The 57,671-nt window shown below is 69.3% G+C and carries 47 protein-coding genes, 1 tRNA gene and 3 pseudogenes (1 of these 51 cut by a window edge); 27 read left to right on the top strand and 24 right to left on the bottom strand.

Annotated features, from left to right (window positions below):
* The 6 genes in view from LIX60_RS04430 to LIX60_RS04455 are tightly spaced (at most 4 nt apart) and all read left to right on the top strand, a layout consistent with a single transcriptional unit that may run on beyond the window.
* Positions 1-206 carry the 3' portion of a branched-chain amino acid ABC transporter permease gene (locus tag LIX60_RS04430; RefSeq protein ID WP_019710714.1) on the top strand. The gene continues 694 nt to the left of window position 1, outside the view, so 206 of the gene's 900 nt are visible here — the last part of the coding sequence; its start codon lies beyond the left edge, outside the window; its stop codon occupies positions 204-206.
* On the top strand, positions 206-1,306 hold the full coding sequence (locus LIX60_RS04435; protein WP_227957288.1) for a branched-chain amino acid ABC transporter permease: 1,101 nt from the start codon (positions 206-208) through the stop codon (positions 1,304-1,306). Before LIX60_RS04430 ends, LIX60_RS04435 begins: the two co-directional genes overlap by 1 nt.
* Positions 1,303-2,142: an ABC transporter ATP-binding protein gene (locus LIX60_RS04440; protein ID WP_227957289.1), complete on the top strand. Its 840-nt coding sequence runs from the start codon at positions 1,303-1,305 to the stop codon at positions 2,140-2,142. The genes LIX60_RS04435 and LIX60_RS04440 overlap by 4 nt, the downstream gene beginning before the upstream one ends.
* A complete protein-coding gene (locus tag LIX60_RS04445) occupies positions 2,139-2,852 on the top strand; it encodes an ABC transporter ATP-binding protein (RefSeq protein ID WP_039823084.1) in 714 nt (237 codons plus the stop codon). The genes LIX60_RS04440 and LIX60_RS04445 overlap by 4 nt, the downstream gene beginning before the upstream one ends.
* 4 nt (positions 2,853-2,856) lie before the next feature.
* A complete protein-coding gene (locus tag LIX60_RS04450; protein WP_227957290.1) occupies positions 2,857-3,900 on the top strand; it encodes a proline racemase family protein in 1,044 nt (347 codons plus the stop codon).
* Complete coding sequence (locus tag LIX60_RS04455) at positions 3,897-4,829, top strand: ornithine cyclodeaminase family protein (RefSeq protein ID WP_227957291.1); 933 nt, start codon at positions 3,897-3,899, stop codon at positions 4,827-4,829. Before LIX60_RS04450 ends, LIX60_RS04455 begins: the two co-directional genes overlap by 4 nt.
* A 405-nt stretch (positions 4,830-5,234) precedes the next feature.
* On the opposite strand, the gene LIX60_RS04460 is transcribed toward LIX60_RS04455, so the two are convergent.
* Genes LIX60_RS04460 through LIX60_RS04470 form a run of 3 tightly spaced genes read right to left on the bottom strand, consistent with a single transcriptional unit; the run spans position 5,235 to position 6,929 of the window.
* Positions 5,235-6,071 (bottom strand): BN159_2729 family protein, encoded by an 837-nt coding sequence (locus LIX60_RS04460; protein ID WP_227957292.1) that lies wholly within the window; start codon positions 6,069-6,071, stop codon positions 5,235-5,237.
* Entirely contained in the window at positions 6,068-6,664 is a 597-nt protein-coding gene (locus LIX60_RS04465) for a sigma-70 family RNA polymerase sigma factor (protein WP_374117791.1), read from the bottom strand. Before LIX60_RS04465 ends, LIX60_RS04460 begins: the two co-directional genes overlap by 4 nt.
* Positions 6,648-6,929, bottom strand: coding sequence for a helix-turn-helix domain-containing protein (locus LIX60_RS04470; RefSeq protein WP_265584796.1), 282 nt, complete (start codon positions 6,927-6,929; stop codon positions 6,648-6,650). The genes LIX60_RS04465 and LIX60_RS04470 overlap by 17 nt, the downstream gene beginning before the upstream one ends.
* 174 nt (positions 6,930-7,103) lie before the next feature.
* Between LIX60_RS04470 and LIX60_RS04475 the strand changes: the two genes are divergently transcribed.
* The 3 genes from LIX60_RS04475 (at position 7,104) to LIX60_RS04490 (ending at position 13,164) form a co-directional block, all read left to right on the top strand.
* On the top strand, positions 7,104-7,493 hold the full coding sequence (locus LIX60_RS04475; protein ID WP_265584797.1) for a helix-turn-helix domain-containing protein: 390 nt from the start codon (positions 7,104-7,106) through the stop codon (positions 7,491-7,493).
* A 667-nt stretch (positions 7,494-8,160) separates the two neighbouring features.
* Positions 8,161-8,550, top strand: coding sequence for a DUF2267 domain-containing protein (locus tag LIX60_RS04480; RefSeq protein WP_227957294.1), 390 nt, complete (start codon positions 8,161-8,163; stop codon positions 8,548-8,550).
* A gap of 870 nt (positions 8,551-9,420) precedes the next feature.
* Positions 9,421-13,164, top strand: a complete 3,744-nt coding sequence (locus LIX60_RS04490) for a DNRLRE domain-containing protein (RefSeq protein WP_374117792.1) — start codon at positions 9,421-9,423, stop codon at positions 13,162-13,164.
* A 75-nt stretch (positions 13,165-13,239) separates the two neighbouring features.
* On the opposite strand, the gene LIX60_RS04495 is transcribed toward LIX60_RS04490, so the two are convergent.
* Entirely contained in the window at positions 13,240-13,896 is a 657-nt protein-coding gene (locus LIX60_RS04495) for an SMI1/KNR4 family protein (protein WP_227957295.1), read from the bottom strand.
* A gap of 1,050 nt (positions 13,897-14,946) precedes the next feature.
* On the opposite strand from LIX60_RS04495, the gene LIX60_RS04500 reads away from it, so the two are divergent.
* The 3 genes from LIX60_RS04500 (at position 14,947) to LIX60_RS04510 (ending at position 18,005) form a co-directional block, all read left to right on the top strand.
* The gene (locus LIX60_RS04500; protein WP_227957296.1) at positions 14,947-16,449 is read left to right on the top strand and encodes a transcriptional regulator, XRE family protein; all 1,503 of its coding nucleotides are present in this window, start codon (positions 14,947-14,949) and stop codon (positions 16,447-16,449) included.
* A 122-nt stretch (positions 16,450-16,571) separates the two neighbouring features.
* Positions 16,572-17,510: an asparaginase gene (locus LIX60_RS04505; RefSeq protein WP_374117959.1), complete on the top strand. Its 939-nt coding sequence runs from the start codon at positions 16,572-16,574 to the stop codon at positions 17,508-17,510.
* A 27-nt stretch (positions 17,511-17,537) separates the two neighbouring features.
* Positions 17,538-18,005 carry a PPC domain-containing DNA-binding protein gene (locus tag LIX60_RS04510; RefSeq protein ID WP_227957298.1) on the top strand — a complete coding sequence of 156 codons (468 nt, stop codon included), beginning with the start codon at positions 17,538-17,540 and terminating at the stop codon, positions 18,003-18,005.
* A gap of 24 nt (positions 18,006-18,029) precedes the next feature.
* Here LIX60_RS04510 and LIX60_RS04515 read toward each other — a convergent pair whose 3' ends face one another.
* From LIX60_RS04515 to LIX60_RS04535, 5 genes and pseudogenes are all read right to left on the bottom strand, one after another.
* Positions 18,030-19,151, bottom strand: a complete 1,122-nt coding sequence (locus LIX60_RS04515; protein ID WP_227957299.1) for a hypothetical protein — start codon at positions 19,149-19,151, stop codon at positions 18,030-18,032.
* A 138-nt stretch (positions 19,152-19,289) separates the two neighbouring features.
* Positions 19,290-21,386, bottom strand: coding sequence for a methyltransferase, FxLD system (fxlM, locus tag LIX60_RS04520; protein WP_227957300.1), 2,097 nt, complete (start codon positions 21,384-21,386; stop codon positions 19,290-19,292).
* A gap of 28 nt (positions 21,387-21,414) precedes the next feature.
* On the bottom strand, positions 21,415-22,689 hold the full coding sequence (locus LIX60_RS04525) for a lanthionine synthetase C family protein (RefSeq protein WP_227957301.1): 1,275 nt from the start codon (positions 22,687-22,689) through the stop codon (positions 21,415-21,417).
* Positions 22,686-25,687: pseudogene (locus tag LIX60_RS04530) on the bottom strand (lantibiotic dehydratase). Before LIX60_RS04530 ends, LIX60_RS04525 begins: the two are co-directional and overlap by 4 nt.
* A 188-nt stretch (positions 25,688-25,875) precedes the next feature.
* Entirely contained in the window at positions 25,876-26,040 is a 165-nt protein-coding gene (locus tag LIX60_RS04535) for an FxLD family lanthipeptide (RefSeq protein WP_227957302.1), read from the bottom strand.
* A gap of 1,252 nt (positions 26,041-27,292) precedes the next feature.
* Here LIX60_RS04535 and LIX60_RS04540 point away from each other — a divergent pair.
* The 5 genes from LIX60_RS04540 (at position 27,293) to LIX60_RS04560 (ending at position 32,477) form a co-directional block, all read left to right on the top strand.
* Positions 27,293-27,811: a hypothetical protein gene (locus LIX60_RS04540; protein ID WP_227957303.1), complete on the top strand. Its 519-nt coding sequence runs from the start codon at positions 27,293-27,295 to the stop codon at positions 27,809-27,811.
* A gap of 187 nt (positions 27,812-27,998) precedes the next feature.
* Complete coding sequence (locus LIX60_RS04545) at positions 27,999-28,454, top strand: hypothetical protein (protein ID WP_227957304.1); 456 nt, start codon at positions 27,999-28,001, stop codon at positions 28,452-28,454.
* A gap of 418 nt (positions 28,455-28,872) precedes the next feature.
* Complete coding sequence (locus LIX60_RS04550; RefSeq protein ID WP_227957305.1) at positions 28,873-31,374, top strand: glycoside hydrolase domain-containing protein; 2,502 nt, start codon at positions 28,873-28,875, stop codon at positions 31,372-31,374.
* Between the two features lie 3 nt (positions 31,375-31,377).
* A complete protein-coding gene (locus LIX60_RS04555; protein WP_227957306.1) occupies positions 31,378-31,803 on the top strand; it encodes a hypothetical protein in 426 nt (141 codons plus the stop codon).
* Complete coding sequence (locus LIX60_RS04560; RefSeq protein ID WP_227957307.1) at positions 31,800-32,477, top strand: hypothetical protein; 678 nt, start codon at positions 31,800-31,802, stop codon at positions 32,475-32,477. The genes LIX60_RS04555 and LIX60_RS04560 overlap by 4 nt, the downstream gene beginning before the upstream one ends.
* Positions 32,478-32,850: 373 nt before the next feature.
* On the opposite strand, the gene LIX60_RS04565 is transcribed toward LIX60_RS04560, so the two are convergent.
* From LIX60_RS04565 to LIX60_RS04580, 4 genes are all read right to left on the bottom strand, one after another.
* A complete protein-coding gene (locus tag LIX60_RS04565) occupies positions 32,851-34,074 on the bottom strand; it encodes a site-specific integrase (protein WP_227957308.1) in 1,224 nt (407 codons plus the stop codon).
* Positions 34,075-34,188: 114 nt separating this feature from the next.
* Positions 34,189-34,602, bottom strand: a complete 414-nt coding sequence (locus LIX60_RS31905) for a helix-turn-helix domain-containing protein (protein WP_227957309.1) — start codon at positions 34,600-34,602, stop codon at positions 34,189-34,191.
* The gene (locus LIX60_RS04575; RefSeq protein ID WP_227957310.1) at positions 34,599-35,489 is read right to left on the bottom strand and encodes a TRM11 family methyltransferase; all 891 of its coding nucleotides are present in this window, start codon (positions 35,487-35,489) and stop codon (positions 34,599-34,601) included. Before LIX60_RS04575 ends, LIX60_RS31905 begins: the two co-directional genes overlap by 4 nt.
* 18 nt (positions 35,490-35,507) lie before the next feature.
* A complete protein-coding gene (locus LIX60_RS04580; RefSeq protein WP_227957311.1) occupies positions 35,508-36,035 on the bottom strand; it encodes a hypothetical protein in 528 nt (175 codons plus the stop codon).
* Positions 36,036-36,873: 838 nt separating this feature from the next.
* Here LIX60_RS04580 and LIX60_RS04585 point away from each other — a divergent pair.
* The 6 genes and pseudogenes from LIX60_RS04585 to LIX60_RS04610 all read left to right on the top strand — a co-directional run bounded on the left by LIX60_RS04585 (position 36,874) and on the right by LIX60_RS04610 (position 42,442).
* Entirely contained in the window at positions 36,874-38,175 is a 1,302-nt protein-coding gene (locus LIX60_RS04585) for a hypothetical protein (RefSeq protein ID WP_227957312.1), read from the top strand.
* Positions 38,176-38,236: 61 nt separating this feature from the next.
* Complete coding sequence (locus tag LIX60_RS04590; RefSeq protein ID WP_227957313.1) at positions 38,237-39,508, top strand: NucA/NucB deoxyribonuclease domain-containing protein; 1,272 nt, start codon at positions 38,237-38,239, stop codon at positions 39,506-39,508.
* Positions 39,509-39,529: 21 nt separating this feature from the next.
* Positions 39,530-40,060: a hypothetical protein gene (locus LIX60_RS04595; protein ID WP_227957314.1), complete on the top strand. Its 531-nt coding sequence runs from the start codon at positions 39,530-39,532 to the stop codon at positions 40,058-40,060.
* Positions 40,061-40,620: 560 nt separating this feature from the next.
* The gene (locus LIX60_RS04600; RefSeq protein WP_227957315.1) at positions 40,621-41,229 is read left to right on the top strand and encodes a hypothetical protein; all 609 of its coding nucleotides are present in this window, start codon (positions 40,621-40,623) and stop codon (positions 41,227-41,229) included.
* A gap of 66 nt (positions 41,230-41,295) precedes the next feature.
* Positions 41,296-41,496 carry a hypothetical protein gene (locus tag LIX60_RS04605; RefSeq protein ID WP_227957316.1) on the top strand — a complete coding sequence of 67 codons (201 nt, stop codon included), beginning with the start codon at positions 41,296-41,298 and terminating at the stop codon, positions 41,494-41,496.
* A 116-nt stretch (positions 41,497-41,612) separates the two neighbouring features.
* A pseudogene (locus tag LIX60_RS04610) lies at positions 41,613-42,442 on the top strand (IS5 family transposase).
* 25 nt (positions 42,443-42,467) lie between these two features.
* Here the strand turns inward: LIX60_RS04610 and LIX60_RS04615 are convergent.
* The 3 genes from LIX60_RS04615 to LIX60_RS04625 all read right to left on the bottom strand — a co-directional run bounded on the left by LIX60_RS04615 (position 42,468) and on the right by LIX60_RS04625 (position 44,106).
* Positions 42,468-42,773 (bottom strand): hypothetical protein, encoded by a 306-nt coding sequence (locus tag LIX60_RS04615; protein ID WP_227957317.1) that lies wholly within the window; start codon positions 42,771-42,773, stop codon positions 42,468-42,470.
* A gap of 56 nt (positions 42,774-42,829) precedes the next feature.
* Positions 42,830-42,982: a hypothetical protein gene (locus LIX60_RS04620; protein ID WP_227957318.1), complete on the bottom strand. Its 153-nt coding sequence runs from the start codon at positions 42,980-42,982 to the stop codon at positions 42,830-42,832.
* A gap of 1,047 nt (positions 42,983-44,029) precedes the next feature.
* Positions 44,030-44,106: transfer RNA gene (locus tag LIX60_RS04625), tRNA-Pro, on the bottom strand.
* 201 nt (positions 44,107-44,307) lie between these two features.
* On the opposite strand from LIX60_RS04625, the gene LIX60_RS04630 reads away from it, so the two are divergent.
* Positions 44,308-44,598, top strand: coding sequence for a YiaA/YiaB family inner membrane protein (locus LIX60_RS04630; protein ID WP_019710747.1), 291 nt, complete (start codon positions 44,308-44,310; stop codon positions 44,596-44,598).
* A 230-nt stretch (positions 44,599-44,828) separates the two neighbouring features.
* Here the strand turns inward: LIX60_RS04630 and LIX60_RS04635 are convergent, their stop codons facing one another.
* Positions 44,829-45,218 carry an MmcQ/YjbR family DNA-binding protein gene (locus LIX60_RS04635; RefSeq protein WP_227957319.1) on the bottom strand — a complete coding sequence of 130 codons (390 nt, stop codon included), beginning with the start codon at positions 45,216-45,218 and terminating at the stop codon, positions 44,829-44,831.
* 1,202 nt (positions 45,219-46,420) lie between these two features.
* Here LIX60_RS04635 and LIX60_RS04640 point away from each other — a divergent pair.
* Entirely contained in the window at positions 46,421-47,173 is a 753-nt protein-coding gene (locus LIX60_RS04640) for a uridine kinase (protein WP_227957320.1), read from the top strand.
* 1,046 nt (positions 47,174-48,219) lie between these two features.
* Here the strand turns inward: LIX60_RS04640 and LIX60_RS04645 are convergent.
* From LIX60_RS04645 to LIX60_RS04660, 4 genes and pseudogenes are all read right to left on the bottom strand, one after another.
* Positions 48,220-49,396, bottom strand: a pseudogene (locus LIX60_RS04645) (MBL fold metallo-hydrolase).
* A 474-nt stretch (positions 49,397-49,870) separates the two neighbouring features.
* Entirely contained in the window at positions 49,871-50,710 is an 840-nt protein-coding gene (locus LIX60_RS04650; RefSeq protein WP_227957321.1) for an SAM-dependent methyltransferase, read from the bottom strand.
* An 83-nt stretch (positions 50,711-50,793) separates the two neighbouring features.
* Positions 50,794-51,039, bottom strand: coding sequence for a DUF397 domain-containing protein (locus LIX60_RS04655; protein ID WP_019710752.1), 246 nt, complete (start codon positions 51,037-51,039; stop codon positions 50,794-50,796).
* Between the two features lie 3 nt (positions 51,040-51,042).
* On the bottom strand, positions 51,043-51,909 hold the full coding sequence (locus LIX60_RS04660) for a helix-turn-helix transcriptional regulator (protein WP_043463908.1): 867 nt from the start codon (positions 51,907-51,909) through the stop codon (positions 51,043-51,045).
* Between the two features lie 137 nt (positions 51,910-52,046).
* Between LIX60_RS04660 and LIX60_RS04665 the strand changes: the two genes are divergently transcribed.
* Complete coding sequence (locus tag LIX60_RS04665) at positions 52,047-52,511, top strand: ATP-binding protein (RefSeq protein ID WP_227957322.1); 465 nt, start codon at positions 52,047-52,049, stop codon at positions 52,509-52,511.
* A gap of 301 nt (positions 52,512-52,812) precedes the next feature.
* The gene (locus LIX60_RS04670; RefSeq protein ID WP_227957323.1) at positions 52,813-53,628 is read left to right on the top strand and encodes a tyrosine-protein phosphatase; all 816 of its coding nucleotides are present in this window, start codon (positions 52,813-52,815) and stop codon (positions 53,626-53,628) included.
* 160 nt (positions 53,629-53,788) lie between these two features.
* On the opposite strand, the gene hpnH is transcribed toward LIX60_RS04670, so the two are convergent.
* The 3 genes from hpnH to shc are packed head-to-tail and all read right to left on the bottom strand — an operon-like array spanning position 53,789 to position 57,548.
* Complete coding sequence (gene hpnH, locus LIX60_RS04675) at positions 53,789-54,799, bottom strand: adenosyl-hopene transferase HpnH (RefSeq protein ID WP_227957324.1); 1,011 nt, start codon at positions 54,797-54,799, stop codon at positions 53,789-53,791.
* A gap of 5 nt (positions 54,800-54,804) precedes the next feature.
* Entirely contained in the window at positions 54,805-55,461 is a 657-nt protein-coding gene (locus tag LIX60_RS04680; RefSeq protein ID WP_227957325.1) for a 1-hydroxy-2-methyl-2-butenyl 4-diphosphate reductase, read from the bottom strand.
* A complete protein-coding gene (shc, locus tag LIX60_RS04685) occupies positions 55,461-57,548 on the bottom strand; it encodes a squalene--hopene cyclase (protein ID WP_227957326.1) in 2,088 nt (695 codons plus the stop codon). The genes LIX60_RS04680 and shc overlap by 1 nt, the downstream gene beginning before the upstream one ends.
* Between the last annotated feature and the right edge of the window lie 123 nt (positions 57,549-57,671).

The following is a 57,671-nucleotide window of genomic DNA, read 5'->3' on the forward strand; positions in this document are numbered from 1 at the left end:
AGGCATTCACCGCGGCGGTCATCGGCGGCATCGGGAACCTGCGCGGAGCCGTTCTCGGCGCGGTCGTACTCGGGTTGCTGGAGTCGTTCGGGGTCGCGTACCTCGGCAGCGAGTGGCGTGACGTCTTCGCGTTCGGTTTCCTCATCCTCTTCCTGACCGTGCGCCCGACAGGGCTGCTCGGCGAGCGTGTCACGGAGCGTGTGTGATGAACGACGAGTCGACCCTGCGCGTCGGCGAGGAGGCCTCGGCCTACGTCAACGCCGTGGAGGAGCGCGGGCCTGCGAACATCGCGCTCGCGGGCAAGGGAGTCGGGACGCCGAAGGCGAGCCGTGCGGCCATCGCTCAGGCGGCGTCGGGCGTGCTGGCGAGCAAGTGGCTCGGCCTCGGCGTGGCCGTTGCCGCGGTGGCACTGCCATACCTCAACTCCAGCACCTACACCATCCAGCTCGCCACGGACGCGCTCATCTTCGTGATGCTCGCGGTCGGGCTGAACATCGTGGTCGGCTACTGCGGGCTGCTCGACCTCGGGTACGCCGCGTTCTTCGCAGTCGGCGCGTACACCTCGGGCCTCCTGGCGACAGGCTTCGGTTGGCCGGTGATCGCGACCATCCCCGTGGTCGTGCTCGCCGCGATCATCAGCGGACTCCTCATCGGCGGTCCGACGCTTCGACTGCGCAGCGACTACCTGGCCATCGTCACCCTCGGTTTCGGGGAGATCATCCGCATCACGGCGAACAACCTCGACTTCACCGGCGGACCGAACGGCTTGTACGGCATCCCCGACTTCGGCGATTTCGGCCTGCGTGCCGACATCGCCCTCTACTGGGTCACCGCGGTCGTGGTCTGTGTCGCGGTGCTGTTCTCGAGCCGGCTCGGGCGCGGCCGGATCGGCCGGGCGTGGCGGTTCGTCCGCGAGGACGAGGACGCCGCCGAGGCCATGGGCATCCACACCTACAAGGTGAAGTTCGCGGCCTACATCGCCGGCGCGGTCTTCGGCGGCATCGCGGGAGTGCTGTTTGCGGCACATCAGACAGCGATCTCTCCGCCGAGCTTCAACTTCCTGTGGTCGGCGCTCATTCTGATGGCCGTCGTCCTCGGTGGTATGGGGTCCACGCCGGGTGTCGTGATCGGGGCTCTCGCGATCTCGCTGTTGCCCGAGCTGCTGCGCGGCGCGGAGAACTGGCGTTATCTCATCTTCGGTCTGCTGCTGATCGTCTTCATGATCTTCCGCCCGCAGGGACTGCTGCCGGCCCGTAGCGGCGAGCCGAGGCGGCACGGGCGCCGAGCCCAGGGAGGTGCGTCGTGAGCAGGGTGCTCCTCGACGTGAAGGACATGGCGGTCTCGTTCGGCGGAGTACGTGCCGTCGACGGCCTGAGGTTCTCCGTCCACGAAGGCGAGGTGCTCTCGGTCATCGGTCCGAACGGTGCCGGCAAGACGAGTGCCTTCAACTGCATCACGGGCTTCTACCGGCCTTCGGCGGGCTCGGTGACGTTCGGCGGAACCGACATCACGGGGAAGCGGCCGGCTGTGATCGCCGCGAGCGGGATCGCGCGGACGTTCCAGAACCTCCGGCTGTTCGGCGACCTGACGGTGCTGGACAACGTGCGGGCCGGCATGCACGTCCGTATCAAGCAGAATTTTCTCGACGCGATGCTGCACACACCGCGCTACTGGCGTGGCGAGGACGCGGCCACCGCCGAGGCGCACAAGTGGCTGGACTTCGTCGGGATGGAGTACGACCGGACCGCGCAGATCCGCAACCTCCCGTACGGCGAGCAGCGGCGCGTCGAGATCGCCCGAGCCCTGGCCCGTGAGCCCCGGATGCTTCTGCTCGACGAGCCGGCGGCCGGACTCAACCATGGGGAGAAGGCACAACTGCTCGATCTCATGCGGCGCATCGCCCGCCTCGGGATCGCGGTGGTCCTGATCGAGCACGACATGGGCCTGGTCATGGAGGTGTCCGAACGGATCGTCGTCCTGAGCTACGGCAAGGAGATCGCCGAGGGCACGCCGGTGGCGATCAGGAGGAACCCGGCGGTCATCGAGGCATACCTCGGTGCGGAGGACGAGGAGGCGCACGCGGAGGCAGAGCGTATCGCGGCCGAAGGGGGTTCGGGTGGCACGGCGGAGGTGGAGTGGTGAAGACAATCCTTGACATCAAGGGCCTTGAGGTCGCCTACGGCAAGGTGGAAGCCCTCAGGGGACTCGACCTCACCGTCGGCGAGAACGAGATCGTCGCGCTGCTGGGGAACAACGGCGCCGGCAAGTCCACGACGGTCTCAACGATATCCGGCGTGGTGCGGTCCCGGGCCGGGACCGTCACGGCGTACGGAGAAGACATCACGGCGGCAACTCCCTGGTCTGTCGTCGAGCGCGGAATCGTGCACGTGCCCGAGGGCCGGCGGATCTTCTCACGGCTGACAGTGCATGAGAACCTTCAGCTCGGCGGCTACACCGTGCGCGACAGCTTGTCGATCGACAAACGGATCGATCAGGTCTACGAACTGTTCCCGCGCATGGCCGAGCGCCGGAACCAGCAGGGTGGCACCCTCTCCGGCGGTGAGCAGCAGATGCTGGCGATCGGCCGGGCGATGGTCGCCGGGCCCCGGCTGATCATGCTGGACGAGCCGTCGATGGGGCTGGCCCCGCTGGTCGTGGCTCACGTCATGGACGCCATCGTGTCGATCAACCGGGCAGGCACGTCGGTTCTGCTCATCGAGCAGAATGCACGGGCCGCCCTCAAGATCGCCCACCGCGGTTATGTCATCGACTCCGGCCGCGTGACGGTGACCGGGCCGGCTGCCGAGCTGCGCGCCGACCCACAGGTCGTCGAGGCCTACCTTGGAGCGTGAGCGGATGAGAAGGAGGGACCCGATCGAGACGATCGACTGGCATACCGGGGGTGAACCGTTCCGCATCGTGCCGAACAGCCCCGCCGCAGTGACCGGTTACGGACTGACCGTCGCAGAGCGCCGGATCGTGGCGATGGAGAGCGAGGAGGTGCAGTGGATGCGGGCGCTGCTGTGCAGCGAGCCCCGCGGTCACGCGGACATGTACGGCGGTTTCCTGGTTCCACCGGACGACGCCGACGCCCACCTCGGTGTCCTCTTCTGGCACAAGGACGGGTTCTCCACGGCATGCGGACACGGCACGATCGCCCTTGGGGCCTGGGCAGTCACCTCCGGCCGGGTTCCGGCCCCCGCCAACGGAGTGACGGACGTCGTGGTCGACGTCCCCTCGGGGCGCGTCACGGCGAGCGTCCGCACCAGCGGGGGCGTGGTCGAGGAAGTGACGTTCACGAATGTCGCCGGCCATGTCCACGCGGGCGGCGTGGAGGTCGCGACCTCGCGTGGGACGGTCAGCGTCGACATCGGGTTCGGCGGTGCGATGTATGCCGTGCTGCCGGCAGAGGCGGTCGGCCTGCGAGTGCGCCCGCAGGAGGTGACGAAGCTCATTGCGGTGGGCCGCGAAATCCGCGATGCGCTCAACGCTGCCGGCGCCGCCGAGCACCCCAGCGATGCCCGGTTGTCCGGGGTCTACGGGACGGTCTTCACCGAGGAGGCCTCCCCTCCGCGGCTGCGGGCCGACGGCGGCCGGCAGTTGCACCAGCGCAACCTCACGGTGTTCGCCGATGGTGAGGTCGACCGATCCCCGTGTGGTTCGGGCACCTCGGCCAGAGTCGCGCTGCTCGCCGCCACCGGGGAACTGCAGTCCGGTGACGAGCTGCGGCACGAGTCCGTGGTGGGCTCCGTGTTCCGCGCGCGGATCGCGGAACGGACCACGGCACACGGACTTCCGGCGGTCGTCACGGCGGTGACGGGCACGGCCCATGCGATCGGGACGTGCCGGTTCACCGTCGATCCCCGCGACATGCTCGTTCCCGGATTCGTGCTGCGATGAGCGCCGTTCTCGATGCCGAGGACGTCTTCGCGCTCGGTTACACCGCCGCCGTGGCTGCGGTCCGCGACGCACTGGCTGCAGGGCTCGATCCGGACCACGACGTGCCGCGCAGCGTCCTCGCTCTGACCAACGGCCAAGGGCTGCTCATGCCGTCGGAAGCCGGCGGCTGGTTCGGGGTGAAGGTCGCCACCGTCGCTCCGGGCAACGCCGCACGTGGCCAGCGGCGGATCAACGCGACGTACCTCCTGCACGACAGTGAGACGCTGACTCCCGCCGCGATCCTCGACGGAATCGCACTGACGACCCTGCGCACACCCGCAGTCTCGGTCGGGGCCTGTCTGGACCGGCTGCGCGTTCTTGCGGACTCCTCCGCCGACGGGCTGCGACTCGTGGTCTTCGGGACGGGCCCGCAGGGCGAGGGACACGTGCGCACGATCCAGGCGCACGCGCCCCTCGCCGACGTCACGGCCGTGACGCGCCGCGGCGGTGCGACCCCGCTCTGGGCAGACCGTCACGTTGCCTCGGATGACGCGGCGGTCGCCGGTTGTGTTCGCAACGCCGACGTCATCGTCACAGCGACCTCGGCCTGCCAGCCGGTCGTGGACGGACGTCTCGTACGCGACTCAGCAGTCGTGCTGGCCGTCGGTTCCCATGAACCGTCCGTGCGGGAGCTCGACGGTGTGCTCATGGGCCGTGCAACGGTCATCGTCGAGAGCCGAAACGTCGCACTCCGCGAGGCCGGGGACGTCATCCTCGCGGTGCAGGAAGGCAGGTTCGACCCGAATTCCCTGGTGCCCATGGCCGATCTGCTCGGCGCGGGAGCCACAGCTCTCCCCGGTGACCGCCCAACGGTCGTGAAAACGTCCGGGATGGCGTGGGAGGACCTGGTCGTTGCCGTCGCAGCCTACCGGCAGTGGCGTGAAGCGTGAACCGCCCCCGAGTTCGACAGGAAGGGCGTGGCATGACTCGATCCTTTCGCGAAATCGAGTGGTGGTGGTCTTCACTCGAACCGGGGCAGTTCACCACCGAAAGTCAGCCAGAGCCGCCTAATTGACAGGCCCCGGCAGCGGGAGGAAGGCCGGGCCCGGTTGCCACTCGGGGGTGGGACAAGGACGGGTCCGGCCCTCCGGACCGGCGGGGGTGAACGCGGTGCTCGGTCATCCCCGCCGGCGGATCGGCCGGCTGCCCGTCGCCCTAGGGGGTGCGCGACGGGCCGACGGCCCTGGGTACCGGTGCCGACAGGGGCGTTCCGGCACCGGTACTTTGAAAGGTTCACTACCACCGGGTGGGTCGTCCATGTACTGGGCAGGCCAATTCCGTGGAGTGGACGGAGCTCAGTCCGCGTCGTCGCCGGTGACCGGCGGCGACGCGTCGGCGTCCACGGGGGTGAGCGGTCCGGAGTGCCGGACGATGTCTTCCAACGTGCACACTTCCGTGCGGCCCCGCGCGGACAGCAGCGGCATTCCGCTTTTGTCGCGGATCCCGAGGAACAGCCAGTGGTTGCCGTTCCCGCCGTTCTCGGCCAGCGGCCGCGCCAGGTCGTAGACGCGGCCCCAGAGACAGTAGGGCCGCACCGCCTCCTGGTAGGCCGCGTGGAGCAGCCGCGGCACCTCGTGGGCGACGAGCCGCACCGGTACGTCGGCCCGTGTGCCGAAGGCCAGTTGGGCGTATCCGGCCGGCCGGGTGTCCTCCGCCGCGCCTGCGCCGATCCGGGAGAGCCACTGTTCCCAGTCGGCCAGGGTCCGGGCCCGGATGCAGACGACGACCCGGTCGTGGTCCTGCTCGACGGTGAGCACCTCCGGCCGCGTCCCGTAGCGGTCGACGAGATCCTCGAAGACCTTCTCTGCGCGGGCACAGCGGGCCTCCCACTCGGCCGGTGCCGGCAGCCGGGTCACCGTGCCGGGTTCCCGGGCGGTCTCGGAGGCCGGATCCGCCCGGCGCAGCACGATGCCCTGGTGCGGCAGCACGGCATCCGGAGGAGGGGACCCGGAGTCGGGAGGGCCGGGAACGGTCGCGCGGGGATCGATGCGACCCATGGCGTTGATGTCGGTGAGGAGCCCGGCCGCGTCCAGGTTGACCGCGATGCGCAGTTCCAGCTCCGGCCCGCTGTAGGCCGCCAGCGCCTTGCGGATGATCCGCAGCACGTGCGGGAGATTGGGGTTCAGGGTCATGCGGCCACCGCCGGGTGGCCGGCGGGGAGCGAGCGCGCCAGGCTCCGTACGGCTCGGTGGGTGAGGGTCTTGACCGCGCCCTCCCGTTTCCCCATGATTCGGGCCGTCTCGGCGACCGACATGCCCCGGCGGAAACGGAGGGTCACGCACTCCTGCTGCTGAGGGCTGAGCCGGCCGACGGCCGCCCAGAGGGCGGCATGCGCGTGGGCCTCGATGACCCGGTCCTCGGCCGCCCGCTCGTAGGCGTCGCTGTCGACCACCGTGCCGGGGAAGACCTCGCGCCGGGCCGGGCTCGACTTGTAGTGGTCGATGACGATGTTGCGGGCGATCACCATCAGCCAGGCGCCGAAAGCGCGGCCCTGGCAGGAGAACGTGCCGATACGGCGCAGGGCGCGGAGGAACGTCTCACTGGTGAAGTCCTCGGCGAGGGCGGTGTTGCGCACCCGGTGCCGGACGTAGGCGAACACCTGCCGGTGGTAGCGGTCGTAGAGGGTGGCGAAGGCCTCGGTATCCCCCTCGCGGGCGAGCGTGACGAGCCGACGCTCGGTGGCCGTGTGCAGGCGGGCGGCCCGGGGGTCATCCGGTGTGGTCACGGCGGTGCCTTCCTGGTCGGGGAGCGGGGACGGCGGGTCGCGGGGCGAGGATCCGGGTGTCGTCGGGCGGGAGGCCCAGAGCGGAGCGGAGGCGGCCGTAGGTGGCCGGACGCATCCGGCGTCTGGTGCCGACCTCGATGCGGCTGAGATAGCTGGCGGTGATGCCCACCCGCTCGGCGAGCTGGGGGATCTCGATACCGCTGCGCATGCGGAGTTCCCGGACGGCCGCCCCGTCCACGGGATACGTGGGTGAGGGACGCTGCATGGCGGAGAAATTAGCGGAAGTTAGCGGGCATGTCTAGCCGTAACTCGCGGATCATTTCGGCTAGTTGGCGCGATCCTCCGCTAACTAGCACGCACTTGGTAGTGCGTATGCCAAGTCCTAGCCGGTCCTAGCCGGTCCTGAGAGGATGGGCGCATGGTTCCCCACCTCGATCGTTTGGCAGAGCGCGTCACGCGGCGCCGGCTGGAACTCGGCCTCGGTGTCGAGCCCGCCGCCCGGTCCGCCGGCATCAGCAAGGACACCTGGAAACGGGTCGAGCGCGGCGCGCGGGTCCGTGACACCAGCTACGCGCACATGGAGCGCGCTCTGGGCTGGGCGCCGGGCAGTTGCCGCCTCGTCCTCTCCGGCGGGGAGCCGATTCCCGTGGAACGGGCGAAGGCCGATCCGGAAGTCGTCATCGCCTCACTCCCCAGGGAGGAGGTGGAGGCCAGCATCCGGCAGGCCCTCGAGAGCGCGGCGATCGCGGTCACCGATCTGCAGGCGAGCAAGATCCGGGAGATGAACGAGCGGGTGCTGGAGGACCTGCGCCGCAGAGGGCTGATCTGAGCGGACGGAGGGCGGGGGCGGCGGCTGGGGCCACGGCGCGGGCCCGGCCGGGAGCGGCGTGCTCCGCCGCGCCGCGGCGCTCTGCGGGATTCCTGCGTCCGGGGGCGACGGAAGTGGCACCATCGGACGGTCACTCGGGGGTTCTCCCACTCCTGAAAAGGGGGAACCATGCGCAGCACTCTGGTGATTGCTGACCACGGGCCGGCCTTCCGCGGATGGGTGGCCCGCACCCGAACAGGGCGGGAGGTGTGCGTCGCTCCGCCCACAGTCGGGACCGACCCGACGGCTCGGCAGGTCGTGCGGGAGTTGGTGACGCGACTCGGAGGAAACTGCACGATCTGCGCCGGCTGCTTCATCGGGAGGGAATGACCGGTCGGCCGGCTCACGGAAGACCCGGCGGCAGGGGTGCCTGCCGGACTGCCGTGGTGACCTGCCCGCCCGTCCGGTTCTCGCTCCCCGGTGCGCCCTCCGTACAGCCGTCCTGTGCCGTGCCCGGCCCAGGGCGGCTCTGCGTATCGCCGTCCCCTGGCATGCTCCGCAACCGTGCCCCGGTCGGCCCCTGGCACCTCAAGGCCATTTCGTTGCACACGGTGTGAATTGCCCGGGTCCGGTGGGCCTCCCCGCGGCCCGGCCCGGACGTCCGCCCGCACAAGGAGTGAGCCATCCCATGCCGTACGGAGCCTTCCTCGCAGCCGTGCGCGAGCGCGGCGGATACAGCGCGGACGAAGCGGACCGGGTCACCAGGGCCGTCCTCACCGCGTTGGGCACCCGGCTGACGCCCGATATCGCGGGTCATCTGGCCGACCAGCTGCCCGAGCCGCTGGCCGACATGATCAACGACGCGGAGGCCGCGGCCCGGGACTGGGGGGTGCGGACGTTCGTCGCCCATGTGGCCGAGGCCACCGGCGAGGACGAGGAGAGCGCCGAGGTGGCCGCCCGCGCGGTGCTGTCCACGCTGGCCGACCGGATCGGCCGCGGTGAGCGGGAAAACGCGCTGCTCAGCCGGCTGCCCGCGGAGCACGCCGGCCTCTTCGGCCATCCCGAACTGGCCAGCTGACGAAACCCGGCCGCCGGACTCCGGCGGTAGGAACTCCGGCGGTGCGGGCCCCGGCAGTGCGCCGGGGCCCAGCCGGGCGGCTCAGCCGGGGGGCCGGTCCCGCGCCCTCCCCGGGCCCGTCCCCGTCTCCGTCCCGGCCCACGCCGTCCTCCGCACCATCGGGCCGCCCCGCCAGGAACGTGTGCACGATCCCGCGCTGCCAGCCCGTCACCGGGGCGGTCCGCACCGGCGACAGACCCGCCCGCACGAGCCGGTCGCAGAAGGCACCGGCGGTGTCTCGAAGTCCAGCACGCTGCGCCACAGATGGCGGTAGAGCGAGGCGTCGCCTCGCGGCAGTGACCCGGCCGGGCACAGCAGCTCCCGCACCAACCGCAGCACTGCGTCCGGATCTACCATGTTCGTTCGAATGTACGGTGCGTATTTTCGCATCGACGTACCTTGCAGGCCACCGTCTTGTGCACCTCATGCGTCCGGCATACCGCTGGGATCACGAGCCGTCAGCCCGCCCCAACACCGCGATGTGAAGGTCAGTATAAGCCGCAGCGGTAAAGCCGGAAGCGCTTCCCTGTTCGCAGTTCCAGTACCTCAATGTTTTCTCACCCAGGCTCCATTGTGATTCATCTGACGTTTAATCAGGCGCGCCCGCTGATGCCAAGCGGAATTCTGGCTGCGTAGCCAACGAACGCATGTGTCCTGAAAACAGCTTCATCGGTATTGATCTTCCCGCCTAAAGTCCTGCCGTCTGTGCGGTTCCGCACCGACGTTTGAGCTGACCTATCGGGAAGGACACGGCACTTCGTGTATCCATCCACACAACCGACCACGCCAAGACGCAGACGAGGCAACCGGCTCGCAGCGGCGACTGCACTGTTGCTGATCGCGGAGGTCGGCATTGCCGCGACAGGCCAAGCCGCTGCGGCTCCTACGCCGGAGCGCGGCAGCGAGCCGGCCAAGGTCTCCCAGCCGTCCAAGGCGGAGATCCTCAACGCCGACATGGAGTGGGCGGCCCGGCACGCCAAGGGCTCGAAGGCGTGGGCGATCGTCGAGGCGAAGAAGAGCGGCAAGAAGGTCGTCGCCCATGACGAGACGACGGCCACCTCATACACCGTGGCCAACCCCGACGGCACCCTCACCACCGACCTGACCTCCGGACCCGAGCGGGTCTGGCGCGGCGGCAAGTGGCGCAAGGTCGACGTCACCCTGACCAGGGCCGGCGACGGAACTGTGAAGGCCAAGGAGCATCCAAATGGGCTGCGCCTGGCGGGCAAGGGCGGTGCCACTCCGGGATCGCTGGCGGCCGCGCAGGACGCCGCCCCGCGGGACCTGGTCACCCTCGGCAGCGATGACCAGGCGGTGACGCTGCAGTGGAAGGGCGGTCTTCCCACGCCTGAGCTGAACGGCACCACCGCCCGCTACCGGGAGGCCGTGCCCGGCGCTGACGTCATCGTGGAGGCCACGCGGACCGGCTTCGAGCAGTACGTGGAGATCGACAAGAAGCCGGCCTCCGGCGCCTACTCCTACACACTGCCGGTCAAGGCCAAGGGGCTGAAGGCCAAGGCGAACAAGGACGGGTCGGTGACGTTCACCGACACCGAGACCGGTGAGCGGCGCGCGACGATGCCGGCCCCGGTCATGTGGGACGCCTCGGTGGACAAGCAGTCCGGTGAGCACACACGCCGGGCCCGCGTCGCCATGAAGGTCGTGAACAAGGGCACCGGCCGCATCGACCTGGTCGTCACCCCCAGCGCCGGCTTCCTTGCCGACCCGAAAACCAGGTACCCGGTCACGGTGGACCCTTCCACCTCTGCCCTGGCGTCCACCTTCGACACCTATGTCCAGCGCGGTGAGACGGTCGACTGGTCCGCCGACACCGAGCTCGACTTCGGCAACCCGGGTACCACCAATGCCGACGGCACCACCCGCGTGGCCCGGTCCTTCATCCACTGGAACACCACACCGATCCAGGACGCGTTGATCACCGACACGAACCTGGCGCTGTGGAACTTCCACTCCGGCAACGCCGACTGCTCCGCCCAGTCCTGGACCATATGGGACACCACTGCGGCATCCACCTCGTCCCGGTGGACCAGCCAGCCCACCTGGAACCAGCAGTACCACTCCTCCACCCAGACCCGCGGCAACCCGGACTGCACAGGCTCCCAGCCCGACGGCTGGATCAACGCCGACGTCGACGCCCTTGTCCAGACCTGGGCCTCGGCGAAGGTCACCCGTGGCTTCATGGGCCTGCGCACGGCCACGGACGACACCCGTGCCTGGAAACGCGTCAACTCCGGTAACGCCACAGCAAACCAGCCCAAGCTCACCGTGACCTACAACTACCGGCCCTCCGACGGCACCGACCGGCAGGCCGGCGCACCCTTCAAGTCCTACGCTGGTGTATGGGCGGTCAACACCACCATCCCCACTCTGCGGGACACCTTCACCGACCCTGACGGCGACGCCGTCAACGGCACCTTCCAGGTCTACGACGCCGCCGCCAACGCCCCTATCGCCACCCCGGCGGGCGAGGGGCTGCTCGTCTCCGACTTCGTCGCCTCCGGCAAGCCGACCTCCGTCACCGTCCCGGCCGGCCAGCTCCAGGACGGCAAGACCTACAAGTTCCGCACCAACGCCTACGACGGCACGCACTACAATCTGGGCTGGTCTCCCTGGACCGAGTTCGTCGTCGACACCACCGCACCCGGGGAGCCGTCTCCGGTGACCTCCGACCAGTACCCTGAGGGCAGCTACGGCGGCGGCGGCGGTCAGCCCGGAACATGGACGGCGACCACGACCAGCGACGCCAACCAGCTTCGGTACCGAGTGGACGGTGAGGACCCCGACCCCGACACCGGAGCCACAGGACGCGGCACCTGGCAGACGGTCAACACCACCTCAACGTCGACCGGCACGTCGGGATCCTTTGCGGCGACGCCCACCACCGACGGCGCACATCAGGTCGAGACCCAGGCCGTCGACCGCGCGGACAACATTGGCGCCACCAACGAGTACGGATTCATCGCCGGAGCCGCGCCGGCGACCCGAAGCCACAAGGTCGACATCACACTGAACAAGCCGGACCCGACTGTGGCCGACCCGGACGACTGGAACAACCCCTACCCGGCGTTCGGTTGGGACGGCTGGAACACCATGACGAGCTCGGGCATCATCCAGCAGGACGTGCCCGCTCTGCTCTCCCCCAAGCAGAAGACCACCAAGGCCGGCGACGCCACCATCACCATCACACCGCTGAAGAAGCGCACCGCCGGGGCAGCACAGGCGATCAAGGAACAGAAAGCCCGCGAGCGGAAGGCCGGCGTTGGCCGGAACGGTGCGCAGACCGCCACCCCGATGGCGGCCACCGCGTACACCGGACCCATCCTTGACAGCTCTTGGTGCGACACAACCCTCACCGCTCAGAAGTCCTTTATCCGCCGCAGTGAGGCGTGCCTGCTGTTTTCCTGGAACGTCAAGGGCAACAACGGCACGAAGGACTACTACCAGGACTTCGAGCTGATGTGGCAGTTTAAGCTCGACCCCAAGGGCAATACGATCAAACACTGGCTTCAGATGACGCCGCTTCCCAGCGCGATCACGGACCAGTGGCCGTCATCCCCCAAGGCCCTGTCGTTCAACATCCTGGCCTCATGCGTCAATGGCGGCTGCACGGATAGCGACACGGGCTTCGACTGGGAGACGGGCCGCACCCCCACATGGACGTCCGGCGTGGATTCTCACATCGCCCAGGGCAATGCCGAAACGACATGGGACGGTAGTGTGGCCAACGCATCCGGCTCCAAGGACAAGGACCTGTCCCGGGAGGTTCCGCAGCTTATTCAGGGGGTGCTCACCACGGACACTCCCAACATGGTGGTGACGGACAATCACGGCACCTCACCCGCGGCCATCCCGGCGCGCTGCGACAAGGTGTACGGGACCGGCGGCTGCGCCATCAAGGAGTACAGCCCCGGCTACTCGATGAACTCCAAGAAGTTCCCTGCGGCCGCGGCGCACGCATGGCTGATCCAAAACCGTCTGGCCCCCGAGTTCTTCGGCCAGACGCCCGTGACCCCGCTGCAGTACATGCCGAACAAGACCCGGAACGCGGCAGGTGCTACGGGTACCGGTCGCAGCGAAAGCGCGAACCGGTACAGGGTCTGCTACGGCGCAGCGGCGAACAGGATGGTGTACCGCACGGACACAGCGCTTCATCCGGAACTCTCGCAGTCACAGAAAGACCAGCGCTCCTGCGACGAATACTCCTTCAATGCGACGTACCAGTCGGCTGGCATGCCCAAGGCCGAGGGCGGCAAGAACCCCAAACCCGTATCGGATGCTCTACAGGGGCGGGAGTGCGTCCAGACCTACGAGAAGAAGTTGCCCGACGGCACGTACCGGCTTTACGACGATGAGCGCTACGCCGCGCCGACCTGGGAGGAGACCTGCGGCCGGTCCTCGATGTCGCTGAACGTCAACTCCCAGTCCATGGCCAGGTTTGGGGCGTTCGCTTCCACTTTCCGGCTGCTCGACAAGGACACGTACTGGGTGGACATCGACGGGTTCCAGGACTGTGACGCCACAGCTGACGTGATTACCTGCGCTCAGCGCCCGTGACACCCGGAACTTCCGGGTAGGAGCCCGGCCCTCGGACCCACGTGGTTTCGAGGGCCGGTTTGTCAGGAGATGACGTCAGCGCGCCACGGGCCGCCAGCCATCCTGCTCGTACATCGGGTCGGTGTCGAACCAGGTCAAGCCATCGCCGGTCGGGGACATGTAGGGACTCATCCCGAAGATGTGGTTGGGGTGTCCCTCGGTCAGAGAGGCTGCGCCGTCTTCCAGCCAGTCGGCAAGACCCGCCCCCAGCAACACCGGCTCTTGAGCATCCGCCCAAGTGCCCAGCAATCCCGTTGCCGGGTCGAGGTAGGTTCCCTCCATCATCGTGTACTTCGCGCTTGCGGCCACGGGCACGTAAGGCACGGTTTCCTGACCGGCCAAAGCCGACAGCAGCCCACCGTGCGCAGTGACCACGTGGTCAAGCGGGAGCCATGCCTGACCATTGGGCATGAAGTCAACTGCGTTTGCCTTCCGATGCCATGGATCGTTCTCACTTCCCGGTGGGAACGGCTGCTCGCCAAACTCTTCCAGATCCGCGCCCTGCACTCCGTCATGGATCAAGTAGAGCGCTCTCAGTTCCAGCGGTATGACAACGCCTATGGCTTGCTCGGTCTGCTCTATCTGCTCAAGCGTCGCCGGCTCACGCAAGAGACGGTATGAGAGCGGCGCGTGCTTGCTCAACCACTCCTCAAAACGGCGCCACGCCGCCACCACCCGCGTCTGCTGCTTCATGAGTGCTCTCCTTCGGCCATCAAGGTGGTCTCCGCCCGCCCGAAACAGCGTAGGTGCCACGTCGCACGCCTGCCGCGCGGTAGTCCGGGCTCTGAGCGGACGAGTCGGGCAGTGCAGGTCATCTGCCCTTCTCGTTCAGGCGGGGCTTTGAATCGGAACACTTGGAATTCGCAGCCACAACCCGGAACTCGTGATCACCGGGCCGGGCTTCTGCGGTGGCCTCTGTCTCTGCTGCGCGCAGCCAGGAGCAGCCAGGCGACGGGCTCTGTACCGGTTCTGACCCCTCAGTAGCCCTCCCACGTCGGTCTACAGATTGTTCGCGCGTGCTGGAACTCAGTGCCTCCGTGGCTACGGCCCCAGCGACGGCCAACACTGCGGCGGTCGCGATGAGCCAGCGTTGCGTCTGTCTCAACGGGGGCCGCCTCCGGAACCCATCGTCGATCACACCGTTATCCTCCCCGCCCTGGTGGCCTACCGCCCAAACCACATTAAGCGTTATGCGGGCCTTTCCGCAGCCCGGCCGTCTACAGAAGCCGACTCCTGAGGTAGTCCAAGAGAAGAGTAGACGCAGCTCGATCATTGACACGTCATCTGCTGCACTTCCCTTGCCCGGTTCTGCCCTACAGGCCCGCGGCTGGAGCCTGTTCTCGCCGGTGATCGGGCCTTGACCCCAGTCCCTGGACACGGTTATGCGGCTTGGGTCAGCGTAGTTGGTGTCGTCCGGAAGGTGTTCTCGTAGACGGTCGGGCTGCGGCGGCCGAGGCGGGAGTGACGGCGTCGGGTGTTGCAGCGATGGGGCCAGTGGAACGCGTCGAGGCGGGCCTCGCGCGTACTTGCGGCCCTGGAGCATTTCGCGTTTGCACGTCGCGTTGAAGGGCTGAACCATTTTCAGCCGCCGACGACATCAGTTCGCCGTTTGCACCCAACGCAGCTGGGAGGCCATTCTGGCGGCTGTCACGATGTGTGCGAGTGGCGTCACCTTTCGTGGCATATGCCGCTGGTTGCGCTGGTCAGTGCTCGGCCGGCCGTCGCCTGAAGAGAGCTGCCTTCATGCCCCGCCCTACCTTGTTTCGCATCCTCGTCCAGGAGCGCCGCTGGGGCAGTTGGGCTGTGTTCTGCCCCCGTTTCGAGCAGGCGGCGCGTTTATTGGCCAAGGAGACGGGCTCGCCGCGCTTGGCCGGTGTCACGGTGGGGCGCCGGACGTTTGACCGGTGGGTGTCGGGTGACTGGCGCGGACGTCCGCGGTCGGAGGCTGCCCAGGTCCTGGAGCAGCTCTTCGGCTTTCCCTGTGCCGATCTCTTCAGCCCGGCACCGGACGTCTTGGACGCGAAGGCCACCGTGCAGGACCGTCCGGGGTTATGCGCGTCCGTCCTCATCGGTGAACGATGGCCGACCTCGCGGTTGTTCATGGCTGCCACGCGGGATGTGGCCGATACCTGGGAGCTTGCGGGCCGGCAGTCACTGGATGGCACCACGGTCGGTGTGCAGTTCCACGCGGCGTCCCAGTCCCGGGGCGGCGTCTGCATCCGCCCGTCGGATCCGGCAACGCTGGAGCATTTCCTGCGCCCGGCCCGGCGCGGACTCCTTGTCGGCGTCATTGAGCAGAGCGACGAGCCGGCGCTGTACGTCACCGATTCCTCGAACGCCCGCAGGGCGCGTACCGCAGGGACTGCGCACGGCGCACTCGCCCTGCCGACCGCGCATCTGCTGGACGATCTCACCTACGGCATCCTGTGGGCCCTGGTTCAACTCGACGACGGGCTGCTCGCCGACGACCACGCGCTCGACCAGGAACAGCGGGCTCTGGGCACCTATCTGTCGCTGCCCCGGTCGGCGCCGAGCCGGATGGCGGTGCCCGAGCTCACCAACGTCGGCTCCCAGTGGCTCGGTTCCGCCTTCTGTGCCCAGCACCTTCGGCGCAGGCTCCAGGAGGTCCCGCACCCACCACTCTTCTGGACTCGGGAGCAGACCGGGGAGCAAGCGGCCGCCTGGCTCTTCTACCGTCACAAGGCCGAGTATCTGCGCGCCATGGCCGCGCAGTACTCCGGGGCTGGCAGCTCTCTGTGCCGTGCCTTTTGCGTCCCGGAGGCCGAAGTGGCGGCGAGTGACCGCTACGAGCGTGTCCTGCTCTTCCTTGCCATCGCGTTGATGGAGTCGTACGGAATCCATGTCCAGGTCACCGCCCGGCCGGAGTATTCCGAGGTCGACGGTTTTGCTCTGGCACCGGGGCAGCGCGCGGTGGTGGCGAACTGGGTGCGCACGGAGTCCATCTGGGCGGCGGACACGGTCACTGGGCGCCCCGCGCTGCGTGGCTACCACGAGGCGTTCAGCGATGCCCGTTGGGACAGTGTGATGCGCGGTCCCGATCCTGAGGCGCGGTTGCGTGCTCTGGCTAGCTACCTGGACATTCCGTGGCCCTGGCTGATTGGACGGTGCCGGGAGCTCGGTGAGTGCGGGGTCGCGGGGATGGTTCGTCCCCGGAGCCGGCATGTGGATGTCGCCGCGCTGGACGAGGTTCTCCGGTTCCTCGGCACTCTTGTGCCACACCGCTGACAGGTTCGACGCTGCTCCTGTTCGAACATGATCCGTTCTCTTCGAAAGGCGACTCCGTGCCCTCCGTATCGCAGACTTCCCAGCCTTCCCTTCAGGTGATCTCGCTCGGTGGCACGATCGCCATGACGCCACCGAGCGGAGGGGCGGGCGGGGTCGCGCCACGGCTGACGGCCTCCGACCTCGTCGGCGCGGTGCCCGGCCTGGACGACGGGGTCTGCCTGGAAGTCCAGGATTTCCGTCAGATCCCCGGCGCCTGGCTCGAGATCGACGACATCGCCGCGCTCGCCGAACTGCTGAACAAGCAGGCCGCTTCCGGCACGGACGGCATCGTCATCACCCAGGGCACGGACACCCTTGAGGAGACGGCGTACCTGCTCGACCTTCTGTATGAGGGGGCGGCTCCCGTCGTCGTCACCGGTGCCATGCGTAACCCGTCGATGGCCGGTGCGGATGGTCCGGCGAACCTCCTCGCCGCGGTCCGCACGGCAGCGGCACCGCAGGCTCGCGGTCTGGGCGTGCTCGTGGTCTTCTCGGACGAGATCCACGCCGCTCGGCATGTGCAGAAGGTCCACAGCACGAGCGCCTCCGCGTTCGCCTCCCCCGGTGCGGGCCTGATCGGGCATGTCGTCGAAGGACGGCCACGCTTCCACTTCTCCCTGCCCCGCCGGCCGGCCGTCCCGCTGCCGTTCACCCGCCCCGCGGCCGTTGAGGTGATCGAGACCACCCTCGGCAGCAGCGGGATCCTGCTCCACTGCGCCGACCAGCATCTCGACGGTCTGGTGATCGCCGCCTTCGGCGCCGGGCACGTACCGGCCAGCTGGACCGAACGCCTGGAGGAACTCGCGGCCCGCATACCCGTCGTTCTCACCTCGCGTACCGGCGCGGGAAGCGTCCTCACCGCCACCTACACCTTCACCGGCTCCGAGACGTACCTGCTGGAGCGCGGCCTCATCAACGCAGGAACACTGCACCCCCGCCAGGCCCGGCTCCTGCTGCTGGCGCACCTGCGCACCGGCGCGGACCGCAACGCGCTCAAGGCCGCTTTCGAGTCCCAGTCCTGACCGCGCCACACCCCTCGGGAGCAGCTGATGCGCGCCACCCAGATCACCACCGGACGCACGTTCGCCGTCGCCATGGATCACGGCGAGGACTTCTTCACCGCCCTGACCGCGTTCTGCCGCGACCACGACGTCAGGGCCGCCCACATCCCCACCTTCATCGGCGGTTTCCGTACCGCCCGGCTCGTGGGTTCCTGCGGTCCCCTGAAGAACCCCGAGCAGCCATTGTGGGAGGAGGTGCAGGTCGACTCCCTGGAAGTGCTGGGAGGCGGAACGCTGGCCTGGGACACCGAGGCCGGCCGTGTCGCTCCCCATATCCACGTGACGGCCGGTCTCAAGGCCGCCTCCGCGGACGGCCGCACCAGTCATCTCCTCGGCGGAACGGTCCAGTTCGTCACCGAGCTCATCATCGAGGAGATCACCGCCCCCGCTCTCACCCGGCCCCGCGCAGCAGATCTCTTCGACGTCCCGCTGCTCACCTTCGGCGACGGGGAATGAAGGGTCCGGGCAGCGGCCGGCGGATCAGAGGGCGTTAACGGCTGGAGATGGGTGGCCGAGGCTTTCCCTGATCACGCGGTCGGCGGCACGGGCGGCGGCCAGCACCCGCTCGCGCAGCCCATCAGGGAACACGCCCGCGCCAAGGGCGCATGAGTGGCCGAGTGCGGTAAGGGAGCGGGTATGGCGGCTCCCCGCAGTAGTCGCGCATGCCGGGTGGGACAGGATGTCCCGGGCGGCATAGCCGTCACGGGCATCCAATGTGCGGCGGACCAGGTCCTCGGCGAGACGGTGCGCCGCAGGGGCCCCGGCTGGGCCGACCGCGTCGAGGATCGCCAGGCCCAGCCGGATGTCGAAGACGGTCAGGCCGGGTTCCGGCTGCCGGCGGAGGTAGGTCCTCACCACGGCTGCTGCCTGGGCACCGACTGGCTCGCCGGTGTAGCGGCGGCAAAAGACGGCGAGGCAGGCAGTGACCACCTGTTCCCACTCGTCGCCGGAGGCCGTACCGGAAAGCAGTTCCGCCGCGTGTTCCGTGTTGCCTGCGGTGAGGTTGGCGAGGACGGCGACCTGACGGCCGTCGAGCATGCGCGTGCCCACCCCCTGGTGCTGCTCGATGTGTGCCAGGGCTTCCTGCCAGCGTCCTGCTGTGGTGTAGGTACGGGAGCCGTCGGCGAGGAGGACGCGCCACAGCCACCCGTGCACTTCTCTCCGTTGTTCGGCGGACGTCGTCAGGTCGGCCGGTACGGGGATGCCGTCGAACTCAGCGGCGCGGCCGGTGCTGACTGCTTCGTACAGCTGCAGGAGCCGCCTGCGGCCGTCGTCGGCGTGGCCGGCGCGGACCTGCAGTCGTGCGAGGTTGACGACCGGTTCCAGTCCTCGGATGGCACTCATCGCCGGGAGCGGGCAGGCATGCAGGTAGGCGGTGGCGTGCTGACGGCACAGCGTGCGAGCCAGGCCAGGGAGGCCGAGGTCGGAGGCGAGCAGTGCGCTCTGGTTGTAGACGGCGGAGGCCTGTCCCTGGTCGTTCTGCCGGCCGGCCGCCTCGGCGAGGTCCGCCAGCGCCTGCACGCGGGAAGGCAAGGGCAGGCAGGCGGGACGGAACCGGGCGACGAGGGGGAAGGGGCCGGTGAACGGCTCGCTGGGATCCATGTCATCTCCCTGATGACGGTGAATGGTGACGGCTCGCTCAAGGCTGAGGAGGCGGGCAGCCGGATCACCGGCCCCGCCGAACGCGGCCGGGCGGTCGAGCGGTCGGCGGGGCGGGGCCGTCGTGCTACCTGGTCGGCGTCACTGCCACTGGACGACGATCCGGTTGAGCGGGGTGTCGAAGGAGAAGCAGCCAGGCCCCCGGCGGACGGGGGCGGCGTCGAGGGGGTGGATTTCGAACCGGGCTTCGCCGTTGCGGTACTCGCGGTCCCAGGTGCGCATGGACTCGGCGACTTGCGTGGCCAGTTCGTCACCGCCGGGGCCGTGGCCGACGACCCCGAACTCCCACAGTTTGCCGCCCTCGGGAGTGCGCTGGTCGGACAGGCGCCGGGTCAGGTAGGTGAGAGCGCCCTTCTCGAAGACCGCGGTGGAACTCGGATACGGCTCGGTGAGCAGACCAGTTTCGACGGCTTCCCTGCTCGCGGGCATCTGGTTGAGGCCGCTGGGGAGTGTGCAGGTCAGCCACAGTTCCATCCATTCGGGTGACTCCATGGCGCGGTAGAACACATCGGACCACACCACGGTCCGCGGCTGGTCGAGGACGTCGCTCAGGGCCTGGGCGTCGACGAGTTGCTCGCTGTTGGTCTGGAGGCGAACCGACCCTTTCGAGGTCACCGGGATCACCTGTCGTGTGTCGTCGGCGATGCCGCGCCGCAGCGGCATGAACGTGTTCATCTCGCTGCTCACCGATACCCAGGAGCCGTCCCGCTGCTCGTACGCGATCGAACGGGACACGCTTCCGCGCAGCCGCTGGGGGACGAGCAACCGGCCGCCGGCGGCCAGCTGCTGCATCCAGGCGTGCGGGACGCCGTGCGCGCCGACCGTGGCGATGATCCGGTCGTAGGGTGCGCTGTCCGGGTGACCGAGGGCTCCGTCGCCGCAGACGACGGTGGCCTTCCCGATACCCGCCGCGGCCAGGTGAGAGCGTGCTCCTTCGACGAGGTCCTCGTCCACGTCCATCGTGGTGACGTGGCCGCTCTCCCCCACGAGATGGGCGAGCAGGCCCGCGTTGTAGCCGGTACCGGCTCCCAGTTCCAGGATCCTGTGACCTGGCTGGGGCTGCAGTTGTTCCAGCATGATCCCCACAATGACCGGCTGCGAGGCGCAGCTGATCGACTGGCCGGTGGCGTCCCGTTTGATGTCGACCGTCGAGTTCGCGTAGGCCTCCTCCAGCGTGGCGTCCGGTACGAACAGGTGGCGTGGCACGGTCCTCAGTGCCTGCTCGATACGTGGAGCCACTCGATAGTCAGCGACGATCTGGTCGACCAGGGCGTTGCGGAGGCGGGCAGCGGTGCCGTCGACTTCGGTAGTGGTGTCGGTGGTGCTCTCGGTGCGGCTGATCGGGGGGCTTCCTGCGGGCGGTGAGACGGGGTTGTCACTGGTTCCCATGACGGCTTCTTTCGCTAGTGCTGACATGACGCCCTGCTCCTCCAAAGGGAGTCCGGCGCGGTTGTTGTGGAAGATCACGTGGTGGGCGAGCACGGCCCGCAGGCCCCGGGTCAGCTCTCCGTGTTGCGCAAGGTGGCGCAGGGTCCGTCCGGCCTGTTCAAAGGCGGTCACCCATGCGCCATTCCTTGAGAACGGGCCTTCGCCGGTGGCGTCGCAGAGGCTACGCAGGTCGGCGGTCATGAGCAGGCGCATCGCCGAGGCCAACGCTGCGATGCGCTCGGCAGGTAGCGCGTGAGTAACGGGGCGCAGATCAGAGACCTTTGCCCAGACGTCGCCCTGCTCGTACCAGTCGAGGCCGGCGGCGCGCAGCATGGCGCTGCAGAGCAGGATCGCGGTCTCGCGTCGCCCTGGTCGGTGGCGGCTCGGAGAACGGCTTTGCGTGAGGAGGTGGTGGCTGTCGTGGTGAAAGAGTTCGTGGGCGGCTTCCACGGCCGAGGGGCCGCCGAAGGCGTGCGTCTCGGGTTCGTAGATGCCGGTTGTCCAGCGGACGACGCGGCCGTCGGCTGTCAGTGAGTCGAGCAGGTTCTCGACCGTGGTCGAAGGGGCGCCCTCGCGCCTGTAGCGCAACGGCCAGGGCTGCTTGTTGAGGAACCACCAGCCGTGCAGGTCTCCGTCGCACTGGGCGGCGTCCAAGGCAGGTCCGATGATCTCGGTGCTGACCTGTTCGGCTGTCGAGCGGTCGGAGAACTCGATGTTGTGCTGGTGCCAGCGGGCGCGGTGCGTGGCCACATCTCTCCTCACGTCTGCTGGTGTGTGGTCAGGCGGTCAGCAGGCAGGAGTCCCAGGCCGACTCCGGCGGAATAGCTGCGTCGGCGGTGAGCACCGCCAAGGCGACGCCAGCCGCGCCGTCGAGAAGCCCGGGGCCGCCGTCCGCCGCATGCATCAGCTCGGTGATCACATGTTCCGCGTCCGATCCCGGAGGCTTGACGACGGCGAGCAGGGTGGGGATGAGAGCACGGAGCCGGCCGGCGGTGGTGGGGAGAGCGTCGCCGGCTGCGCGAGCTGCGACGTGGGCGAGGCCCGCGAAGCCGTGGCAGAGGGAGACGTCGGTGGTGGCGGCCAGTTGACCGGGGTCGGTGAACGCGCTGACGAGCGCCTTCTCAGCGGCGCCCCGCCGCTCCGTGTCGCCGAGGGCCAGTGCCGCGAGCTGCTGGGCGCGCGCCAGGCCCGCGGTGCCGTAGCACCAAGACGGCCGCAGCGGTCCGGACGGTGTGAGGCGGTCGGCGCGCAGTTCGGAGCGGGTGACCCAGTACGGCCAGGTGGGTCTGCCCTCGGTTTCGGTGCGCCAGTGGTCGAGCCACGCGCAGATGGTGCGGATGGCATCGGGCAGTCCGCCAACCGCGACGCCGCGCCGGGCGGCCAGGGAGAGCAGGCTCAGAACTCCCGTGATGCCGTGCGCCAGACTGCTGTTGGCGTGCCCGCCGGGAAAGCGGTGGTCCGGCCGGCCTGAGGGCCCAGACCGGGTCCACCAGCCGGGGAGCGTCTCCCCTTGGAGGGCGACCGGATCGGTGAGCCGGACGAGGTAGTCGAGGACTGCGCGGAGCACATCACTGCTGGGGTCGCGGCGCAGCAGGTAGGCGCCGTAGCCGGTCAGTCCCTGGAGCGCGTCGAACTCGGCGAGGGCGGGGAGGCGCCCGGAGTCGATGCGGCCGTGCGCGGCGGCGATGCGGCGGCGTGCGTCGGCGGCGATCTGCCGGTCGAGCACGTCCAGCGCGCGCTGGTAGCAACCGGGGCTGCGGTCGGCCGCACACGCCAGAGCGTGCGCGAGCGCCGGTGCTCCGTAGTACGGGTGGCTCTCGTCTCCGCTCGTGACGGGCGCCCAGGTGGCGGCGGCGAGCCAGTCGTGGGCACGCTGCCACGGCCCCCTCCCCGCCGCCGCAAGTTCGATGTGGAGCAGCGCGATGCCGGGGATTCCGTGGGCGAGGGACTGCCGCCACCAGTCCTTGCCCCGCGGCCCGGCCGGCGCGGTGTCGGGGTGCGCGAGCCGGGCGCCGATCCTGTCAGCGAGGTCAGTAGCCGGGTATGGGGTCACGTGGCCCTCCTGCTGTTGCGAGCCGTCCACGCGAGGGCGGCGGCTCTCGCGAGGTACAGGCAGACCGCCTCGTCGGGGAAGTCCACGGCGACAGCGCGAACGAAGTGAACGTGGAGCAGGGATGACAGGACATCGTCGGCATCGATGCCCTGAGTGTCGGGACCGGGCAGGTGGCCGCGGTAGGCGGCGAGGGCCGCATCACGGTCCGCCCATGCCTCCACAACGGCAGAGCCGCCAGGCACTCCTCTCAGAGCCGTCCAGTCCCCGCTGGGGTCGGCGAGTCGGACGGCTTCGGTGAAGAGAGGGCGTGGCACTGGCTCCGGAGCCGTGGGAGCCACGTGGTCGGTGATCCAGCGCATCCCCGCCTCGATGCTGCCCTGGAAGGCGCAGGCGATGGCGACGGTGTGCGCGGCCGCCAAGACCCGGCGGTGAGGGCGGGCATGCGCTCGGAGTTGGGCGAGCACGGCGCGGGAGTCGGCCCGGAAGACGTTCTCCGCCGCCGTCCACGCACCATGCGCACCCCAGCGCCCGGTCTCGATGTACGAGGTGGGGTAGCGCACCTCCCGCAGCAGCCCGGCCTCGTGCAGTTCCCCGGCCCAGGTGCTCACCGTCCGGGCCACGAAACCGAAGTGCCGGGGGTCGGCCAGTGCGACGCGCAGGCGGAGATGCTGGCCGGGGTCGCGGAATCGGACGAACCACCACGGCGGTTGGCCGAGCCGGTCCAGAAGGGCGGGAAGGTGCCCGGCGAGGATGGTGTCCTGGCGGCGGATGTCCCCGTACAGGCTCGCCAGCAGCACGCGCGATGCGCCTGGCACTTGGGCGGGTTCCCGCTGGAGGGTCCGGGCGCGGCACGGTGTCGGCAGGCGCGGCCATGCCGGCTTCTCGGCCGCCTTCAGCGGAATGACGACTTCATGGGCCCGGCCCCCGCACCAGCCGGATCCCTGCGGTGCTTCCGTGAGCACGGCGGGCGCGCCGCGGTCCAGGTGGGCGCGGAGCAGCACGCGGTGGCCGGTCTGGTCCAGATCCAGCGTCAGCCGACGGTCGCCCTCGGTCAGGCGGACCCGTCGTGGCAGTCGCCGCCGGGCCCGCCAGTCCACGAAGGCCAGGTCCCAGTCGGTCCATCGGGCCCCGCAAGGTGGAAGGCAGGACGGCTCCAGGCGCCACTGGGCCGGCGAGAGGACCGTGCGTCCATGGCGCAGTCGCGGCAGGAAAGGCATCGTCCGTGCGGCTCCCCAGTCGAACAGCGTCACGGCGGCGCACTGGGCGCGGCTCAACTCGATGAGGAAGCGGGCGAGTGGCGGCGTGTGGGTGTGCAGGTTGAGGGCGTGCATGCCCACGGCCTCCAGCCGCCTGCCGAGGGCGGGTGCGGCCAAGTACATTCGCCGGCCGTCGCAGCCCACGGCCAAGTCCTCGGCGGTCAGCACGCCGTCGCCGGAGGGTCGGTGTTCCTCCAGGCTGATCAGGGTCGGCAGGATCTGCGGGGACCGCGTGACGTGGGCTGTTTCCGGCACCAGCGGCGGGAACGACGACTGCGCCGCGACAGTGGCGTCATCGGCACATGGCAGGTCGGCCAGCTCCGCTGCCAGAGCGGTGCGGTCCTGTGGCTCCAGGATGTGCAGGAAGCGGCCGGTGCCGACCCCTGCGCCCCGTGACACGTTCACGACTTCCAGCCGGAAGTCGCCGCGTCGCAGCCGCTCCGTGTCGGCGGCGTGCACATGGACGCCCATCTCCAGGTGCGGCGGGAGCCGCAGCGGGGCGGGCCCCAGTTCCAGCGACGCCACCAACTGCTCGTCAAGCACCATCTCGTGGCGGCCGTCCAGCACCGCGGTCTGTGCAAGCCGCACCAGTGCCTCGTCACGGCTCGACACCGGTGACGGTCGCTCGCCGGTGACCGAGCCGGGATAGCCGTCGGGGAAGCCGATACCGCTGTCGGCGACGACGTCCAGGAGGGCACCAGCGAGCCGATCCCGAAGCGTTCGTAGAACCGCTGGTGGTACTCCTTCCAGGCGGTGGTTCCGTACGGGGCGGCGCTGACCCGGGCCAGGACGAGAGCGGCGCGCTCCGCTTCCCGGGCTACCTCGTTCGGCAGGGTGAGGGAGGCGTCCAGTCGCAGGTCCAGTGCGAGTGGATGCCCGCGGACGGGCATCAGGGCGCTCATCCGCGCCGCCACCCGTTCCCGTGCCTGACGGGTCGGACGGGCGGGGCGCGTGCTGCAGGCCGCCACTTCCGCGTGGATGCGACGTAGCTCGCGGACGAGGTCGGATACCGGCCCCTCCACGCCTTCGGCATCGGCCTCGTCCAGCCGGGCCATGATGTGCCCCAAGGGGTCCGTTTCGGTCCCGGGGGCATGCAGGCCGGTGATCAGTGCCCGGCGGGCGACGAGCTCCCGTAGGAAGGACTCAACCTGCTGCGATCCGGCTGCAGGGAAGTCGGCCAGCACCTTCTCCCCCAGGACGCCCAGGGGCATGGGAGCCCTCGCCGCGGACAGAGCCGCCTCCACTGCCGCCGTACGCCGAAGCGACACCTCCACAGCCCCAACACCCTGCTTCTGCCCGCCCGACTGGTACGGCACGAGCACCCGGTCACCACGTCTCATCACAGTGCTGTTGACGACCACGGGCAGACGTCTGAGGAGTTCGGGGCAGCTTTCCAGACGGTCCACGACGGCCGCGAGCCACTCCGCGGAAGGGCTGGCGACAGTCCAGTGCTCCGCGCCCCACCTTGCTTCGACCTCGTCGCCGAACGCGGCGGTAGTCACCCCGGCGAACAGCCCGAAGGGAGTGGCGCGGCTCTCAGCGCGCAGCACATAGCGGGCCACGGACAGATGTGCTCGCCGCAGGTCGCGGCCAACAGGGGCCTCCGCCTCGCACAGAGCACGCACCTGCTGCTCGAGCACCGGGCTGGCGTACCGCAGCCCTTCGGCGACACCCTCCCTGTGCCAGACATCGCGCAGCCAGGCGGCCTGTAAGGCCGTTCCCTCAGGGGACCGATCTGTCAGATCGGGCCAAGGCGGCAGGCATAACGACGGCTGAGCGACTGCACGCACGAGCGTGACGCTGCCGGATCGGAACCCGCGAGGCAGCACATCAACCTCCACAGAAAACGCAGCGGAACAAGGCCGGCTGATGCCGCCGCAAGGGCTGGAACCCGCGGCGGCACCGGCCACGGAACAGGCGGCAGAGCTTGTCAGTGCACGCCGGTGGTACAGGCGCCGCACGTACTGCCACAGCCGTCGTTGGTGATGTTGACCAGTCCGGCGGGATCAGCCACTTCGACCAGCGAAACATCCAAGTCGAAGACGCTCGCGGAGGCACCGCTGTCCTCGGCGTTCTGCTGGGTGATGTTGTTCATCAAGACTCCTCGGTGATCGACTCAGTCCTGGGAGCAACCAGGCGCCACTGGGCTGACAGGCTCCTGGTGCGTCCGCACTTGCAACTGGCTTCCGGCAGCCGGCAAGCCGGCCGCTTTCGGCCTCCCACCACCGTGGCGCCCATCACGTGGCGCCGATACGCCACAACGTCGCCACTTCTGCGCCACTTCACCCCGGCTCCCATCCACCGCGCGACGGAACGCCAGAGGCGTGAGCCCTCTGGCAGACCCGCCTGGGCAGGCGCCAACCTTCGGGCTCAATTAGATTCACGTCCGCCCACACGCGGGGGCCGACACTATGGCGATCGTGCCCTCATCTGCGTGCCAGAGCCTCGACTCTGCAAGCCCCCGACCGAACGCGTCACCCACTTCGGTCCGCCGCACCGCCAGCCGACGAAACGGGTCCTGAGTGACCGCTCCGACCCCGTAGGTCCGGGAGAGGCCGACGCGCGCGCACCCAGGGAAGGCCGCTTTCGCTGTAACCACGGCGCTGGCGGTCAGTTACTACAGGACTGTTCCAAGGCGGTGAGCGGCGCAGGAACAAGACTCAACCGGCTCCCATGCCGTCGTAGGAACACGCGCGCCCCTGACGGGTAACTGCGGTGGTCGGCCGGGCAAAGTGCAAGCGCCCCAGTCACGCATACGGAAGGGCCCCGCGTGACGGCGCTGAAAACTTTGCCCAACCGCCGTCCTCCGTTTTCGTGAGACGCTGAGTGGGTTTAGCCGGTTCACCATCCTGCTCATACCTCACACAATCGAAATACCTCAAGGATCATGAGCCGCCAGCCCTTACCGACACCACACTGCGAAGATCAACCCGGACAAGTCGGCACAGTTGAGCCTGCAGGGCATGGTTCCGCTGACCGGCATGGATCAGCCCTCGATTCTCAGCCAAAATTCGACTCCCGCAACTCCAGCAATGTCCGAAATTCCTCGATTTGCAGCGATCTTCGCACAACTCCCGCACCGCATCGATGACTTGTTTCAACGCCACCCACGCCGGCCCCCCTCTTCGCACGCTTGATCGAAGCGGCACCTACAGATATAAATACCGAGGGCCGAACCGCTTGATACGTGACACCGAGGGCGAGTGTCGGCGCATCGTTCGGACGAATGGTCGGCACCCACATACGGGAATCGCCCATCCCCCGACGGCAAGACCGAAAGAGAACTTCCAGTCGGCCATATTCCGATGACTGCACACCAAGAGGGGAAAATGCGCTTCACTACCGCAGTGCGCAGAATCGCCGCCGGAGCATTATTCACCGGTGCCGTTTTAGCAACGAGTCCGCATACAGCGAATGCCAACTCGGCTCCCAGCATCGAGATCGCCTCAACCGTGGGTGCCGAGGCCAGGGAGTATGCAAACGCCCACCCTGGCGAAATGAAAACGATGGCATCGCTCTGCGGTTCCTCCTACGACGTGATCGTCCGCGCTGAGCGCCTCCCGGACGAGACTCGACTGGGCACGCTGTGGGTGTACTCGAACACATCAGCCGCCAGCAATAGCCAGAACACCTGTGCCCTGTTCGACAACAACACAGGCCGTGCGATGTGGATGAAGCTCCAACTCTGCGACAACTACACCACCACCCCCTGCGACACCGACCAGGGCACGTTCAGCCAGTACGCCGGCCCTGTCTGGCAGGAACCCGGTGGCTGCGGCAAAGTGACCGCGCTGATGAAGACCTCCTCCAGCTCCAGCACTTACATCATCAATCGTGTGATCAACAACGTCACTGCCTGCAACTGAGGAAGAACCCGTGAGAGACCGAAGCATTGCTGTGCGTCGCCTCCGGGCGGCGCGCAGCGTCCGATTGACATCCGCGCTCGGCGCCACTCTGCTGTGTGCCCTGATCACCTCTTGCGGCAGCGACACCGTAAGCGCTGAGAAGACTGGATCTCAGGTCTCAGCCTCGCCTGAGGAGTCATCCCCGACCGTGTCGACCCCCTCCAGCCCAACGGCTTCCATCGGCCCAGGTGGCGAGGACAAGGCGGCCCAGGAAGAGGCAATGCGTGAGCGTGCGGCAGCCGCGCCGACCGGGGATCCGGTCTCGCCCCGCCCGTACGACCCGGCCGACAAGGACTTTCAGGATCCGATCCTGACGAAGGGCGACGTGACTGTCTACACCCCGACAGTGTCAAACTCGGGGGTGACCGTCCCGGTCACCGTCCTCAACCGGGGAAAGAAGGCCGCTTTCTACGATGTCACATTGAAGGTCACTGGCCCTGGCGGGTTTGACACCGACCTGGACATCCGTATCAGGGGCGCCGGCCTGAGCCCCAATGCAACGTGGCCAACCGAACTGACTGCTACCGACCCGGGCAAGCCAGTCCCCGCTGAGCCCGTCATCAGCGTGAAGAAGATCGATAAGCGGCCATACGGCACCGACTGAGCAGTCAACTGCCTTCCGGCCATGGGAAACGCGCATCGAGCAAAGCCGCCAAGTGGCGGCTTTGACCGTATCGGGATGCAGCGTCAAGCAGGAGACAAAACTGGCGTACTGTCGGCCATCGCCACGATCCAGCGATTCGTTTGATAAATCAGGAAGAGACGAATCCAAGCAGGCAAACCAGCAGATGTCGCTGCCCGTTCACCCCGACACATTCAGCCGTCGAGCCCGTTTCCTTCTCACACGGCAAGGGTCAATAGCTAACCCCTTTAGCGGCATCTCGAGAGCTTCACGATAACCAATCCTCCCGGCCCCTTCGCCTTCTGCTACACAGCGCTAGATTGGCGCGTTCAACCCTTCCACCCCTGATGAACGCAAACAGACCGTCATCACTGCGGCTGCACAAAAAGGAGTTATCAACTTGGCTGACGCAAAGGTTCTTGAGGCCCAGCAATGGGTGAACGCCACCTACGGCTCTGTCGCTGGGTATGCCAAATGCCCTGAGGACGGCCGTACCGGCTGGACAACCATGTACGCTCTGACCATGGGACTCCAGCACGAGTTGGGTATCGGTCCCGTGGTGGCCAACTTCGGTCCGACGACTGTCTCCAAATTACAGGCACTCGGCGACATCGGCTTCGGCTGGAACAAGAACTCGAACATTGTCCGCATTCTCCAGCACGGCCTGTTCTGCAAAGGCTACTGGGGAGCAAATGAATACGGCGGGTACGGCGCTGTGACCACAGAGGCCGTCAAGGCCCTCCGTGTCGACATGGGCCTGCCCGACGGGGGAACAGGTACCACTGGCGGAGTTACGACCGCGCAGATCTTCAAGTGCATCCTCAACATGGACGCCTACGTCGTCGTGGCCGGCGGAACAGAGAAGATCCGGGCCATTCAGCAGTGGCTCAACAGCCGTTACTGGAAGCGAGATGCCTACTCGATCGGCCCGTGCGACGGCATCTACTCCCGGGACGTGCAGAAGTCCCTGGTGATCGCCATCCAGTACGAACTGGGGCTAAGCCCCAACGGCAACTTCGGTCCCGGCACCCAGACCGGCCTGCGAGCTCATCCCCTCCGGGAGGGCGACTCCGGCATCTTCGTGGAACTGTTCACTGCCGCCTGTGTATTCAACGAGCCGGTGATCCTTCACGGCCTCGACGACACGGAGGTCCGGACGACCTTCAAGAGCACCTTCGACGGGAAGACCCGGGAGTTCGTCGAGATATTCCAAAAGTTCTCTCAGTTGTACACGAAAGAAGATGCCAACTACGGCGTGGGAGAATACGACACCTGGGCGCAGTTGCTGGTGTCCATGGGCAACGCGGATCGCGCAGCGACCGGTTCGGACACGAGGTTCGAAATCACTGCCTCCCGTGCCCGCTGGTTGTATGACAACGACTATCGACTGGTCGGCCGCTACCTCTACGACCCGCCAGGGTCCACGCTCGACAAGGAAATCAAACCCGGCGAACTGCAGACCATCTTCGACGCCGGCCTGCGGGTCTTCCCGATCTATCAGGACAACGCGCGCCAACTCGCCGACTTCACCTACAGCCAGGGCTACCAGCACGCCCTCAACGCACACGACCTCGCCAGCCAATATGGCTTCGACCGGGGCACCACGATCTACTTCGCGGTCGACTACGACGCCCAGCAAGGGGAGATCGACGGTCATCCGCAGGGTATCGTCACCTACTTCAACGGCGTGGTGGCCGGCCTCGCCAACAGAGGCAAGAAGTACTTCCACGGGGTCTACGGATCCCGCAACGTCTGCATCAACGTCACCGCCAAAACCGGCGCGCGCTTCTCCTTTGTCTCAGGCATGTCCTGGGGCTTCTCCGGGAACCTCGGCTACCCCTTGCCCTCCAACTGGTCAATCAACCAGATCAAGGAGTTTAAGGTCACCAACGGCTCGGACACGTTCGACCTGGACCGGGACGTCTGGCGGCGCGGTAGCGAACCCGGCGTCCGTTCAGTGAACGACACGGGCGGTCCCGCCGACAGTTACATCGCCTACGTGCAGCAGCTCTACGACCACGCTCTCGCGTACAAATCGTCAAACAACGTCAGCACCAACGCCAGCCGACTGGTGATGGAGTATATCCGTCACAAGAAATACAGTGGCCTGCAATGGTGGTGGCTGGCGGACAGCTACGACGGCGACTTCGTCGAGTACTGCAACACCCGCGGCATGACGGTCCGAAAATCCTTCACCGACACCATCACAGGATATCAGCTCGACGCCACACATCTGATGGCCACAGCCAACGGCTTCCTGGAGAACTTCGACCTGCCTGACAAGAGGGAGTCCACCGGCGGCGACATCGCCGGATGGGGCGGGGACATCATGACCTTCTGGGCGGACTGGCGAAATTCAGTGGACGAGTACGCCTCACCGCTCACGTTCTGCCAAGCCAAACTGGCCGTCCCCGGTACCGTATCCAGCTTCGGCTACACGGACATGCTCGAGGATGTCGACGGGTATCTGCTGGCCAAGTACATCGCTGATGATGAGGACGAGGACGCCGACATCGTCAAGTGGATGAAGGGGCACTACAACAACGGGGGCGGCCTAACCCGCTTCCGCAGCCATTTCAACCGGCGCTGGCAGAATGCCTCCAACGCGCACGCGTGCTGCTGGGACATCCTCGCCGGCCCCTCCGACGACACCGTCAGCTTGGCCCGGTCCAGGCTGATCGCGGGCGCGGGCGTTGCCCTGCCGACGGCCTACATCCTCCTCCCGGGCAACGAGGAGAAGTTCAACGTGTTCTGTCAGGCGTTCGCCGACCGCCAGCTTGCCCTCATCGGTCTGGAGGACAGCCTGGCGGCCCAGTACAAGAAGAACCTGGCCGTCTACCGCAAGCAGGCGGCACAGCGGGCGGCAGCAGCCCGGTCGGACGCGAAGAACCGCCAGAGTTGACCTATGCCCGTCATCCTCGTCCTCATCTGCTGCGCCCTCACGACCGCGGGGTGGTTCTGGAGCCGTCCGCTGATTCTGGGCACGTGGCGGCGCAACCCCGCCTGGCTCACCTGGAGTGCGGTGCTCCTCCTGATGGGAGCCGGTGTCACCTACCTCATCGGCTCCCTCGTCCCCATCACGTCACTTGACCCGGAGGAGGCCTGCAACAAAGCCGGCCAGGCCTTCGACTGGACATACCGCAGGACGAACTTCGAGGAGTACACCCAGTGGTTCCCGCTGCACAACAAGTGCAACGCGGGATACGACCTGATCCCCGCCTGGGTGAACCCTGCCCTGGTCGCACTCCCCGCCCTGGCGCTCCTCTGCCTGGCCCACGCCGTGCTCCTGGCCGTCATCCAACGCCGGAACAAGAAGAAGGGCACGTCATGAACGATCTGAGCAGGCGCCGTGTGCTCGGCACCGCCGGCAGCTTGGCCGGAGCCGCCACCCTGGGACTCCTGGACATCGCCCCGGTCGCGGCCAGCACCCCCGCCCGGACGGACCAGAGGGCAACCAGCTGGCGCGGCAGCCGCTCGGCCAACGACTGGAAGATCCTTGCCGATGCCACGTCCCACACCATCGAAGGCAGCGGCCAGTCCGTACGCCTGGCCGACGGCGACGCCGCGACGGTCCTGCTGCACGTCGCCCGCCGGTTTCACTACGAAATCGACCAACTGCGTAGGAAGGACGTGACAGGCCACACCACGTCCCGCAGGGTCCGCCAGCCCCACCAATCGAACTACTTGTCCGGTACGGCGATCTCGATCCGGCCGTACGCCTACCCGCTGGGTGTACGAGGCGGGCTGTACCCGCATCAACTGGTCGTGGTGCGGGACATTCTGGCCGAGTTGGACGGCGTCATCTCCTGGGGCGGCGACTTGGCCTCGCCCCAGGAGTCACACTTCGAGATCGCTCTCGGGCCCAGCCACCCCAAGGTGCGGGGCGTGGCCCGCAAACTCAGAACCTGGAGGGAGACCCCGGGCCTGGGCGCCGGGACGATCAACGCATTCGAGCCCGAGCGCCGAGCGGGCGCCAAGGCATTCCGAGGACGCAAAGCGTCATAGGGGCCGCGGGATCTTCGGATAGGCCCCGCCCGGGGCCTATCCGAAGATCCTGTCGCAGTAGGGCCCACCCCCGGAAGCGGTTGACTGCTGATCTGCGCGGATCTGGTCCTCGCTGGAAGGTTGTTCTCCGTGCCTTGGCCCTACCCCTACGGTGGGCCGGAGCGAGCGTCAACTCCGGCGAGTCCCCGGGGGCTGACGCTCGGCTGCGACGAATTGGCAGCCAGGGCACGGGATCGAACGACGGCCTCCGTCGTGTGCGGCCGGGAAGATACCACGGCTGTACGCCCTGCGGCCGCGAATCCTTCCGTAGCCCGTTTTGGTGACTGGCCCATAACTTTGGAGCGGCCGGCCCGGGCATGAAGGCCGGTACTGCTCAAGCGCTGAGCCGGAGCAGCCCGGGGGTATCCCCCTCTCGGTTGTGGTGCTCGAGGGAGCGTTGCCATCGGGTTTCGAGGTGCTTGAGGAGGCGTTCTTCGATGCTGGTGGTGACGTGGGAGTAGACGTCGTCGATCTTGTTTTGCATGGCGTGGCCGAGGCGTCGTGCCTGGGCGACTTCGGGGATGCCGTCTTCGATGAGCCAGGTCTTGTGGGAGTGCCGTAGTCCGTGGAAGGTCAGGCCCGGGGCGATGGGGGGCCAGGGTGGGGAGGTGTGGCGGCTGCCGTTGACGGCCGGGGCCCACAGGCGGCGTTGGAAGCCGGAGCGGCGTAGGGGTTTTCCGCGCAGGGTGGTGAAGACGAAGGGGCGGGTGGAGGCGGTCAGGTCTGCGTGGAGGAGTTGGGTGAGGAAGGGGGGCAGGGAGACGGTGCGGACGCTGGCGAGGGTTTTGGGGTGGCCGAGGCTGAGGTGGCCGTTGACTTCGTGGAGGGCGCCGGAGGCGGTGATGTGGAGGCGGTTGTTGGGCAGGTCGACATTGTCGCGGTGGAGTCCGGCGAGTTCGCCCCAGCGCATGCCGGTGTAGGCGGCGGTGATGACCAGGAGTGCCTGGTTGCGTGAGGCGAGGTGGAAGACGCGGTGGGCGATGGTGAGGACTTGGTGCTCATCGGCCCAGGGGCGCTCGCGGCGCGGCTGTAGTCGGCCGCGGCCTCTGCGCTGGGGGCGTACGGGGTTGGTGGTGATGAGTTCGTTGTCGACGGCGTCGGTCATGAGCATTGCGAAGAGCTTGCGGATGCTGGTGACGGTGGCGGGGGCGTAGGTGGGGGTGAGGGTGTTGAGCCAGATCTTGATGTCGGCGGGCGTGATCTGGTGTACGGGGGTGGTTCCCCAGCGGGGCAGGATGTGGCGGGTGAGGAGGCTGCGGTAGAAGGCTTCGGTGTTGTCGCCGACGTCGACGGTCTGCCACCACACCTGTGCCCAGTCAGCGATCGTGGGTGGCGGCTGTGTGACGGTGCCCGGGGCAGCGGCTGTCGTGCTGATGGCGCTGGTGGGCGTCGGTGCGGGCGCAGTGTCGGGTGGGGCGGTGGGTGTGCTGTGGAGCTGGTCGGCGTGGGCCTGTGCGGCCTGCCGGGTGGGGAAGCTTCCCGGGACGCTGGCGGCTTTGCCGCTGGCTGCCCAGTAGCGCACGCGCCAGCGTTCGCCGCGTTGTTCAACCCAGGCCATAGGTGCATTCCTTCCAGGTCGTGTTGCCCCCGGTGCCGGGATGCGGGTCGGACCGGGGGCGACCATGGACGCTCGATATGCCCCGGAGCGGAAGCCACGACCGGGTGATAGCCGTCAAGGGCGGGCCCCGGGCCGCCGGGCCGGCCGGGCACCGTCGCGGATGACGGTCTCCACATCCGCCGCGGAGAACCGCAGGTGCCGCCCGACCCGGGTGCAGGGGATGAGGCCCGCGGCGGCCTTCTTCCGCAGCCACGAGGCAGGGATCTGCAACAGCTCAGCCGCCTGTTCGGGGGTGTACAGGAGACGAGCCGGGCTCCCAGTGCCCGAGGCGGACTCCGGTACAGCCGCCAAGTCACTTGCTCTGCCTTGGGAGGTAGCGGGTTCTGACCGGGAGGTGCCGGGGCTGAGTGAGGCGTTTCTCTGGGGGTGGGGGCGCGGAGCTCTGTCCGGCGGTTTCCCGGTCGGCCGGCCGACTGTCCAGTTCAGAGGTGCGCGTGTTCGGCCGGGGGTGGGGTGCTGCTTCTTCATGCGGACCTGGAGTCAGTGAGTCTGGGCCGCTTGGGCGTCTCCATGGTTTTCGGTGTGGTGAAGATCAGGGCGTCCTCGTGCTGGACGAGGCAGAGCGGGATGCCGTGGCGGCGGGCGTCGCGGACGTTCTTCATCTGGAAGAAGGAGGGGCGGGCGACGAGCTGGCCGTCGCGGATGCCGGCGAGGAGAGCCACGCAGCGCTCGACGGGGACGAGGCCGGCCGCGCGTCCGGCGGCCAGAGCGGCGGAGGGCAGGTCGACCAGTTCACCGCGGGTGCGCCAGGGGCGGGTGGTGACGACGACGGTGCCGCCGGGGCGGAGCATCAGGCGGCACTGGGCGAGGATTTCGGTGAAGGCGTTGAGGAGCTGGTCGGTGGAGACGTGGGCGAGGTTGGCCGGGTCGTGGCTGTAGCGGTAGTTCCTTTTCGCTACGCCGCGCTCGCCGGTGTCCCGGGTGGAGCGGACCTGCCCGTGGACGCTGGGCCCATTCGGCGGTGAGGTCACGACGAGGTCCACCGTGCCGCGGAGCGTGGCGGGCAGGAACTGGGTGAGCCGGCGTGCGTCGCCGCAGTACACGCTGCCGGTGGCGCATCCGCCTTCGTGGGCGGCGGATGCGGTGTTGCGGCTGGCGAGGTCGGCCCACGGCGGTTCGTATTCGACGCCGACAGCGCGGCGGCCGAGGTGGATGGCCTCGACGAGAGTGGTGCCGATGCCGCACATGGGGTCCAGGACCAGGTCGCCGGGGTTGGTGTAGGTGCGGATGGCGTGCGCGGCGATGGCGGGGAGCATCTTGGCGGGGTGGGCGGTGGAGCCGGGGACGTAGCGGCCCTTGCGCTGAGCGGGCGCCGAGGTGGGGGCGGTGTTCCACACCGAGAAGGGAGCGGGCACAGTCAACTCCTCTGGCCGTCAGGCGTGGTGGATCGCGGAGAGGACGAGCAGGTCGCCATGGATAACGCCGGGGGCGGCATCGCCGGGCGGAGCGGGTGCGAGAGCGTCATCGGCGGCACGGGCGTAGAGGATGACGATGTGCTGCAGGTAGCGGAAACCCGCCGTGCGCGCCGCGGCGACGAGCGAGCCGAGCGGGTCGGTGAGCACTCCGGCGTCCCGGCGCTGGCGGGTGGCAAGCAGGAGCAGCCCGTCCGCGGGCAGCAGGCGGTGGGCGCGGTGGAAGAAGCCGGGCCAGCTGTTCTCCATGGCCCCCGGCATACCTCTCTCCGAAACCCGTAGTGCATCGCTGGACGCTGGCAGGGCGTCCGGGTGCAGCTCGGCGAGCAGCACCGACGCACTGCCGGGGGCCGTCTCCTCTCCGGCGTCGGCATAGCTGGTACAAGGCATGCAGGCGTCCGACCCTGGCAAGAGGTCCTGGTGGATGGAGACCTTGAGAAGCGATGCGGGCCGGCTGCCTGGGCGTTCGCCGAACTCAGTGCGGATCATCTCGACCGCCCAGTCCGGCAACACCGAGCCGGGGGCGGGAGCGACGCGTGACTGCTCGGGACGTGGGAGCCAGATGGTGGTCGGCAGAGCGGCAGAGTCCCGCTTCTGGGAGCCGCGTGGGGCACGGCGTGCGGAGTGGAACATCGTCGGGCGGCGCCCGGACTGGAGAACGCGGTCCGTCTGGTGCTGACGCCCGGTAATAGGGACGGAGCATGCGGTTCTTGCCGTTGCTGTTCGCGTCGTTCAGCACTGCCATGGTGCGTGTGCACTCGTCCGGCGGGACCGCGGAGATCCTGTGGAATCGCCGTTTCCCGAGGTCAGACGGCTGCCGGGCCACTGGTGAGCCACCGATGAACCACCGGCGAGCCACCGGGCAACCCCGCCTGCCCTCGCCCGGCCTTCCTCCTGAACACCGGCAGTGAGCCCCTCGTCAGGCAGCGAGACATCTGTGACGCCGAGGCAACTGGACGGCGTGGATGCTGTCGCCCCACCGAGCGTTGTCCCCGAGGTTCGCCTGTCGGCAGAAGACCTCAGTTGGGTCCTCGATTGAACTCGGACGGCGGTCGCGGAAACGGCGCAGTCATCGTGCGTTCGTCGAGGTCGGCAGATCCCCCGTGGATGCGACCGGGTCGGCCTTCACGATCAAGACCTGGTCTGTCCTCAGCCCTCAGACGCAACACGTCTGACCTCGATAGAGCGGAAGTGACGCACAGGGCAAGGGAGGTATTCGAGCCCCGTTCCCGTGAGATCACGACAGTCTCTTCACGGAGCCCACACATGGGCACAAGCGTTCGCTAGGTTCTCCGCGTCGCGTATTCGATCATCGAATGGGGAACTGTTGCGTCTCAAGAGACGACTGCTCGCGCTGGCGGCCTCGATGGCTTCGGTGGTGGTGCTGCCGTTATCGGCGGCCTCTCCGGCCAGTGCGGCTCCTCCAACTGAAAGCTGCAACATCGAGCACCAGGCGAGGATCATCTTCTGGGCGGTGGCGTGCGCCGAGCCCGGTGAGCCCGTCATCGGGGCGTTTGCCACCTGGCGGAACGAGCCCATCACTTTCGCGCAAACCGATACCTCCGGCACCACGGTGCAGGCAGCGAACTATCTGACCATGATGCCCAACCGTGAGGGCGGCCTGTTCTCCAACTACGTCCAGATCGGTCTGTTCGCGGAGAAAACCGGTGCCACCACCAGCACGTATGGGCCTCGGTGGAGCGAGCTGGGGGAGAACGGCGGCGTGACCCGCGCCATCACCCAGGGTGCCGGAGGGAACACCCCGGACCGCACCAACCACACCTATATGCTCCTGCGCCAGGACGGTGGTGACCAGTGGGACGTTCTGTACGACTTCAACAAAGTCGGCACCACCACCGGACAACTCCCCGTTCCACGGGGCAGCGCCAACCGCCTCGACATCGGCCTCGAAGTCATGGGCCCGCAGCACCTGAGCATTCCCCGGATCGACAGCCGGGTGCAGTACATGGCGGAGAACAAGACCTGGTACCGCACCGCCACCGAGGACGTCGCCCAGATCACCTCACTCCCCAAGTGCAACGACGGCGGCACTGCCCCTTACTGCTTCACCGCCCAACTGACCGGCGGTGCCAGCTTCGAGCAATGGAGCACCAGCAAACCCGGCCCAACTCAACTGCAGACCTCCCCGCCCACCGACACCGCGCCGAAGAATCGTTCTTTCACAGACGCCGTACCGAAGGTCCTCAACGGCGTGAACCAGGCTGCGCTGCGCCATTGTCTGGCCGAGGCACCCGACACCTGCCTGTCCACCGTCCCCGGTCTTGCCCGGTGTGCGCGGACTGTGCAGCTGTGCAATGCCGCCGCCGTGAGCACCGCCTCCCGCCCTGCCTTCTCGCAGCGGAGTTCCACGGTCGCTGCGGAGGACATCCACCAGCGTGCCGCGGTCTCCTTCGGCGTTCCCGTCCACAAGGTGCAGGTGAATAGCGGTCCTGGCCGTTCTGCCACCGACGTGCACGCAGAGGCCGGCCCGGTGTGGACAGTGGAGTCCTCCGCAGCAACCCACGGGCTGGAGCGCCGGGACCGCACCTTCGACGGGTTCCGCGCCACCTATTCGGCCAGCACCGACAGGCTCCTGCATGCCTGCTGGGGACAGATGTGCGCCCGGTGACCGGCGATACCCGTCACCGTCCCGTTCCCCTCTCCCCCAGCACCGAGCAAGGAGCCCCGGCATGTTCCACATAGCCCTGACCAGGTGGACCCGTGCTCTGGCCACCGCCTGCACCTTGACCCTGGCAGCCACGGCGACAGCCGTGGCCGCTCCTCAAGACCGAGTCGTCCCACAACCGCACGACACCGTGGCGATCGTGGATGCCGCCACACTGCCTCCCGAGCAGCTCCGCGGCCTGGACGAGCCCATCCCGTTCGGCGAGTACCTCGCCTCACGCAGCCCCAGCAAGACGCTCCCGGCTGCCGCCGAGGCAGACGACACCGACCTGCGGCAGGAGTGCGCTGACCACGCCGAAGCCGCCAAAACAGCCAAGGGCTGGATCAAGAGCCGGTTCGAAAGCTGCCAGAAGAAGCCCTACGATCTGGTGTTACGGGACACCCGAGGCTCTGGGAGAACCCTGGGGCGCATGTGGTTCGACGTATGGGTGCTCGGGTTCGCCCACGACGGTGCCCGGAAGGTGGAGTACGCCGTCAGCGTCGAGGACATCACCGTCCAGCCCGCCGCCAACGAGGACGCCACCAAGTGGCGCATCAGCCAGTCCTTCACCCACAGCATCAACGCCACTGAAAGCGACCCGAACCCCCGCGTCAACGCTCCCGGGACCACGACCCGCGATGAGACTCTGACCGGCTGGCACAACAACCCCTACTGGACCCTGACCTACACCTCGCCCGACACCGGCAAAGTCGAGGCAGGCAATCCCCAGCGCGTCAACGCGGTCATCCTCATGACGCTGGGAGCAACCTCCCCCAACGCCAGCCCCTCCTACTCGGAAGTCGACGCCTTCCACTCCGGCGTCCGCTTCGACCGCGCCGGGGCACGCGCCGGAAAACACCAAGGCACCGTCTTCACCGAAGCCCGCGTCGAACTCCAGCTCAGCCTCAGCGACGAGGCCATCAAGGAAAGCACCCGGCACATCCGCGACGCCTTGCAGTACCCCGAACGCACCTTCCCCTCCTGGCCGGGCAAGAGCATCCCCGGCAAAGACGAACCCCTGCACCGCCTGATCGACGAAAAGAAACAAGAAGACAACCGGGACGTGGCCATCGACACATGCCACGACATATGGGGGGACTACAGCGGCACCGGGCTGCAGTGCGACGAATACCCCTTCGCCTCCACCAAAGAAGGTGCCAACGCCGGTGACGACCGTTACTCCGCGCGCCTCATAGACGGCCCTGACAACGAGGCAGGCGGCCGCCGGCTGAACTCGATGTACACCGCCAACCGGATACTCGATGGCGACCCCTTCTACGTGAAGATAAACCCCTGATCTGCCAAGGAACTACCTGCCATGGCGCTCCTCACCGAGTACAGCACCACAGCTCGCCCCGACCGCCGCATCATCGAGGTCTACGACGCGGACGCCTATCTCGGAGATGATGACGCCCTGGCCGCGTCGATGAGCCAGGTGGTAGCCGGTAACGGCTACCACCTGTACCTCCACAGCCTGCAGGACGACATCCACGTCCGCGTCACCCTCCGGATCTGGGACGCACCCCGCTCCCTCCCCGAGGACGTCGAAGGCGCCGTCCCCGTGTCCCTGGAGTCGGAAACCGGCACCGTGGTCATCAACCAGTTCACCCTCGGACCGGCCGGTGAGATGACCTTGCCCCGCCCGGGCGTATACGAAGGACATGCCTGGTGGACCGGCCGCCAGGCCACCGGCGACTACCACACCACGTGCATGCACCGCCGTTTCACCGAGAACTGGGACCGCGATCGCGTCCGGCGGGCATGGAGGGAGTGCCCAGTCCAGGAGCAGTACGTGCTCGATCTCTGGTACACCCGTGAGCCCGAACCCGTCGATGACGAAGACCTATAGAGCTGCTCGTCTGCACCAGAGACGGCCGCGCCAAGCCGTTTGGGCACGGCCGTTCCTGGTATGCCCCGGCTCTGATGGAGTCGGATCGCTGGACAATTGTCCAACCAGCGGCCTTCGGGGCCGCGATGCCTTGCAGCCATACACCCAGATTCCGCCGCAAGGTCCTCGATCTCGTCGCATCCGGAAGGAAGGTCGCCGAGGTCGCCCAGCTCGTCAGCATCAGCGGTCAGGCAATCTACGTCTGGCGTCGCCAGCACCTCATCGATACGGAGCAGCTCGGGATGGGGTCGTTCGCTCAGCCGCATAGCCTGCGAGCCATCAGGACAAGTACTGCGAGAGAACTGCTGAATCGGGCGGAGGATTTATCACGTTCGATTTCCCGGCTAGACCGGGTGCAGCAGTGCTGGCTATCGGGGTGAGCCAGCAGCGGGCCATCGCACACGCAGTGCCACTTGGACGTGTGCGGCACGATGGCGGCTCGCGGTCGGTCCGCCGGTGGCACTGGGCGGTGACAGGAGTGGCGGCAGACGTTGTCCGCCACTCCTGCAAGGAGCAGTGCCATGCACCACACCGCACGTACCACCCACCGTCGCGTTGCCTGTGTCCGGTCCTCGGGCCGCTCGCCCCTGGGGGCTCTGGAGGAGGCCTTTCTCGCGCTGGCGACGGCAGCCTCCCCGCTCACGTTGCCCGCTCATCTGGTCTGCGACGAGCCGGAGCAGCTGGCGCTGCCCGTGGACCAGTTCCGGGCGCGTCTCGCCCACCCCGCCACGTCGTCGGCCCAGCGTGAGCGGAGCTGGCGTGAAGTGGTTCGCCGGGCTCAGCAGCTCGGTGAGCCCTGGGGCACCGTCGCCGTTGCGATGGCCGTTCCGGTGCTCCGTCGGGTGCTGGCCCGGCTGGCGCGGCCGGCTCATTTGGAGCGCGCCGAGGTCGAGCAGGAGGCGCTGGCTGCGGTTGCCGTTGCTGTGCGCTCGGTGGACGTGGACGCTGCCGACGTGGGTCGGGAGTTGTTCGCGGCGGCTGACCGGGCTGTGCACCGTCTGGCGTATGTCGCTCGCCGTCAGGCTGCCCGTGAGACCGGGTCGGCGGCAGTGCGTCTGGGGCGGCTGGCCCGCTTGCCGGGATGCCGCCAGGCGGCTCGCGGACGCATCGGCCGGCACGGACACCGGTGAACTGCGAGCACGGGCACGGCTCGGCGCGGTCCAGGTGATGACCGCGGAAGGAGCCCGGTCCAGGCGGTGGCCGATACCTGGCTGGAGCTGGCCGAGGAACTCGCGTCCTGGCCCGGGCCAGGACCATCCCGCCAGACCGTGGAATTCTGCCGAGAAGTAGGAGTCGAAGTGAAGGAACTTGGTCTGGACGCGAGGCAAGGTGAAGTGTCCCCGGCGCTGCCCGAGGCAATCCGCAAGCTGCTGGATCGCCTGCCAGGGGCAGCTTGACGAACTCCGCGGAAACCGGGGCCCTGCCTCTGCCTGGGCCCCGCCCCTGACTCCTCCGTCGGCCTGCCCTAGGCGGTGTCTTCAAATGATCTTGAATGGTGGATCATGGTCGGGTGATACGTCGCCATGAACTGTCGAATGCCGACTGGGAGTTCGTCCGGACGCTGCTGCCCAAGTCGTTGCGGGGCAGGAAGCGGCTGGACGATCGCATGGTGCTCAACGGGATCGTGTGGAAGTTCCGGACGGGGGTGGCCTGGCGGGATGTGCCCGAACGGTACGGTCCGTGGGCCACACTGCACACCCGGTTCCGGCGGTGGGCTTTGGACGGCACGTTCGAGCGGATACTGCAGGCCGCCCAGGCCAGGGCGGACGCGACCGGGGACATCGACTGGCTCGTTTCGGTCGACTCCACCGTCGTCCGCGCCCACCAGCACGCCGCCGGGGCACGAAAAGGGGGCTCCGCAGCCTCGCACTCGGACGTTCCCGAGGTGGCCTGACCAGCAAAATCCATCTGGCCTGCGACGGTGCCGGCCGTCCGCTCGCTTTCACGCTCACGGGCGGCAACACCAATGACTGCACCCAGTTCACTGCGGTGATGGAAGCGATACGGGTGCCTCGCGTCGGCCCGGGACGGCCCCGAGTGCGGCCCTCCCACGTGCTGGGCGACAAGGGCTACAGTTCGCGGGCCATCCGCACCTGGCTGCGACGACGCAGCATCGGTCACACCATCCCCGAACGGACCGACCAGGTCCGGAACCGGCTCCGGCGCGGCAGCCGCGGCGGGCGCCCACCGGCCTTCGACAAGCAGCGCTACAGGCAGCGCAACGTGGTGGAACGCTGCTTCAATCGGCTGAAGCAGTGGCGCGGCATCGCTACTCGCTACGACAAGACCGCGGAGCCCTTCCAGGCAGCCGTCACTCTCGCGTCGCTCCTGATGTGGGCGTGATGTTCCGACGGTGAGCGGCGGGTCATCAGAGATGGAGCTCCATCTCCCAGTCCTCGAAGGGCGGCTCGACCCGATAGCTCGGGTCGCAGCACGCTCGAACCCACTGCGCGACCCGGTACTGCGCATCCCCGTCATTCAGCACCATGCCGTCGGCGTCGATTTGCAGCACATTGCTATAGATCGCGAAGACCTGTTCCAAGGAGGAGCCAGAATGAAAAACGGTCGAGCGATAGTCGACCCCCTCGAGCAGGTCCAGGTCGAGGGTGCCGTTCGCCAGGTAGAAAGCGAAGAGCCGGAGCGAAGCGCGCACGTCGACAGAAAGGTGTCCCACCAAGGCATCATGCGCAGCTTCCGCGCCATTTTGGCAAGATCTTTTGAAGAAGCCGCCTAGGCCAGCAGCCCCGACAACATGGCTGAGAGCGCATCACCGTGCCTGCCCAGGTCGGCCACCGCCTCCCGGAACCGGACGAGTCGGCGGTGGACCTCCCCGATCCGCCGCTGCTGCGTCGCCGGCGCGCGCAGGACGCGCAGTCGACGCACGTCGACCCGAGGGGAAGAGGAGGCACACGTCCCTGCCCGCTGATCGTTGCCTGGCGCTCCGGGGGGCTCACGGAATCCTCGTGCGGTTCGTTCCGGCGTGCGTACGTTGAGCGTGCCGAAGGCATGATCAGGTCCTGGCTTCGGCTGGATGAACGGGGCCCGGCCAGCGCCCGCTGGCCGACCTTATCGTCGAGTCCATCGGGGGCAGCCCCGTGGGCAGCTTCGCCTCAATCATCGTCACGGCCTTCGAGAACATCATCCGCGGTCCCCTTACAGGACGTCGAAATGCCCGCCTGCCCCTCGGCGGGCTGAACACGCCGGGCAATACGCGAGGGTGAATTCGACCCGGCTTCGACCTGAAGGGTTCGCTCAATAGAAACATGGCATCTGACCTGCGGAAACAGGGAGCGGCAGACGAGTCAGGCTGTACGCCCGGTACAGAGCGAAACGGCCGATGTCACCATCAGCGGCCGCAGCCACACGGGGCCGGGGAGTTCACCCCGCTCCGCCCCTGAAGAACCTCTGGAAGGCCGAACGGTGAGAGCTTGGTGGAGCGCTGAACGGCCCTCTACGACGCGGCCCTTGTGGGAGTGCCCCGTCTGCGGACAAACGCCAAGGGGCATTGGCCGCCCCCGACCCGGGTCACCAGCGCGACTCCAGCGCCCCGTCCCCCTCCTGGCCTGCGCAGATCTCGGAACGGGGCGTCGGCGGGGAGCACGGTGTGCCCTGTCGCATGGGGAGCAGCGCCGGTGCTCCCACGTCGGGAAGAGGCCGGTGAGCGGACAAGGGGTTCTTTGGCCGGTCGCCAGCCGGATCGGACCGACGCGGGTGGGTGACCGTAGGGGCGAAGGGTTGACGGCGGCACCCAGCGGCGCGGTACGGCCGGCTACGTCTACCGGATCGGGTGACGGACGAAACGGGCGCCGTTGACACGTCTGCGAGGTGGGAGCGCGAGGGCTCCCAGAGGGCTCCCCGTTGCTCCCACCCCGGGAACGGCAAAGGCCGTTTCCGCTACCCGCGGAAACGGCCTACGACCTGCGAAAACGCTGGTCGGGACGACAGGATTTGAACCTGCGACCCCTTGACCCCCAGTCAAGTGCGCTACCAAGCTGCGCCACGTCCCGGTGCCCGTGCGGCCTGGGGTTTCCCCCTTGCCGACCGCGCAGGAGAAACAATACCGCACCCTGCGGGGTGCTTGCCCACCCCATTCCGGTGGCAGGGAGTGAGCGGCCGGAAGAACCGCGCGGGGGCCGGGAGGGGGCCGGGGGACGGGGATGAGTACGGCTACTCATGTGCCGGAGCGGTGGAGCGGCGACTCTACCGGCATGAGCACTCCCATCGAGCGGCCAACGACCACGGCGTTCTTCGTGCAGGCCGCGATCTCGTTCGCGATCTCCCTGGTGGCCATGTCCTTCGGAATCGCCAAGCTGCCACTGGGCCCCTGGGAGCGGGGCTTTCTCGCCCTCGGGCTGGTCTTCGTCGTGACGTCGAGCTTCACTCTCGCCAAGTGCGTGCGGGACCGGCAGGAGGTCACGGAGGTGTCCAGCCGCGTCGACAAGGCGCGGCTGGACAAGCTGCTCGCCGAGCACGATCCCTTCGAGACGAAGAACCTCTGACGGGCGGCGGGAGGGCCGTCCGGGCACCAGCGGGCAGCGACCGTCCGTCACGCGCCCGCACCGTACGGTTGCCGTTGTTACTTTCCGTGATGTTCCTCGAGTGGTCCAGGAGGCTGCGCGCGTGCTCTGGCCGCCGGTCCGGTCGAGGGCACCCGGTGGCCGGCTCTCGCGTGTGCCGGTCGTGCGCGCGCCCGTTCGTCCGGTGATGGGGCGCGTTCCGGCCGAGGGTGTCAGCGGTGGGACTGTTTCGGTGGTCTGCCCGTGGTCGCGTCCCGGAGGTCCGGGTGCGCCTCGGCGAGGGTGCGCGGGGCGGCCTGGCGCCAGGAGTCCAGGAGGATCGCGCGCAGTTCGGCCTCGTCGTCCAGCGCGGCGAGACGGACGCGCAGCCAGGCGTAGTGCTCGTCGTGGCCCTCCCGGACGAAGAACTTCTCCGGTTCCGCGGCGATCAGCTCCGCGCGGTCCTCGACCGGGCATTTCACGCCCACCGAGGCGTCGTCGTCGGCGAGTGACGCGAAGATCTTGTTGCGCACCCGGAAGGTGGGCATGCCCCAGGCGAGCTTCTCCTGCGTCTCGGGGAGGGAGAGGGCGATACGGCGGACGTCCTCGGCGGTCGTGGTCATGGCGGCGCTCCCATCGGTTCGGGCCTGCGGCGGTATGGGCTCCGGACGTCACCGACCGTAGGCGCCGCCACTGACATTGATGCTCACGCTCGTGTTCCGGTCGTCGCGGATCCGCCGTTGATGTGCGCCCTCGCGGCGCTTCCCGGCGTCCGTTGTGTGTGACATGTGTGATGCGCCGCACGCGTCAGCTCTCGCGGGGCTGGGCGGAGCGGTGGGGCGCTCGTCCGTCGGCAGCGGTGTACGGAGGCGGCCGCCGGGCCGCGCCCCCTCCCGCCTTGCCGCTCCTCCGTCCGGACTCCTTCCGGCCCTGTACGGGAGGCCCGTTGGACACCACCGCATCCGCCCGCACCGGCAGCGTCACCGGAGATCCTCCTGATCCTGAGGTCTCCGACGTACCCGCTGTCCCCGACGTCTCCGGCGCTACTCGCGCCGCTGCTGCCCCCGGTGGTCCGCCACCCGCCGCGGACGAGCCCGTGGTCTTGTCCCGGCGGCGCTTTCTCCGCGCCGCCGCCGGTACCGCCGCGGCGGGCGCGGCCGTCTCCGGGGCCACCCCCGCACTACCCGCCGCCCGGGCCTCCGCCGCGCCCGCGCCTGCACCCACACCCGCCCGGCGCGTCCCGCTCTCCCTCACCTCCGCCACCAACGGCGCCGGGACCTCTCCCCCGGCGGCGGGCGGCTGGTCGCCGAGGTGCAGAACGTCCTGTGGTCCGTACCCGTCGGTGACAGTGGCAGTGACGGTGACGGTGACCACGGCCGTGGCGGAAGCTCGGACCACCCGTCCTGGTCCGGCGACTCCGGCACGCTCCTCTGCCTCTCCGGCGGCCGGCTGCGCCTGCTCGACGCGCACGGCGGCGTACGCCCCGTACGGTCCGCGTCCCGCTCGGGGACCGGCGCCCGCCGGCCGCGAGCGCGCGACGGGTGGGGACGGACTGGACAGCGGTCCGCCGGCAGATGCGCCGGGACGGCTGCTGCGACGCGGGCCCGGAGCGGTGACGCGGCGGGCCCGGGACCCCGTGCCGGACGGGCTCGCCGGGGGGACGTGAGCCGAAACCCCGCCGGGGGCGTGCGGCACGACGGCCGGGGGCGTGCCCTGGGCGGGCGCGCCCCGTACGGGAACCGCGAGCCGCGGCCCGCTCCTGCCCGGCATAAGCGATCTTCACCCCGTCAACACAACCAGCCGCTTCACTCGATAGATTCAACCCATGGAATTGCGACCCGCGGGACAGGCGGACGTGCGTCACTCGGCTTCGACATGGCAGCAGCCCACCCCACCCGCCGCCTCACCCCAGCGGAGCGCCCTCGTCGCGCTGCTCGCCCGGCGCGTGGCGGGGCTGGGCCGCGGGCGTCTTCTCGTGGGGATCGACGGCTTCACCGCGGCGGGCAAGACCGGCTTCGGGCACGAACTGGCCCAGCACGTCGCCGCCACAGGGCGGCCCGTGCTCCGTGCGACGCTCGACGACTTCAAGAAGCCGTGGCGCGACCGGCACCTGTACGACCGGGAGTCCGGCGAGGGCTACTACCGCAACGCGTACGACTACGAGGCGGTCGAGCGCCTGCTGCTGCGCCGCTGCCGCAGGCCCGGCGAGACCTCAGCCGTGCTGTGCTCCATCGACCCGCTCACCCAGCGGGACCACTCCGATCAGTCCACGCCGCTCGCCCCGGACACGGTGCTGATCGTGGACGGCGTCTTCGCCTTCCGCCCGGAGATCAACACGTACTGGGACTGCCGGATCTGGCTCCACGTGGACCCGGAGGTCTCCGTCCGCCGGGGCGCCGAGCGCGACCGGGAGCGGTCCGGGGCGGACGCGGAATCGATCCACCGCGACCGGTATCTGGCGGCGCACCGGGTCTACCTCCGGGAGGCCGACCCCCTCCCCGGGGCGGATGTGGTCATCGACAACACGGTCTTCTCCGACCCCCGCGTGGTGAAGAATCCGGCGGCCCTGCCGCTCTGAACGGACCGGCCGGCCGCCACTCCCCCGGCGCCCGCTCCACGCCGGACGGTGCGGGCGCCCCCTCCGCGCCCCGTAAAGGCACGGCAGGTCGCGCTGAGGCCAGTGGGGACGGCCGACGGCGCGGGTGACCCGTGCGCTCCCGGCCGACGCCCGGCGCCACTGAGCCGCAAGCAGATCGCCATCCCGCCGGGGAGCGGCCCGGCTCCGCACCCGTTGCCCACGCCGGAGTCACCAGGTGCGCGGACCCCAGTGGACGGGGAGCGGGACCCCGGCCGGGGTCCCGCCGGACAGGCGGGATGCGTGCGCACCCCCTCCTCCGCGTTCATGTGGATCTCCGGCGACATGACGCTCCATCAGGCATCAGGACCTCAGCCACGCGGCGAGCGGGCACAGCTCCACGGCCACTGCCGGCCACCCGCGAACTCCTTGTGCCTGCATGGGTTTCCAAGCAGCCCAGTGCGGCTTCGGGGTACGCGTGACCCCGTGCCGGGATCCTTGGGATTCTGAGAAATCGCCGGCTTGCGCGGGCGCGACCGGCGGGCCGATGTCCAGCCGCGCGCCGAGCGGCACCCACGACCTGTGCAGCGCGGGTTCGGAGCAGCGCCAGGACGGCTGCTCCGAACCCACGGGGCCGGTCAGTTATCGGCCAGGACAGCCGTGTTGTTCGTGAGATCCGGGTCGAAGTCGAAGGAATACTCGCCGGACTCCGTGCACGGGCAGAGCTTCGGCGTCTTCGACCTGTGGCTGCTGACCGGGTTCGGCGTGCCGGGCTTCCTGACGCGGACGCGTCCGCCCTCGCAGGCGGACTTCGGCGGGCGCCCCCTCCAGGAGTGCCTCGCCCGGCGGGGCGCGGCGGCACGTCCGTCTCCGAACCGGGGGAGCCGCCCTGCCGTGGGTGCTGGAGGACACCCAGCGCACGTTCGCGTCCTCCCTGCGCATCGACACTGTGGTGCCCGGGGCGACCGGTGCCGTGAGCATCCGTGAGCACCCATCCCCCGTTCGGCCATCGCGCCCCTCAGCCCGGAGACGCTCCGGCATCCGGACCATCACCCCAAGCTCGTCCCCGACCGACGCCGCTCACCGGAGAGGTCGAGATCACCCTTGCTCGTCTCGGCCACACCCTCAGCGCGCCGGGGACGGCTCCACGGACGGGCAGTGGGAACTGGACACCGCCCGCCACCACGTCTCCACCGGCAGCTCCCCCGCCGGCTCGAACGGCTCGCCCGGCCGGGGTGCGGCGAGCCGCACGCCCGTCTCCCGCGCCGCCGCCGCGGTCCGTTCGGCGGGTTCCTCCCACGGGTGCGGCGCGAGGTTGAAGGTGCCCCAGTGGATGGGCAGCAGGGCACCGGCCGGTGTCCCGCCGGACAGGTCGAGGTGGGTCCGCACCCCTTCCTCCGGGGTCATGTGGATCTCCGGCCAGTGCTCGGAGTACGCGCCGATCTGGATCATCGTGGCGTCGAACGGGCCGTACGCGGCGCCGGTCTCGGCGAACCCGTGGTAGTAGCCGGTGTCGCCGCTGTGGAAGACCCGGTGCTCCGGGCCGGCCACGACCCAGGAGGCCCACAGGGTTCGCATCCCGCGGACGATCCCCCGGCCGCAGAAGTGCCGCGCGGGCGTGGCCGTGAGCGTCAGCTCCCCGACCCGCGCCGACTCGTGCCAGTCCAGTTCGTCGACGCGTGCCGGGTCGACGCCCCAGTGTTCGAGGTCCGCCCCGACGCCCAGCGGTACGGCGAACCGGGTGCCCGTGGCCGCCAGCGCGCGGACGGCCGCCATGTCCAGGTGGTCGTAGTGGTCGTGCGAGATGACGACGACGTCGACGGGCGCCAGGTCGTCCAGCGGCAGCGGCACGGGGTGCAGACGGCGCGGCCCGGCGAAGGCGAACGGCGAGCAGCGCTCGCCCCAGACCGGGTCGAACAGCACCCGGTGGCCGTCGATTTCCGCGAGCACGCTGGAGTGCCCCATCCAGGTCAGCCGGAGCCCGGACGGGGGCGGGGCGCTCCGGGTCCCCGGGGCGGGCCGGTGCACGGGTATGGCACCGGCGGGCGCGCGGCGTCTGCGCGCCTCCCGGTCGAACTGGGCGCGCAGCAGCGCCCGGCCGGAGCCCGGCAGCATCATGCGGGTGGGCACCGGGTTGCGGAACTGCCCGTCCGCCCACTGCGGCGATCTGCGGATGCGTTCGAGCCGCTCCCCGGCCGGGTCCGCGCCGAAGGCCGCGGGCCGCAGCCGGGCGGCGAGGGAACGGAGCGGCCCGGGGGCGGCACGCCGCGGGCGGCCCGGGCGGGGCGCGGAAGGAACCCCGGGACGGGGCGCGGAGCTGGGTACGGGTTCGGGCACGGGACCTCCGTGGGCGCTGCTCGGTGGTGCGCCGCGGCCCTCGCCCCGGCGCCCGGTGGTGTCCGCCGGCTGGGCCGCCGGCGCTGTGCTCGACAGGAGAACGGCGGGGCGGTCCGCAAAATGCCCGCGCCGCGCCGCCACCCGGGGTCCGTCTCCGTCCCCGGCACGGCGGAACCGTTTCCCGGGGGGACGGCGCGGCCGGACGGCGGCGGGTGGCGGGGAAGGGCTGCGCGACGGCGGACGCCCCGGGGAGCCGGCGTGGCAGGGACGGGGGCCGGTCCGCTCGGAAGCCGCGCGGGCACGTACGGGGGCCGGGCCCGCCGTCCGTACGCGCGGGCCCGGCCCCCTTCCCCGTCGGGCCGTTCAGGGCTTGCGGCCCACGCCCCCGTAGCACGCGACGGTGCGCCCTCCGGCTTCCCCGGCCTTTCCGGTGCCGTCCTCGGGCCGCCAGGCCGTGGCCTGGACCAGTCCCGGGTCGAGCAGTTCGTAGCCGTTGAAGAAGGGCAGGATGCGGGCGTGGTCGCGCAGGGTGAGGTGGGCCGTGGTCCGGTCGTAGACCTTGACGACGTCCTCCCCCTCCGCGCGCCGCCGCTCCTCCCCGTGGAAGTCGGCGGTGACGTGGCTGAGGATGAGATGGCTTCCGGCGGGCAGGTCCTCGCCGAGGGCGGCGAGGATGCCCTCCGGGTCCGAGGCGTCGTCGATGAAGTGCAGGACGGCGACGAGCATCAGGGCCACCGGCTGGTCGAAGTCGATGAGCCGGCGGATGGTGGGGTGGTCCAGGATGGTGCGCGGTTCCCGGACGTCGGCGTGGACGAAGGCGGCGTTGCCCTCGTTGGTCAGCTTGGCCTCCGCGTGGGCCGCCACGATGACATCGTTATCGACGAACGCCACCCGGGTGTCGGGCGCGATCTCCCGTGCGATCTCATGGGTGTTGGGCGAGGTGGGGATGCCGGTGCCGATGTCGATGATCTGCCGGACCCCCGCCTTGACGACGGTCCGCACGGCCCGCTGCATGAAGGCCCGGTTCGCCCGCGCGGTGGCGCGGGTGTCCGGGGCCAGCTTCATGACGTCCTCCGCGGCCGCGCGGTCGACCTCGTAGTTGTCCCATCCCCCGAGGTAGTAGTCGTACATCCGGGCGGGATGCGGTCTGCTGGTGTCGATATGTTCGACAGGGAAACCCTGGTCGGTCACACCGGTCTCCATTTCTGTCTTTCCCCCTGTCCGTGGGGAGTTCCCCCGTGTCCGTGCGAGAGGCCGGCCGGCTCGGTCGGGGCGGGCCGGCCCGGTCAGGCGAGGAGGAAGTCCGCCTCGCCGTCCTTCGCGCCACGGATGAAGGTCGCGATTTCGTGATGGCTGTATATCAGGGCGGGGCCGTCCGGGTCGGTGGACTGCCGCAGCGCGACCCTTCCGTCACCCAGCTTCATGGCCTCCACACAACTCCCCCCGTTCCCGCCGCTCCACGGCTTGTGCCAGCCCTCCGTGCCGAGCTCCGTGGAGGGCATCCCGTTGTAAATACGTTTCCTGCGATCCATGGTTCAGATCTCCTTGCGAATCCCACCCAGCACCGTCCGGGTGGTGTGTGCGGGCGCGGCTTGCGCGCACATCCGGTCCAGGGCCTCCAGGAACGCCGACACGTCGTCCCGCTGGTCGACGTAGACGGCGCCGACGAGGCTCTCGGAGTAGACGACGTCCGGCAGTTCCGGGAGCGGAAACCGGAAGATGTGAAAGGGACCGTACATGGCCGGGTGCGGACCCGCGGAGAAGGGCATCAGCTGGAGCCTGACCCGCGGCATCTCGGTCGCCTCGATGAGCCGGTCGATCTGTGCGCGCATCACCTCGGGCCCGCCGATCGGGCGGCGCAGAACCGTCTCGTCCATGACAACCCACAGCAGCGGCGGGTCGTCCTTGGTCAGCAGGGACTGGCGTTCGGCACGGAGTGCGGCGAGGCGCTCCAGTTCGGCCTGGGGCGCGTGCGGCATCCCGGCGCGGAGGACGGCGCGCGCGTAGGCCTCGGTCTGGAGCAGTCCGGGGACGTAGTGCGGCTCATAGGCGCGGATGACGCTGGCCTCTCCCTCCAGGGCGACGAAGGCGCTGAACCACTCGGGGAGGACGTCGCGGTAGCGGTGCCACCAGCCCGGCTGGTTGGCCTCCCGCGCCAGGGAGACGAAGGCGTCGATGTCCCGCTGGTCGGTGACGCCGTAGACCCGGAGGAGCTTCTCCACATAGGGGATTTTCAGCCCGACTTCGGCCTTTTCCATCCGGCGGACCGTGGCATGGGTGACGTCGAGGGCGCGGCCCGCCTCCGCGAACGACAGCCCGGCTCTCTCCCGTAGATCCTGCAGGCGCTTGCCGAGCACCAGCCTCAGGACGGTCGGCGCACCTCCCGACCGCGCGTCCTTCACCGCACATCCCCTCCAACAACCTTGACCCGGGCGCAGTCTGTCATGGGGTCAGCTGAGCGGGCCAGGCTGTCGTCAGCGTTTTGTGATTTACAGACTGATCCTTGCCATGCGTGAGTGACAAGCCTCATAGTTGCAGCGTGGCTCCTTCCCATGAAGCGCTCCGGCTGAGCCGCTGCGGCGGCGTCGTCGCCCGGCATCTCGAGGACGTGTTCCATCTGCCGGCGATGAGCGCCTCGGTCTGCAAGGCCCGGCGGCGTGTCCTCACGCTGCTCTCCGAGTGGGGCGTCGACGAGCGCTGCCGCGCGGACGCCGAGCTGGTGGTGTCGGAGCTGTTCACCAACGCCGTGCGGCACACCGACAGCGTGAAGGTGACCTGCGAGATCCGGCTCACCGGGCAGCGGCTGCGGCTGGAGGTCACCGACCAGGGCTGCGCGGAGACCGAGCCGCGCGCCCGGTTCTCCGGGATCGACGAGGAGGGCGGGCGCGGGCTGATGCTGGTCGGCGCCCTGGCGGAGGAGTGGGGCGTCCGGCCGGACGAGACCGGGCGCGGCCAGGTGGTCTGGGCCTGTCTGCGCCGCTCCGGGAGAACCGCCGCCCGCTGAGCCGCCACCGGCCCGCGGGACCGCCGGGACACCGCCCGCCGGGTCGCCCCGCCCCGGTCTGCCTGCCCCGCGCCGGCCCGTCTGCCCCGCGCCCTCCCGTCCGTCTTGAGGTCCGCTTTCCGTGACGCGTTCCACAGCGCGGGCCGGTGCGGGCCGGATCGGGCCAGGTGGAGCGCGGTCCGGCGGAGGTCCGGCAGCATGGGGGAACCGGTTGCCCGGGTAATCCATATCGTAGGGTCAACAGCATCAGGAGCACCGCCTCGTCGGCGAGAGGGCCGGCGGCCGACACCGAGGAGCGCCCGTGACGCAGACGCCTCAGGTCCCCCAGGCCGAGCAGACCGAGCCCCGGCTCTCGGGTGTGCGGAACTTCCGCGACGTGGGCGGCCTGCCGACCGGCGACGGCCGGACGGTCCGGCGCGGGGTGCTCTACCGCAGCGGGCATCTGGCGAAGGCCACCGCCGAGGACGCGGCGTTCCTCTCCTCCCTCGGGCTCCACACGGTCTTCGACTTCCGCAATGACGCCGATGTGGCCCTCGACGGCCACGACATCACGCTGGACGGCGTGCGCCATGTGAACATCCCGCTGACCGACCCCGCCGACGGCGCGGAATTCTGGCGGATGGTGCGGGACGGCGACCTGGCGCAGCTCCGTGCCGCGCTGGGCGACGGCAAGGCCGCCCTGCGGATGTCGAGCACCTACCGGGTCATCATGAAGACCCGCACCACCGAGCACAGCCGGGTGCTGCACGCGCTCGCCGAGGACAGCGTGCCCGCGCTGATGCACTGCGCGGCGGGCAAGGACCGGGCAGGCCTGTCGGTCGCGGTGACCCTGCTCGCCCTGGGCGTCGAGCGGGACGCCATCGAGGAGGACTACCTCGCGAGCGCCGCCCCGCACCGCCGCTACCGCTTCCGCCGCTCGGACAACTCCCCCGCCGCCCTGACGCCGGAGGTCGAGGATCTCCTGAGCCCGCTCTTCGACGCCCGGCGCGAGTACCTGGCCGCCGCGTTCACGACGATCGAGGAGGAGTGGGGAACGGTCGACGCCTACCTCACCCGGGGGCTGGGCTTCGGGCCCGACCGGCGCGAGCGGCTGCGGGCCCGGATGCTCGACGGCTGAGCCGGCCGGCGGGCTCACCGGCCGGATCGGCCGGACGTTCCGCGCGACCGGACGTTCCGCGCGACCGGACGTTCCGCACGGCCGGCCGGTGCGGACGAGCAGGACCGTCCGCACCGGCAGGACCGCCCCGCGGCCCCCGCCGCCTCCCTCCGGCCCGGTCTCAGCCGGCCGTCTCGCGCAGCGCGCGCAGTGACTGCCGCAGCGAGCCGAGGGTGGCGAGGACGGCGGTCGGTTCGTAGCCGCAGTGCGCCATGCAGTTGGCGCAGCGCGGGTCGCGGCCCCGCCCGTAGGCTTCCCAGTCGGTCTCCTCGATCAGCTCCCGGTAGGTGGGGACGTAGCCGTCGCTCATCAGGTAGCAGGGCCGCTGCCAGCCGAAGAGGGAGTAGTTGGGGATGGCCCAGGCGGTGCAGGGGAAGTCCACCCGGCCTTCCAGGAAGTCGAGGAAGAGCGGGCTGTGGTTGAGCCGCCACCGGCGCCGGTTACCGCCCGCGAAGGCCTTGGCGAACAGCTCGCGGGTCTGGGCGACGCCGAGGAAGTGCTCCTGGTCGGGGGCCTTCTCGTAGGCATAGGCGGGCGAGATCATCATCTCGTCCACCAGCAGCTCGTCGTTGAGGTAGTCGAGGACTTCGATGATGGTCTGCGGGGTGTCCGTGTTGAAGAAGGTCGAGTTGGTGGTGACCCGGAAGCCGCGCCGCTTGGCCTCCTTGATCGCCTCGACGGCCTCGTCGAACACACCCTCCTTGGCGACGGAGGCGTCGTGCCGCTCGCGCAGCCCGTCGATGTGCACCGCGAAGGCGAAGTAGCGCGAGGGTTCGAATTTCTCGATGTTCTTGCGCAGCAGCACGGCGTTGGTGCAGAGGAAGACGTACTTCCTGCGTGCGGTGAGCTGCCGCACGATCTCGTCGATCTGCGGGTGCATCAGCGGTTCGCCGCCCGCGACGGACACCATGGGCGCGCCCGACTCCAGGACCGCGCCGACGGCCTGGGCGACGGGCATCCGCTGTCGGAGCACCCCGGCCGGGTGCTGGATCTTCCCGCAGCCCTCGCACTTGAGGTTGCAGGCGAAGAGCGGTTCCAGCTCGACGATCAGCGGGAACTTCTCCCGGCGGCGGAGCTTCTGGGCGAAGAGATAGGTTCCGACCCGGATGGATTGGCGGAGCGGCATGGCCATCTGGCTCACCTCCTGGGGAGCGGCAGGGAACGGTGCCATTCGTAGAAAGCCGGCAGGACGGTCCGCAGGACGCGGAAGGCCGATATTCCACCGAGGACCGTGCCGCCCCGGGCCAGTTCGCGCTCCGGGGTGTCCACGACCACCCGTACGGCGGCAACGGGGCGCGGCCCCGCGGCGAGCGCGGTGCGGAGGACGGCGGCGGATTCCATGTCGGCGGCGATCGCTCCGGTCGTGTGCAGGCGGGCGCGCTCGGCGCCCCGTACGAGGTGGTCGGTGCCGGCGAGCGGTCCGGTGTGGACGGCGGTGCCGGACCGGGCGCGGGTGAGCCGGGCCAGGGCGCCGGCCAGCGCGGCGGTGCCCGCGCAGGGCACGCGGCCCTTCCGGTCGCGGGTCTCGGCGGCGACGACCAGGTCGCCGGGGCGCATCCCCGGGGCGAGCGCCGCGCAGAAGCCGGTGGCGAGGACGGGCGTGCCGGCCGCGTACGGGTCGGCCCGGCGCAGGCCGCGCAGCACGGCGCGTTCGGCGGACCGGGGTCCCATGCCGGTGCGCAGGACGGTCAGGGCGCCGGGTGCGCCGGTCCGGTCGCCGCCGCGCAGGGCGAGCCGTTCGATGGAGAGCGCGCAGGCGATCAGCAGCGCCCCGGGCCCGCCGTCCGCGGCCATCAGGCGTCCCGCGGGCCGGTCCGGGGCGGCCGCCCCACGGCGGTCAGGTACCGGCCGAGGGCGGTGAGCGGGAACACCAGCCGGTAGAGGTGGTAGTTGATGGAGAAGTCCCAGGGGAAGCCGGTGCCGGTGAACTGGGGTTCGTCCCAGGAGCCGTCCTCGCGCTGGGTGCGGGCGAGCCAGCCGATGCCGCGTTCGACGGCCTTCCCGTCCTCCTCGCCGGCGGAGAGCAGGGCGAGGAGGGCCCAGCCGGTCTGGGAGGCGGTGGACTCGCCGCGGGCGATCCACTCGGGGTCCGGGTAGGAGCGCAGGTCCTCGCCCCAGCCGCCGTCCTCGTTCTGGACGCTGGTGAGCCAGTCGACGGCGCGGCGGATCGCGGGGTGCTCCGCGGGGACACCGGCCGCGACGAGGGCGGGGACGGCGGAGCCGGTGCCGTAGAGGTGGTTGACGCCCCAGCGGCCGAACCAGGCGCCGCTGGGCTCCTGTTCGGCGAGCAGCCAGGCCACGGCGCGCCGGACGCGCGGGTCGGCGGCCAGTCCCTCGGCGGCGAGCATCTCGACGACGTGCGCGGTGACGTCGGCGGACGGCGGGTCGATGACCTCGCCGAAGTCGCAGAACGGCAGCCGGTTGGGGAAGGCGCTGGTGTTGTCGGCGTCGAACGCGCCCCAGGCGCCGTCCGCGGACTGCATGCCGAGGGTCCAGCGGACGGCGCGGCGGACGGCCCGGTCGACCCGCTCGGGGTCGGGGTGGGCGGTGCGGCGGAGGGCGAGGACGACCTCGGCGGTGTCGTCGGTGTCCGGGTAGTTGTCGTTGTGGAACTCGAACGCCCATCCGCCCGGGGGCAGTCCGGGCCGGCGGACCGACCAGTCGCCGGGGCGCAGCACCTGCTCGCCGAGCATCCAGTCGGCGGCCCTGACGAGTGCGGGGTGTCCGGCGGGCAGCCCGGCGTCGGTGAGGGCGATGGTGGCGAGGCAGGTGTCCCAGACCGGGGACTGGCAGGCCTCGACCATGCGGCTGGGGCCGCCGCCGGGGCCGGGCGCGTCCTGCCAGACGGCGAACCGGTCGAGCGAGTCGAGTCCGGCGCGCAGCACGGGGTGGTCGAGGTCGTAGCCGAGCAGGTGGAGGGCGATGACCGAGTAGACGGCGGGGGGCTGGATGCCGCCCCAGCAGCCGTCGTTCTCCTGGCGTTCGACGATCCAGCGGGCGCAGGCCCGCAGCGCCGCGCGCCGCAGCGGGGGCGGCGCCACCCGGCGGTAGGCGTGCAGGAGGCGGTCCAGGCGCCGGAAGACGCGGTCCCAGCCGGTGGCGGTGGCGGCGGCGCGGCGCGGCGCGGCCGGGTCCGGGTGGAGTTCGCCGAGGGGGAAGGGGGCGGGGCGCACCGGGCGCAGGGCGGACACGACGGTGAGCGGCACGATGGTCTGCCGGGCCCAGCAGCCGAAGTCGTAGATGTTGAGCGGGAACCACTTCGGCAGGTAGATCATCTCGGGCGGCAGTTCGGGCAGCTGTTCCCAGGGCCACCAGCCGAAGAGGGCGAGCCAGATCCGGGTGAAGACGCGGGAGGCGGCGATGCCGCCGTGCTCGCGCACCCAGGCGGAGGCGGCGGCCATGTGCGGGTCCGCGGGGGCGTCGCCGGCGAGCCGGAGGGCGACGTAGGCCTCGATGGTGGCGGAGAGGTCGCCGGGACCGCCGTGGAAGGTGGCCCAGGTGCCGTCCGGGCGCCGGCGGGAGCGGATGAAACGGGCCGCGGCCTCGGTGGTCCGCCGGTCGCCGATGCCGAGGAACTCGCGGAGCAGCAGGTCCTCGGCGTCCATGGTGACGTTGGTCTCCAGGTCGCCCTTCCACCAGCCCTCGTCGTGCTGCCGGCCGAGCAGGTTCCGCACCGCCCGCGCGGCGGCGCGCTCGGCGGCCGCGGGGGTGTCTTGGGGCCCGGGGGCGGGAGGGCCCGGGTCCGGGGTTCCGGAGTCCCGGTGCGGGCCGGCGGACGGCCCGTCGGGCGCGGTGGGCGGCGCCGGGAGCGGGCCGGGAGGGCCGCCGGCCGGGAGGGCGGGGGGCCGTGGGCCCGAGCTGCCGTCGGTCGTCGCTGTCATGGCTTCCCCTTCGTGCAGTGAACGCGCTCTGCTGTGCTGGGGTGCGCACCGGCCGCCGCGCGCCGCCCGGGAGGGCGTGCGGCGGCGGCCGGTGACAGCGGTCTATATGTGCCGGCGGTGCTC

Source organism: Streptomyces sp. S07_1.15 (assembly GCF_020739505.1).
GTDB lineage: Bacteria > Actinomycetota > Actinomycetes > Streptomycetales > Streptomycetaceae > Streptomyces > Streptomyces xinghaiensis.

What these genes read in the sequence shown, in the direction of transcription:
- LIX60_RS04435 (WP_227957288.1), top strand. Translation starts at nt 206, where the DNA reads ATGAACGACGAGTCGACCCTGCGCGTCGGCGAGGAGGCCTCGGCCTAC.
- LIX60_RS04450 (WP_227957290.1), top strand. Translation starts at nt 2,857, where the DNA reads ATGAGAAGGAGGGACCCGATCGAGACGATCGACTGGCATACCGGGGGT.
- LIX60_RS04455 (WP_227957291.1), top strand. Translation starts at nt 3,897, where the DNA reads ATGAGCGCCGTTCTCGATGCCGAGGACGTCTTCGCGCTCGGTTACACC.
- LIX60_RS04460 (WP_227957292.1), bottom strand. Translation starts at nt 6,071, where the DNA reads ATGACCCTGAACCCCAATCTCCCGCACGTGCTGCGGATCATCCGCAAG.
- LIX60_RS04470 (WP_265584796.1), bottom strand. Translation starts at nt 6,929, where the DNA reads ATGCAGCGTCCCTCACCCACGTATCCCGTGGACGGGGCGGCCGTCCGG.
- LIX60_RS04480 (WP_227957294.1), top strand. Translation starts at nt 8,161, where the DNA reads ATGCCGTACGGAGCCTTCCTCGCAGCCGTGCGCGAGCGCGGCGGATAC.
- LIX60_RS04495 (WP_227957295.1), bottom strand. Translation starts at nt 13,896, where the DNA reads ATGAAGCAGCAGACGCGGGTGGTGGCGGCGTGGCGCCGTTTTGAGGAG.
- LIX60_RS04500 (WP_227957296.1), top strand. Translation starts at nt 14,947, where the DNA reads ATGCCCCGCCCTACCTTGTTTCGCATCCTCGTCCAGGAGCGCCGCTGG.
- LIX60_RS04505 (WP_374117959.1), top strand. Translation starts at nt 16,572, where the DNA reads ATGACGCCACCGAGCGGAGGGGCGGGCGGGGTCGCGCCACGGCTGACG.
- LIX60_RS04510 (WP_227957298.1), top strand. Translation starts at nt 17,538, where the DNA reads ATGCGCGCCACCCAGATCACCACCGGACGCACGTTCGCCGTCGCCATG.
- LIX60_RS04515 (WP_227957299.1), bottom strand. Translation starts at nt 19,151, where the DNA reads ATGGATCCCAGCGAGCCGTTCACCGGCCCCTTCCCCCTCGTCGCCCGG.
- LIX60_RS04535 (WP_227957302.1), bottom strand. Translation starts at nt 26,040, where the DNA reads ATGAACAACATCACCCAGCAGAACGCCGAGGACAGCGGTGCCTCCGCG.
- LIX60_RS04555 (WP_227957306.1), top strand. Translation starts at nt 31,378, where the DNA reads ATGCCCGTCATCCTCGTCCTCATCTGCTGCGCCCTCACGACCGCGGGG.
- LIX60_RS04560 (WP_227957307.1), top strand. Translation starts at nt 31,800, where the DNA reads ATGAACGATCTGAGCAGGCGCCGTGTGCTCGGCACCGCCGGCAGCTTG.
- LIX60_RS04565 (WP_227957308.1), bottom strand. Translation starts at nt 34,074, where the DNA reads ATGGCCTGGGTTGAACAACGCGGCGAACGCTGGCGCGTGCGCTACTGG.
- LIX60_RS31905 (WP_227957309.1), bottom strand. Translation starts at nt 34,602, where the DNA reads ATGAAGAAGCAGCACCCCACCCCCGGCCGAACACGCGCACCTCTGAAC.
- LIX60_RS04580 (WP_227957311.1), bottom strand. Translation starts at nt 36,035, where the DNA reads ATGATCCGCACTGAGTTCGGCGAACGCCCAGGCAGCCGGCCCGCATCG.
- LIX60_RS04590 (WP_227957313.1), top strand. Translation starts at nt 38,237, where the DNA reads ATGTTCCACATAGCCCTGACCAGGTGGACCCGTGCTCTGGCCACCGCC.
- LIX60_RS04595 (WP_227957314.1), top strand. Translation starts at nt 39,530, where the DNA reads ATGGCGCTCCTCACCGAGTACAGCACCACAGCTCGCCCCGACCGCCGC.
- LIX60_RS04600 (WP_227957315.1), top strand. Translation starts at nt 40,621, where the DNA reads ATGCACCACACCGCACGTACCACCCACCGTCGCGTTGCCTGTGTCCGG.
- LIX60_RS04630 (WP_019710747.1), top strand. Translation starts at nt 44,308, where the DNA reads ATGAGCACTCCCATCGAGCGGCCAACGACCACGGCGTTCTTCGTGCAG.
- LIX60_RS04635 (WP_227957319.1), bottom strand. Translation starts at nt 45,218, where the DNA reads ATGACCACGACCGCCGAGGACGTCCGCCGTATCGCCCTCTCCCTCCCC.
- LIX60_RS04640 (WP_227957320.1), top strand. Translation starts at nt 46,421, where the DNA reads ATGGAATTGCGACCCGCGGGACAGGCGGACGTGCGTCACTCGGCTTCG.
- LIX60_RS04650 (WP_227957321.1), bottom strand. Translation starts at nt 50,710, where the DNA reads ATGGAGACCGGTGTGACCGACCAGGGTTTCCCTGTCGAACATATCGAC.
- LIX60_RS04655 (WP_019710752.1), bottom strand. Translation starts at nt 51,039, where the DNA reads ATGGATCGCAGGAAACGTATTTACAACGGGATGCCCTCCACGGAGCTC.
- hpnH (WP_227957324.1), bottom strand. Translation starts at nt 54,799, where the DNA reads ATGGCCATGCCGCTCCGCCAATCCATCCGGGTCGGAACCTATCTCTTC.
- LIX60_RS04680 (WP_227957325.1), bottom strand. Translation starts at nt 55,461, where the DNA reads ATGGCCGCGGACGGCGGGCCCGGGGCGCTGCTGATCGCCTGCGCGCTC.
- shc (WP_227957326.1), bottom strand. Translation starts at nt 57,548, where the DNA reads ATGACAGCGACGACCGACGGCAGCTCGGGCCCACGGCCCCCCGCCCTC.